The organism is Streptomyces sp. NPDC001502, assembly GCF_042894785.1.
GTDB classification, from domain to species: Bacteria; Actinomycetota; Actinomycetes; order Streptomycetales; family Streptomycetaceae; genus Streptomyces; species Streptomyces kutzneri.
Map to the genome: position 1 here is coordinate 286,745 of NZ_JBIAVW010000006.1, position 56,520 is coordinate 343,264.

General features: G+C 74.9%; 30 protein-coding genes (1 of these 30 running past the window's edge). 22 read left to right on the forward strand and 8 right to left on the reverse strand.

Annotated elements, in window-relative coordinates; all coding sequences use genetic code 11:
• The 10 genes from ACFY0D_RS12980 to ACFY0D_RS13025 form a co-directional block, all read left to right on the forward strand.
• Nucleotides 1-1,371 carry the final stretch of an amino acid adenylation domain-containing protein gene (locus ACFY0D_RS12980; RefSeq protein WP_390798387.1) on the forward strand. The gene continues 5,988 nt to the left of window position 1, outside the view, so 1,371 of the gene's 7,359 nt are visible here — the last part of the coding sequence; its start codon lies beyond the left edge, outside the window; it ends in the stop codon at nt 1,369-1,371.
• Between the two features lie 142 nt (nt 1,372-1,513).
• Nucleotides 1,514-3,082 (forward strand): argininosuccinate lyase, encoded by a 1,569-nt coding sequence (locus ACFY0D_RS12985; protein WP_390798388.1) that lies wholly within the window; start codon nt 1,514-1,516, stop codon nt 3,080-3,082.
• Nucleotides 3,048-4,028 carry a kinase gene (locus tag ACFY0D_RS12990; RefSeq protein WP_390798389.1) on the forward strand — a complete coding sequence of 327 codons (981 nt, stop codon included), beginning with the start codon at nt 3,048-3,050 and terminating at the stop codon, nt 4,026-4,028. Before ACFY0D_RS12985 ends, ACFY0D_RS12990 begins: the two co-directional genes overlap by 35 nt.
• 2 nt (nt 4,029-4,030) lie before the next feature.
• Nucleotides 4,031-6,298 (forward strand): pyridoxal-phosphate dependent enzyme, encoded by a 2,268-nt coding sequence (locus ACFY0D_RS12995; RefSeq protein ID WP_390798390.1) that lies wholly within the window; start codon nt 4,031-4,033, stop codon nt 6,296-6,298.
• A 74-nt stretch (nt 6,299-6,372) separates the two neighbouring features.
• On the forward strand, nt 6,373-6,597 hold the full coding sequence (locus tag ACFY0D_RS13000) for an MbtH family protein (RefSeq protein WP_382542299.1): 225 nt from the start codon (nt 6,373-6,375) through the stop codon (nt 6,595-6,597).
• Nucleotides 6,590-8,407, forward strand: coding sequence for a condensation domain-containing protein (locus tag ACFY0D_RS13005; protein WP_390798391.1), 1,818 nt, complete (start codon nt 6,590-6,592; stop codon nt 8,405-8,407). The genes ACFY0D_RS13000 and ACFY0D_RS13005 overlap by 8 nt, the downstream gene beginning before the upstream one ends.
• On the forward strand, nt 8,404-11,628 hold the full coding sequence (locus tag ACFY0D_RS13010; RefSeq protein ID WP_390798392.1) for an amino acid adenylation domain-containing protein: 3,225 nt from the start codon (nt 8,404-8,406) through the stop codon (nt 11,626-11,628). Before ACFY0D_RS13005 ends, ACFY0D_RS13010 begins: the two co-directional genes overlap by 4 nt.
• A gap of 19 nt (nt 11,629-11,647) precedes the next feature.
• Nucleotides 11,648-14,887 (forward strand): amino acid adenylation domain-containing protein, encoded by a 3,240-nt coding sequence (locus ACFY0D_RS13015; protein ID WP_390798393.1) that lies wholly within the window; start codon nt 11,648-11,650, stop codon nt 14,885-14,887.
• 108 nt (nt 14,888-14,995) lie between these two features.
• Nucleotides 14,996-16,534 (forward strand): amino acid adenylation domain-containing protein, encoded by a 1,539-nt coding sequence (locus tag ACFY0D_RS13020; protein WP_390798394.1) that lies wholly within the window; start codon nt 14,996-14,998, stop codon nt 16,532-16,534.
• Nucleotides 16,535-16,581: 47 nt separating this feature from the next.
• Nucleotides 16,582-17,883 carry an MFS transporter gene (locus ACFY0D_RS13025; RefSeq protein ID WP_390798395.1) on the forward strand — a complete coding sequence of 434 codons (1,302 nt, stop codon included), beginning with the start codon at nt 16,582-16,584 and terminating at the stop codon, nt 17,881-17,883.
• Here ACFY0D_RS13025 and ACFY0D_RS13030 read toward each other — a convergent pair.
• Complete coding sequence (locus tag ACFY0D_RS13030; RefSeq protein WP_030016799.1) at nt 17,877-18,104, reverse strand: response regulator transcription factor; 228 nt, start codon at nt 18,102-18,104, stop codon at nt 17,877-17,879. The two genes, ACFY0D_RS13025 and ACFY0D_RS13030, sit on opposite strands and share 7 nt — an antisense overlap.
• Before the next feature lie 245 nt (nt 18,105-18,349).
• Here ACFY0D_RS13030 and ACFY0D_RS13035 point away from each other — a divergent pair, with 245 nt between their 5' ends.
• Both ACFY0D_RS13035 and ACFY0D_RS13040 read left to right on the forward strand, forming a co-directional pair.
• A complete protein-coding gene (locus ACFY0D_RS13035) occupies nt 18,350-19,399 on the forward strand; it encodes a LuxR C-terminal-related transcriptional regulator (protein ID WP_390798396.1) in 1,050 nt (349 codons plus the stop codon).
• Nucleotides 19,400-19,496: 97 nt separating this feature from the next.
• Nucleotides 19,497-20,009: a hypothetical protein gene (locus ACFY0D_RS13040; protein WP_390798397.1), complete on the forward strand. Its 513-nt coding sequence runs from the start codon at nt 19,497-19,499 to the stop codon at nt 20,007-20,009.
• 89 nt (nt 20,010-20,098) lie between these two features.
• Here ACFY0D_RS13040 and ACFY0D_RS13045 read toward each other — a convergent pair whose 3' ends face one another.
• The 7 genes from ACFY0D_RS13045 to ACFY0D_RS13075 all read right to left on the reverse strand — a co-directional run bounded on the left by ACFY0D_RS13045 (nt 20,099) and on the right by ACFY0D_RS13075 (nt 43,060).
• On the reverse strand, nt 20,099-20,347 hold the full coding sequence (locus ACFY0D_RS13045) for a hypothetical protein (protein ID WP_390798398.1): 249 nt from the start codon (nt 20,345-20,347) through the stop codon (nt 20,099-20,101).
• Nucleotides 20,348-20,522: 175 nt separating this feature from the next.
• A complete protein-coding gene (locus tag ACFY0D_RS13050) occupies nt 20,523-21,854 on the reverse strand; it encodes an MFS transporter (RefSeq protein ID WP_390798399.1) in 1,332 nt (443 codons plus the stop codon).
• An 84-nt stretch (nt 21,855-21,938) separates the two neighbouring features.
• On the reverse strand, nt 21,939-22,139 hold the full coding sequence (locus ACFY0D_RS13055; protein ID WP_390798400.1) for an MbtH family protein: 201 nt from the start codon (nt 22,137-22,139) through the stop codon (nt 21,939-21,941).
• A gap of 89 nt (nt 22,140-22,228) precedes the next feature.
• Entirely contained in the window at nt 22,229-32,740 is a 10,512-nt protein-coding gene (locus ACFY0D_RS13060; protein ID WP_390798401.1) for an amino acid adenylation domain-containing protein, read from the reverse strand.
• Nucleotides 32,737-40,584 carry an amino acid adenylation domain-containing protein gene (locus ACFY0D_RS13065; RefSeq protein ID WP_390798402.1) on the reverse strand — a complete coding sequence of 2,616 codons (7,848 nt, stop codon included), beginning with the start codon at nt 40,582-40,584 and terminating at the stop codon, nt 32,737-32,739. Before ACFY0D_RS13065 ends, ACFY0D_RS13060 begins: the two co-directional genes overlap by 4 nt.
• Before the next feature lie 88 nt (nt 40,585-40,672).
• The gene (locus tag ACFY0D_RS13070; RefSeq protein ID WP_390798403.1) at nt 40,673-41,794 is read right to left on the reverse strand and encodes a LuxR C-terminal-related transcriptional regulator; all 1,122 of its coding nucleotides are present in this window, start codon (nt 41,792-41,794) and stop codon (nt 40,673-40,675) included.
• Nucleotides 41,795-42,292: 498 nt separating this feature from the next.
• Nucleotides 42,293-43,060: a DeoR/GlpR family DNA-binding transcription regulator gene (locus ACFY0D_RS13075; protein WP_390798404.1), complete on the reverse strand. Its 768-nt coding sequence runs from the start codon at nt 43,058-43,060 to the stop codon at nt 42,293-42,295.
• Between the two features lie 170 nt (nt 43,061-43,230).
• Here ACFY0D_RS13075 and ACFY0D_RS13080 point away from each other — a divergent pair, with 170 nt between their 5' ends.
• The 10 genes from ACFY0D_RS13080 to ACFY0D_RS13125 form a co-directional block, all read left to right on the forward strand.
• A complete protein-coding gene (locus ACFY0D_RS13080; RefSeq protein ID WP_390798405.1) occupies nt 43,231-44,457 on the forward strand; it encodes an MFS transporter in 1,227 nt (408 codons plus the stop codon).
• A 26-nt stretch (nt 44,458-44,483) separates the two neighbouring features.
• Nucleotides 44,484-45,086, forward strand: a complete 603-nt coding sequence (locus tag ACFY0D_RS13085; protein ID WP_390798406.1) for an HAD family hydrolase — start codon at nt 44,484-44,486, stop codon at nt 45,084-45,086.
• On the forward strand, nt 45,083-45,691 hold the full coding sequence (locus ACFY0D_RS13090) for a GPP34 family phosphoprotein (protein WP_390798407.1): 609 nt from the start codon (nt 45,083-45,085) through the stop codon (nt 45,689-45,691). The genes ACFY0D_RS13085 and ACFY0D_RS13090 overlap by 4 nt, the downstream gene beginning before the upstream one ends.
• A gap of 253 nt (nt 45,692-45,944) precedes the next feature.
• Nucleotides 45,945-47,213, forward strand: coding sequence for an aspartate aminotransferase family protein (locus ACFY0D_RS13095; protein ID WP_390798408.1), 1,269 nt, complete (start codon nt 45,945-45,947; stop codon nt 47,211-47,213).
• Complete coding sequence (locus ACFY0D_RS13100; RefSeq protein ID WP_390798409.1) at nt 47,210-48,181, forward strand: inositol monophosphatase family protein; 972 nt, start codon at nt 47,210-47,212, stop codon at nt 48,179-48,181. Before ACFY0D_RS13095 ends, ACFY0D_RS13100 begins: the two co-directional genes overlap by 4 nt.
• Nucleotides 48,178-49,215 (forward strand): zinc-binding dehydrogenase, encoded by a 1,038-nt coding sequence (locus ACFY0D_RS13105; protein WP_390798410.1) that lies wholly within the window; start codon nt 48,178-48,180, stop codon nt 49,213-49,215. Before ACFY0D_RS13100 ends, ACFY0D_RS13105 begins: the two co-directional genes overlap by 4 nt.
• Entirely contained in the window at nt 49,212-51,128 is a 1,917-nt protein-coding gene (locus ACFY0D_RS13110) for a beta-galactosidase (RefSeq protein WP_390798411.1), read from the forward strand. The genes ACFY0D_RS13105 and ACFY0D_RS13110 overlap by 4 nt, the downstream gene beginning before the upstream one ends.
• An 846-nt stretch (nt 51,129-51,974) precedes the next feature.
• Nucleotides 51,975-54,170 carry an aminotransferase class III-fold pyridoxal phosphate-dependent enzyme gene (locus tag ACFY0D_RS13115; RefSeq protein WP_390798412.1) on the forward strand — a complete coding sequence of 732 codons (2,196 nt, stop codon included), beginning with the start codon at nt 51,975-51,977 and terminating at the stop codon, nt 54,168-54,170.
• Nucleotides 54,167-54,592: a nuclear transport factor 2 family protein gene (locus ACFY0D_RS13120; protein WP_390798413.1), complete on the forward strand. Its 426-nt coding sequence runs from the start codon at nt 54,167-54,169 to the stop codon at nt 54,590-54,592. The genes ACFY0D_RS13115 and ACFY0D_RS13120 overlap by 4 nt, the downstream gene beginning before the upstream one ends.
• Nucleotides 54,589-56,520: amino acid adenylation domain-containing protein (locus ACFY0D_RS13125; RefSeq protein WP_390798414.1), on the forward strand; the 1,932-nt coding region annotated here is incomplete at its 3' end. The genes ACFY0D_RS13120 and ACFY0D_RS13125, both read left to right, overlap by 4 nt.

The window sequence follows — 56,520 nt, forward strand, 5'->3', positions numbered from 1 at the left end:
GAACACCCCGGCGTGCGCGACTGCGCGGTCCTGCCCCGCGGCGAACGCCTCGTCGGCTACTTCGTCCCCGACACGACGCGCACGACGGGCACGACGGGCACGACCGGCACGACCGGCACCCCCGCGCCCGCCCCCGACCCGGGCGAACTGGCCGCCCACGCCCGGGAGCGGCTCCCCGAGTACATGGTCCCCTCCGCCTGGGTGTGCCTGGACGCCCTCCCGCTGACCGCCAACGGCAAACTGGACCGCGCCGCCCTGCCCGACCCGGACCCCGCCGACCTGCGCGGCGGCGCCGAGCCGACCCCGCCCCGCGACGCCCTCGAATCCCGCCTCGCCGGGATCTGGGAGCGGCTGCTGGCCGCCGGCCCGGTCGGCGTCCACGACGACTTCTTCGAGTCGGGCGGGCACTCCATCGACGCCCTGCGCCTGATCGGCCGGATCAACCAGGCCTTCGGCGAACGCCTCGGCGTCTCGGCCGTCCTGGAGCACCCGACCGTCGCCCGGCAGGCCGCGCTGCTGCGCGGCCGCCACACCGAGGAGGCCCCGGACCCGGTGGTGCGCCTGCGGCCCGAGGGCACGCTCGACCCGCTCTTCCTCGTCCACCCGATCGGCGGGAACGTCTTCTGCTACCGCACCCTGGCCGGCGAACTGGACTCCGACCGACCGGTGTTCGGACTGACGGCGCCCGGGCTGACCGACCCCGACCCGGTCTCCGACGCCACCGTCGAGGAGCTGGCCGCCGCCCACCTGCAGGCCCTGCGCCGGATCCGCCCCACCGGCCCCTACCACCTGGCCGGCTGGTCCTTCGGCGGACTCCTCGCCTACGAGATGGCGGTCCAACTGAGGGCCGCGGGACAGGAGGTGGCGACCCTCGCACTGCTGGACACCGGCTACCCGGAGCCCGGTCACGTCCCGGACGACGAGAGCGAGCTGCTGGAGTGGTTCCACGAGGACCTGGCCCGCTCCGCCGGCTTCGACCCGTCCGACGAGGGCACCTCCGCCCTGCGCAGCGCCCTGCGGAGCGTCACCGACACCACGGCCCGGCTCGCCGTCCTCGCCGAGCAGGTGGAACGCGAGGGCTTCGCCCCCGGACTGGACCCGCAGGACCTCGTCCGGCACTACGCGGTGTTCCGTACCGGGATCCGCGCCGCCGCCGCGTACGAGCCCCCGGCCGCCCCCTGCCCGGTCCTCTTCCTCCAGAGCGAGACCGGGGCCCGGGAACAGGCCGCCGACCGGTGGGCCGGGCGGGCCGAGGCCGGCCTCACCCGCCACGACGCCGCCACCGACCACTACGGGCTGATGCGGCCGCCGCACAGCACCCGGGCCGCCGCGCTCCTGCGCACCGCCCTCGCCGCGGCCGACCACCGCTGAACGGGGCCCCGGCCCGCCCGGGGCACCCGTACCCCCCTTCCCGCGCCGCGCGTCGCCGAGGCATGCGCCGACGCGCCCTGCGCCCTGCACCGGGCGCCCCGCGCCCCGCACACCGCACCAGAACAGGAACGGAACACACCACGTGACGAGTGACACCCCGGGGCCCGCCCCCGAGCTGAGCGGCCGTATCCGCGGCGGACCCGCCGAACTCCTCCACGACGAAGTGCTCGCCCCGCAGTTCGCATTCGAGTCCCGCCACCTGCTGCGCCACTACGTCGCCATCGAGAAGACCCTGGCCGCCGAGTACGTCCGCATGGACCTGATCACCGCCGAGGAGGCCCACCGGATCGCCGCCCTGCTCGACTCCGTCGGGCCCGGCACCCTCAGCGCGCAGCCCGGCGCCAACATGTCGGACATCGCCTTCGCCCTCGAACGGCACGTCGAGGCGGGCCTGCCCGCCCCGGTCGTGCGCTGGCACGCCGACCGCAGCCGCAACGACCTCCAGGCCTGCGCCCAGGTGATGTACGGCCGCGACCAGCTCACCCGCTTCGCCGGCGCGCTCCTCGAACTCGCCGCCGTCGTCCACCGGCTGGCGCAGGAGACCTGCGACCTGCCCATGCCGGGGTACACCCACTTCCAGGCCGCCCAGGTCATCACCCCCGGCTTCCACCTCGCCGCGCTCTGCGAGCACCTGCTGCACACCCACGCCCGGCTGCTGAGCGCCTACGACGGCATCGACGCCTGCCCGCTGGGCGCCGGCGCCATGGCCGGACAGGAACTGCCCTGGGACCGCGACCGGATGGCACGGCTGCTCGGCTTCTCCCGGCCGCAGCCCCACGCCCTGACCGCCGTGGCCTCCCGCCGCTGGAGCGCCGAACTGACCGCGGAGCTCAGCCTGCTGGGCACCGCCCTGAGCCGCTTCACCACCGACCTGCTCACCTGGGGCGGCAGCGAGTACGGCTTCATCGAACTGCCCGACGAGCTGTCCGGCATCTCCTCCGCCATGCCGCAGAAGAAGAACTACCCCGTCCTGGAACGCATCCGCGGGCGCACCGCCCACCTGACCGCCTTCCACTTCGACGTGCTCCTGGGCCAGCGCAACACCCCCTTCTGCAACCTCGTCGAGGTGTCCAAGGAGGCGGGCACCCACCTGCTGAACGCCTTCGACTCGGCCCACGGCACCGTCCGCCTCCTCACCGAGGTGCTGCGCCGGCTGACCTTCCGCGCCGACCGCATGCGCCAGGCGTGCGAGCGCGAGTTCCTCGGCGGCTTCAGCCTCGCCAACGCCCTGTGCCTCACCGAAGGGGTGCCCTGGCGCACCGCCCAGGTCGTCGCCGGGAAGTACGTCGTGCTCGCCGCGACGGCGGGCGCCGCTCCCGCTCCGGGCGAGCCCGCCCTGCTGGCCGAGGCGGCCGCAGGACACGGCATCACCCTCACCGACCCCGCCCGGCTCCTCGCCGAGGCCTTCGACGTCGACCGGGGCCTGGAGCGCATGGTGTCCGCCGGTTCGGCCCGCCCCGAGGCCGTGCGCGCGGTACTGCGCACCCAGCAGGAGACGTACGAACGGCTCGGCGCCGACTGGGAGCTGCGCGCCGCCGCACTCCGCGCGGGCGCCGAGGAGAGCGACCGCGCCCTGTACGGCGCGACCGGCGACGAGATCCAGGGGGAGGACGGCGATGGCACCCGCACCCGTGTACAGCACGCGCACTGACACCGCCGGAGGGACCTCCGCCTCCGTCCTCGGATCCGGCTCCGGCAGCGCCTTCGGCACCTTCGGCGAACTGCTCCAGGGCGCCCTGCCCCACCCGCAGGGGGACTTCCTGGTCACCTTCCCCCTCGCCCGCTGGGCCACCGCCGTCTTCCATCCCAGGCCCGGCCTGCGCGACGTCCAGGTGCGGCCGGCCCACAAGGCCAAGTCCCGCCGGGTCGCCGAGGCCGTCCTGGCCGCCCTCGGCACGGCGGACGGCGGCCTCCTGGAGGTGGCCGGGGACCTGCCCGAGGGCAAGGGCCTCGCCAGCTCCTCCGCCGACCTCGTCGCCACCGTACGGGCCGTCGGGGCCGCTCACGGGCGGGAGTTCACCCCGGCGGAGACGGAGGACTTCCTGCGCGGCATCGAACCGGCCGACGGGGTCATGTACGACGAGATCGTCGCCTTCCACCACCGCGAGGTGCGCCTCGGCCGCCGCCTCGGCGTGCTGCCCCCGCTCACCGTCGTCGCCCACGACGAGGGCGGCCAGGTGGACACCGTCGCCCACAACCGGGGCGCCCGGGCCATCGACGCCGCCGACCGGGAGGAGTACGCGCTCCTGCTGGACCGGCTCACCGGCGCCGTGGCCCGCGGCGACCTCCAGGAGGTCGGCGCCGTCGCCACCCGCAGCGCCGAGATGAACGCCCACCGCCGCCGGCGCGCCGGATTCGCGGAACTGCACGCCCTGTGCCGCGAGGTCGACGGGCTGGGCCTGGTGCTCGCCCACAGCGGCACCATGCTCGGCGTCCTCCTAGAGGCGAACGACCCGGCCCTCGCCGGCAAGACCGCGCACATCCGGGCCGGCTGCGCCGCCCTCGGCGGAGAGGTGTCCGTACACCGCTCCCTCGGCGACGGCGACAGCTGGAGCCCGAAGGCCGCGCCCGTCCACCCCACCGAGCTGGAGATCTGAGCATGCTGTTCGACACCGTGACGGACGCGATCGGCGCCACCCCGCTGGTCCGGCTGCGCCTGGGCGAGGCCCGCGGCGTGGAGGTCTACGCCAAGCTGGAACTGCAGAACCTCTTCGCGATGAAGGACCGCGTCGCCCGCAACATCCTGCTGGAGGCCCGGCGACTGGGCACCCTGAAGCCGGGCGACCCCGTCATCGAGAGCTCCTCGGGGACCATGGCCCTCGGCGTCGCCCTCGTCGGCCGCTCCCTGGGCCACGAGGTCCACATCGTCACCGACCCGCGCATCGACCCCGTCACCCTCGCCAAACTCCGCGCCCTGGGCTGCCGGGTCCACGTGGTCGAGGCCATGACCAGCCACGGCTGGCAGAGCGCCCGCCTGGAGCGCCTCGCGGAACTCCTCGACGAACTGCCGGGCGCCTTCTGGCCGCAGCAGTACACCAACCCCGACAACCCGGGCGCCTACCGCACCCTCGCCGGTGAACTCCTGCAGGACCTGGGTCAGTTCGACACCCTCGTCGGAGCCGTCGGCAGCGGCGGCTCCCTCTGCGGCACCGCCCGGGCGCTGCGCGAGAGCCTCCCCGCCCTGCACGTCGTCGGCGTCGACTGCGTGGGCAGCGCCCTCTTCGGCCAGCCCGACGTACCGCAGCGGCTGCAGAGCGGGCTGGGCAACAGCCTGCTGCCCAAGAACCTGGACCGCACCCTCGTCGACGAGGTGCACTGGCTCAACGACCACGAGGCCTTCGCCGCGACCTGGGACCTCGCCCGCGAGCAGCAGATCTTCGGCGGCAACACCTCGGGCTCCGTCTACCGGGTCCTGACCGGCCTCGCCGAGCGCGCCGAGCCCGGGACCAGGATCGTCGGCATCCTGCCCGACCGCGGCGACCGCTACGCCGACACCGTCTACAACGACGAGCACTGGGACGAGAACCGGCTGCGCGAGGTGCCCACCGCCACCGCACCGGCCGCCCTCGGCCCCGACGGCACCGCCCGCACCTGGTCCACCCTCGCCTACAGCCCGCCCGCCGGGATCCAACGGCACCTGCTGTTCGTGGAGTCCAACACCACCGGCACCGGCATGCTGGCCCTGGACCGGGCGCGCGAACTGGGCACCGTACCCGTCCTGCTGACCGGCGACCCCGACCGCTACCGGGGACTCGCGGACACCGGCGCCGAGGTGGTGCACTGCGACACCAACTCCGACGCCGCCCTGCGCGCCGCCGTGCAGGAGCGCTTCCGCCGCGAGGAGATCGCCGGCGTCACCACCACCAGCGACTTCTACGTACCGGCCGCCGCCCGGATCGCCCGCTGGCTCGGCCTGCCCGGCAACCCGCCCGAGGCGGTGGGCCTCTGCCGCGACAAGTCCGCCCTCCGCGAGAGGCTGCACGCCGCGGGCGTCCGCCAGCCCCGGTACGCCCTGGTCCGCGAGCCGGCCGGGGCAGCTGCCGCCGTCGCCCGCACCGGACTGCCCTGCGTGGTCAAGCCGGCCGACGACTCGGGCTCCACCAACGTCCTGCTCTGCGCCGACGAGGCGGAGGTCCGTGCCCAGATCGAGCGGATCCTCGCCATCGACACCAACGTACGGGGCATGCCCACCGCCCGCACCGTCCTCGTCGAGGAGTACCTGGACGCGCCGGAGTACAGCGTCGAGATGTTCAGCGGCGACGGTCGGGCCGTGTGCGTCGGCATCACCGCCAAGTCCGTGACCGCCACCCCCCACTTCGTCGAGCACCGCCACCTCTTCCCCGCCCCGCTGCCCGCCGCCACCGCCCAGCGGATCACCGAGACGGTGACGGCGGCCCTGGATGCGGCCGGGATCCGCCTGGGAGCCACCCACACCGAGGTCAAACTGACCGCCGACGGGCCCGCCCTCATCGAGATCAACCCGCGCCCGGCCGGTGGCATGATCCCCGAACTGATCCGGCTCGCCACCGGGGTGGACCTCCTCGGGGAGCAGCTCCGCGCCGCCCTCGGCCTGCCCCCGCACCTCAAGGCCGAGGACGCCGGCCACGCCGGGATCCAGTTCCTCCTCGCCGACGCCGACGGCACCCTCACGGCCGCCCACGGCACCCAGGAGGCCGCCGCCGTCGAAGGAGTCGAGTCGGTGCTGGTCACCGCCGTCCCCGGCGCGCCCGTACGCAGGCCGCGCAGCGCCTCCGACCGCCTCGGGCACGTGATCGCCCGCCACCCGGACCCCGAGGGCGTGCACGCCGCCCTCGACGCGGCGCGGGCCCTGCTCCGCCTCGACATCGAGCCCCCGCACCAGTCCTGACCGTTCGTCACTCCCATCCCGAAGGCGCGCCGTACGACCCGTACGGCCGCACCCGATCCGAAAGGTGAACCGCCATGAGCAACCCCTTCGAGAACGACAACGCCGCCTACGTCGTGGTCCGCAACGACGAGCTCCAGCACTCCCTGTGGCCCGCCGCCAACCCCGTCCCGGCCGGCTGGACCGTCGTGCACGGCCCCGACGGGCGCCAGGCCTGCCTGGACCACGTCGAGCGGGTCTGGACCGACATGCGCCCCGCCTCCCTGGTGGCCGCCCTCGCCGGGAACGCGCCCCGTGGCTGAGCCCGTCCACCGTGCCGGGCAGCCGGCCGGCACCGAGACCGACACCGACACCGGCGCCGACCCCGTACGGACCCTGTGCACGCTCTTCGCCGAGGTCCTCGGCCGCGCCGGGGTCGACGCGGGCCACAGCTTCACCGGGCTGGGCGGGGACAGCATCCAGGCGATCCAGGTCGTCAGCCGCGCCCGCGCGGCCGGCCTCGTCGTCAGCACGCGCGACGTGCTCCGCGCCGAGAGCGTGAGCGCGCTCGCCGCCACCGCCCGCGCCCACGGCCGGGCGGGGGAGAGCGCCGGCCCGGCCGCGCCCCCGCGCCGCCTGGGCCCGCTGGTACCCACCCCCATCATGGGCTGGCTCGCCGAACTCGGCGGTCCCGTCGACACGTACAACCAGTCGCTCGTCCTGCGCACCCCGCCGGGCTTCGGGGCGGCCGACGCCGAACGCACCGTCCAGGCCCTCCTCGACACCCACGAGATGCTCCGCCTGCGGCTGCCCGACGGGATCGGGGCCTTTGGCGCCGAGCCGCTCGTACCGCCCGCGGGTTCTGCCACGGCGGCGGAGCTGCTGGAGCACGTGGACGCCCGCGGGAAGGGCGACGGGGAACTGCCCGCCCTCACCCGGGAGCGGATGCGCGCGGCCCGGCGGCTGCTCTCGCCCCGCGAGGGACACATGCTGCGCGCCGTACTCCTCGACCGGGGAGCCGGACAGCAGGGACGTCTCGCGCTCGTCGTCCACCACCTCGTGGTCGACGGCGTCTCGTGGCGGATCCTCCAGGACGACTTGCGGGCCTGCGCCGCGGCCCTCGCCGAGGGCCGCGAGCCCGTCCTGGAACCGGCGCACACCCCCTTCGCGCACTGGGCCGACCTGCTGCGCGCGGAGGCCACCTCCGGCCGCCGGACCGCCGAGGCCGACCGCTGGGCCGCCGCCCTGCGCGAGGCCCCGCAGGCCCTCGCCGGGGTCCGCGCACCCGGCGGCCTCGACCCCGAGAGCCCGGACAACACCCTCACCCTGACCCTCGGGCCGGACGTGACGGGCCCGCTGCTCACCACCGCGCCCGGCCTCGTCAACGGCACCGTCAACGACGTCCTGCTGACCGCCCTGGCCCTGGCCGTGCTCGGCAGGCGGAGCGCCGACGGCGCCGACGGGCCGGACGCGGAGGGAGCCGTCCTCGTCGACGTCGAGGGACACGGCCGGGAGGACGTCGCCGACGGCACGGACCTCTCCCGCACCGTCGGCTGGTTCACCACCGTGTTCCCCGTCCGCCTCGCCCTCGGCCGCCCCGACCTCGACGAGGCCCGCGCCGGCGGACCCGCGGTCGGCGCCGCCCTGCGTCTGGTCAAGGAGGAACTGCGCGCCGTACCGGACAAGGGCATCGGCTTCGGGCTGCTGCGCCATCTCAACTCCCGTACCGGGCCGGACCTCGCCGCGCGCGGCATACCCCAGATCGGCTTCAACTACCTCGGCCGCTTCCCGATGGGCGGCGACGCCCCCTGGGACGCCGCGCCCGGGCACGCCTTCGCCCTCGACGACGCCGACGACGGCCTTCCGATGGCCCACGCCGTGGAGGTCAACGCGGCCGCCCACGAGGGCCCGGACGGCCTCACCCTCAGCGCCACCTGGACCTGGGCGGGCAACGCCTTCCCGGGGAGTTGGGTCCACGACCTCGCGCAGGAGTGGTTCACCATGCTGCGCGCCGTCGTCACCCACGCCGCCCGCCCGGACGCCGGCGGGCTGACCCCCTCCGACGTGTCCCTCGCCCAGGTCAGCCAGGCCGACCTCGACACCTTCGAATCCCAGCTCGGAGCCCTGCTGTGATCCCTCTGTCCCACGCCCAGCAGCGGCTGTGGTTCCACGCCCGGGACGGCGCCGACGGCGCGCTCTACCACATCCCCGTCGGGCTGCGGCTGAGCGGCGCCCTCGACCGGGCCGCCCTGCGCGCCGCCCTCGCGGACGTCAGCGCCCGCCACGAGGCCCTGCGCACCGTCTTCCCCGACGCGGCGGGCCGCCCCCACCAGCGGGTCCTGTACCCCGCGGACGCCGTCCCGGAGCTCACCGTCACCGTCTGCCCGCCCGGCGAACGCGCCCGGCGGGCCGGGGAGGCGTCGTCCCGGCCCTTCGACCTCGGCACCGAACCGCCTCTGCGCGCCGACCTGTTCACCGACGAAGCCGAGGAGCACTACCTGCTCCTGGTCCTGCACCACATCGCGGGCGACGGCCACTCCGTGAACGTCCTCGTCCGCGACCTGGCCGCCGCCTACACCGCCCGGTGCTCCGGACGGCCGCCCGAGTGGCCCGAACTGCCCGTCCAGTACCCGGACTACGCCCTGTGGCAGCGCGAACTCCTCGGTCCGGCCCAGGACCCCGGCTCCCTGCACGCCCGGCTGCTCACCCACTGGGCGTCCGTCCTGGACGGCCTGCCCGAGGAACTGGCCCTGCCCGCCGACCGGCCGCGCCCGGCCGTGGCCGGCCACCGGGGCGCACTGGTGGAGGCACGGACCGACGCCGCCGTCCACGCGGGGCTGGCCGCACTGGCCCGGGACGGCCGCGCCACGCCGTTCATGGCCGTGCAGGCCGCCTTCGCGGCCCTGCTCACCCGTCTCGGCGCCGGCACCGACCTGCCGCTCGGCTGCCCCGTCGACGGCCGCGACGACGAAGCCCTCACCGACCTCGTGGGCCTCTTCGTCAACACCCTGATCGTGCGCGCCGACACCTCGGGCGACCCCACCTTCACGGAGGTACTGGGCCGCGTCCGGTCCGCCGCCCTGGAGACGTACGCCCACCAGGAACTGCCCTTCGAATCGCTCGTCGAGCGCCTCAACCCGGCCCGCTCGCCCGCCCGTCACCCGCTCTTCCAGGTCGCCGTCTCCGCCCAGCGCGGCGAGCCGCTCACCCCCGCCTTCGCGGGCCTGCGGGCCGAGGTGGAGGCGGTACGCACCGACACCGCCAAGTTCGACCTCACCCTGGAGGTCGAGGAGCTCCACGACCCGGCCACCGGAGAACCCCGGGGCCTGGCCCTCGGCCTGGAGTACGCGAGCGACCTGTTCGACGGCACGACGGCCCGGCGCCTGCTGGACCGGCTCGTCCACCTCATCGGCGCCGTCGTCCGCGAACCCGGGACCCCCCTCTCCGCGCTCGACGTCCTGCTGCCCGGGGAACGCGCCGACCTCCTGGAGCACTGGCAGGGCGCCCCCGCCGCGGCCGACGCCCGCACCGTCCACCAGGCCTTCGAGGAGCGGGCCGCCGCCCACCCCGGCCGCGCCGCCGTGCTCTGCGCCGGCCGGGAGACCACGTACGCCGAACTCGACGCCCGGGCCGACCGGATCGCCGGGCGGCTGCGCACCCTCGGCGTCCGCCCGGGCGAGGCCGTCGCCGTACTGATGGACCGCTCGGCCGGCCTCGTCGCCGCCTGCCTCGGCATCCTCAAGGCGGGCGCCGCCTACCTGCCGCTGGACGCGCGGGCCCCGCGCGCCCGTACCGAGGCCGTGATCACCGCGGCCGGGGCCGCCGTCCTCGTCACCGACGTCCCGGACGGCGAGCCCGTACCGGCGGGTCCGCGCCATGTACTGCGCCCGGACGGGGCCCCCGCCGACGAGGCCGCGGCAGCGGCGACGGCCACCGCGACGGCCCCGCCGCCGCCCGGTCATCCCGACGCGCTCGCCTACCTGATGTACACCTCAGGCTCCACCGGCACGCCCAAGGGCGTGGCCGTCTCCCACCGCGAGGTCGTCGCCCTCGCCACCGACCGGCGCTGGCGAGGCGGCGCGCACGAGCGGGTCCTGTTCCGCTCCCCGCACGCCTTCGACGCCTCCACCTACGAACTGTGGGTGCCGCTCCTGAACGGCGGCCTGGTCGTCGTCGCACCGCCCGGCGAGCTCGACGTCGACGCGCTGGCCCGGCTGATGGCCGAGGAGAAGGTCACCGGAACCTTCCTGACCGCCACCCTCTTCAACGTCCTCGCCGACCGCTGCCTGCCCGCACTCGGCACGCTGCACGAGGTGATGACCGGTGGCGAGGCCGCCTCCCCGTCCATGGTCCGCCGGGTCCGTGAGGCCTGCCCCGGCACCACCGTCACCAACGCCTACGGCCCCACCGAGACCACCACCTTCGCCGCGACCTTCGCCGTCGGCCCGGGCCAGGAGGCCCCCGACGGCCAGGTCCCCATCGGCCGCCCGCTCGACGGTACGCAGCTCCACGTCCTCGACGAACGGCTCGGCCTCGCCGCGCCCGGCGTCATCGGCGAGCTCTACATCGCGGGCGCCGGACTCGCCCAGGGCTACCTCGGCCGGGCGGCGCTGACCGCCGAACGCTTCGTCGCCTGCCCGTACGGCCCCCCGGGCGCCCGCATGTACCGCACCGGAGACCTGGCCCGCTGGAACACCGACGGCCAGGTCGAGTACCTCGGCCGCGCCGACCGGCAGGTCAAGATCCGCGGACTGCGCATCGAACCCGGCGAGATCGAGCACGCCCTGGCCGCCCACCCGGCGGTGGGCCAGGCCGCCGTCACCGTCGTGGACACGGCCGCCGGACCCGCGCTCGCGGGCTACGCGGTCCCCGCCGAGGGAACCCCCGCACCCGACCCGGGGGAACTGCGCGAGCACCTGCGCGCCCGGCTGCCCGACTACATGGTGCCCGCCACCCTCACCCTGCTCGACGCCTTCCCCGTGACGGCCAACGGCAAGACCGACCTGACCGCCCTGCCCGCGCCGGGCCCGGCGACGGCCGGCACCGCAGGAGCCCACCAGGAGCCGCGCACCGACGACGAGCGCGCCCTGTGCGCGATCTGGGAGCAGGTCCTGGGCCTCCCCCGGATCGGGGTCCACGACAGCTTCTTCGACCTCGGCGGTCACTCCCTGCTCGCCACCCAGCTGCTCGCCGAGGTCACGGCGCGGTTCGGAGCCGCCGTCGGCATCCGCCAGTTCTTCACCGGCCCCACCGTCGCCGAACTGGCCGCGGCCCTGCCCGCCGCCGCGGCCGCCGGAGCCGGCGCCGAGGACCCGCCGATCGTCCGCCGGGCCCGCCGCACCCAGACCGCCTGACCACAGAAGGAACACCACCGTGAACCACCCGCCGTCCACCCCCGCTCCCGCTCCCGCCGCCCCCGCCGCACGCTCCCTGGTCGAGGACGTCCTGCCGCTCTCCCCGCTCCAGGACGGCATCCTCTTCCACGCCCTCTTCGACGAGGAGGAACGCGACGTCTACGTCGCCCAGCTGCTCCTCGACCTCGACGGCCCCCTCGACGCGGACCGGCTGCGCGCCGCCGCCGACACCGTCCTGGAACGGCACGCCAACCTCCGCGCCGGCTTCCTGCGCCGCGCCACCGGCGAACCCGCCCAGGTCGTCCAGCGCGGCGTACGGGCCCCCTGGCAGGAGGTGGACCTGTCCGGGCTCGACCCGGCCGAGCGGGCCGCCGCCGTCGACACCCTCCTCGCCGAGGACCGGGCCACCCGCTTCGACCTCGCCCGGCCGCCGCTGCTGCGCTTCGCCCTCATCCGCACCGGCCCGCTGTCCCACCGGCTGCTGCTCACCTACCACCACATCCTGATGGACGGCTGGTCCTGGCCGGTCCTGGTGCGCGAACTCCTCGCCCTGCACCACGCCGACGACGCGCCCCTGGGCCCGGTCACCCCGTACTCCGCCTTCCTGGGCCGGCTCCACAGCCGCGACACGGCCGCCGCCCAGGACGCCTGGACCCGCGCCCTGGACGGCCTGCCGGGCGGAACCCGCACCGCGCCCGTGTCCCCGCCGCCCGGCTCGGTCCTGCCCGACCGGGTGGAGACGCACCTCCCCGAGTCCCTGACCGAGCGGCTCGGCGCCCTCGCGCGCGACCACCGGATCACCGCCGGAACCCTGCTCCAGGGCGCGTGGGCGCTCCTGCTCGGGCGCCAGATCCGCTCCGAGGACGTGGTCTTCGGCGCCATCGTCAGCGGACGCGACCCCGAACTCCCCGGCGTCGCCGACATCGTGGGCCTGTGCATCAACACCGTGCCGGTCCGTGTGCGGATCGACCCCGCGGAGTCCCTCGTCGCGCTGTTCGAACGCCTCCAGGACGAGCAGGCACGGCTGATCGACCACCACCACCTGGGACTGGTCGAGATCCAGCGGCTCGCCGGAGCGGGGGAGCTCTTCGACTCCTGCGTCGCCTTCCAGAACTACCCGGTCGACGCGGCCGGCCTCGCCGCCCTCGGCGCGGGAGGGCTCCGCGTCACCGGAGTGGACCCGTACGACGCCGCCCACTACCCCCTCTCGCTGACCGCCATCCCCGGCGACCGGCTGCGCCTGCAGATCGACTACCGGCCGGACGTCTTCGAACGGGCCACCGCCCAGGCCCTGCTGGAACGGCTCGCCCGGCTCCTGGAGGCCGTCGCCGAGGATCCGTCCTGCCCGGTGGGCACCGTGGACCTGCTCTCCCCGGCCGAACGCCACCGCGTCCTGGTCGAATGGAACGACACCGCGCGCGACGAGCAGTACGCGGAGGCCGTCGAGCGCGTACGGCAGCAGGCCGAGCGACGCCCGGAGGCCGTCGCCGCCACCGACGACAGCGGCCGCGAGCTGAGCTACGCGGCCCTCGTCGCCCGCGCCGACGCCCTCGCCCTGGCCCTGCTCGCCGACGGCGTGCGCCCCGGCGACCTGGTCGCGGTGCTGAGCGAGCCCACCGCCCGGGTCCCCGTCGCGATGCTCGGCATCCTCGGCTCCGGAGCGGCCTACGTCCCCCTCGACCCCGAGGGACCCGTCACCCGTACCGCCGACCTTCTGGCGAGCGGCGGGATCGCCCGGCTGCTGGCCGCCCCCGAACAGCGTGCCCGCGCCGAGGAGATCGCCGCCGCCGTCCCCGGCGGCCTGCCCGTCCTCGTGATCGACGACGCGTCGGCCGCCGCCCCGGGCGAGCGGCCGGCGCCGGCCGGCGGACCCGACGCCCTCGCCTACGTCTGCTTCACCTCGGGCTCCACCGGCAAGCCCAAGGGCGCCATGGTCCACCGCCGGGGCATGAACAACCACCTCCTGGCCAAGGCCGAGGACCTCGGCCTCGGCGACGGCGACCGCGTGGTGATGAACGCCCCGCTCACCTTCGACATCTCCGTGTGGCAGATGCTCGCCCCGCTGATCACCGGCGGACAGGTCCACCTGGTCACCCGGGACACCGCCCGCGACCCGGCCGCCCTCTTCGACGACGCCGCCCGCCGGGGGATCACCGTCCTGGAGACCGTGCCCTCCTTCGTCCGCGCCGCCGTCGACCTGTGGGACACCGGCGTGCTGCCGCCGGCCCTGCCCGAACTGCGCTGGTTCATCGTCAACGGCGAGGTGCTGCCGCCCGAACTGTGCACCCGCTGGTACGCGCGCCACCCGCAGGCCGCGATCGTCAACGCCTACGGCCTCACCGAGTGCTCCGACGACAACACCCACGCCTTCATCGGCCCCGACGTGCACGCCCAGCTGGAACACGGCCGGCTGCCCGTCGGCCGCCCGCTGCGCAACAACACCCTCTACCTGCTGGACGCCGCGCTCGCCCCCGTACCGCCCGGCGTGCCCGGCGAACTCTTCATCGGCGGCACCGGCGTGGGCCCCGGATACCTGCGCGACCCGCGCCGCTCCAGCGAGCGCTACGTACCCGACCCGTTCTCCGCCGTGCCCGGCAGCCGGATGTACCGCACCGGCGACCTCGCCCGGATGCGGGCCGACGGCCAGCTCGACTTCCTCGGCCGCCAGGACCACCAGGTCAAGGTCCGCGGCAACCGCATCGAACTCGGCGAGGTGGAGACCGCGCTGCGCGCCGTGCCGGGCGTCGGCGAGGCCGTCGTCGCCGTCGACCGGGATCACGCGGGCCAGCAGCGGCTCGTCTGCTACTTCACCGGCACGACCACCGCCGGGGAGGTCCGCGCCGAACTGGGCCGGAACCTGCCCAACTACATGGTCCCGTCGCTGTTCCTGCACCTGCCGCAGTTCCCGCTCACCGTCAACGGCAAGCTCGACCGCAATGCGCTCCCCGACCCGGCCACCGTGCACCGCCCGGCGGGCCGGCTGCCCGCCACCCCCGCGGAGAAGACGGTCTGCGAGATCTTCGCCTCCGTCCTCGGCCTCCAGGAGGCGGGCATGGACGACGACTTCTTCGCCCACGGCGGCCACTCCCTCCTCGCCACCCGGCTGGCCGGCCGCATCGGCACCGAACTCGGCGTACGGCTGAACATCCGCGACCTCTTCGAGACGCCCACCCCGGCGGGCATCGCCGCCCGCCTCGCCGAGGCCGCCACCGCACCCGCCCGCCCCGCCCTGCGCCCCCGCTCCCGCGACCAGGGCTGACCGGGCGTGACCGCGCGTTCAGGCGCCCGAACGCGCCTGAACGCGCCGCCGCCCCCGCGAAGAGCCCCCGCGACGAGCCCGTCCGCACCCCCAGGAGACACCACCACCATGAGCCCCACCGAGACCACCCCCGTGCCCCTGCGCATCGCGCACCGGGCCGGGATCGCACCCGAGGCCACCGCGGTCCGCGCACCCGAAGGAGAGCTGACCTACCGGCAGTTCGACCGGCGGGCGCGCGCGGTGGCCGAGGAACTGCGCGCCGCGGGCGCCGGGCCGGAGGACACGGTGCTCCTGGGGGTGCGCCGGGGCGTCCACTGGGCGGTGGGGCTGCTCGGCATCTGGTACGCGGGCGCGGCCCCCCTCCTGGTGGACCTCGACGCCCCCGACGAGCGGCTGCGCACCCTGCTGGCGGCCGCCGGCACCCGGCACGCGGTCGCCCCCGACACCTACGCGGCCGCGATGCTGCAACGCCGCACCGGGAGCGAGCTGTTCTGGGCCTCCACCACGACCGCGGCCCCCACGTCGGCGGCCCGGCCCGCCGACATCGCCCCCGGCTCCCTCGCCTACGTGCTCTTCACCTCCGGCTCCACCGGGCAGCCCAAGCCCGTGGCGGTCGGCCACGCCGGACTCGCCGCGCAGGTCGCCACCCTGGCCGGACGCTACGGGCTGACCGCCGAGGACGCGGTCCTGCAGTTCGCGGCCCCCGCCTTCGACGTCAGCCTGGAGGAGGCCCTGCCCACCTGGTGCACGGGCGGCACGGCCGTCTTCGTCAGGGACAACGTCCTCTCGCCCGCCGAACTGGAGCCGTTCCTCGCCGAGGAGCGGATCAGCGTCGTCAACCTGCCCACCCCGTACTGGTCGCAGTGGGCCAAGGACCTGGAGCGCGCCCCGCGGCCGCTGCCGTCCGCACTGCGCCGCGTGGTGATCGGCAGCGACGCGGGCCGCACCGCGGACCTGACGCGCTGGACGGCCGCCGGACACCCCCCGGTGATCAGCTGCTACGGCCTCACCGAGTCCACGATCACCGCCACCTCCTACGAGCCGGGACCGGCCGAACTGGCCGGCTTCGCGGGCGACGAGCTGATCCCGCTCGGTGAACCGCTGGCGGGCGTACGGGCCTACGTCCTCGACGAGGAGCTGCGCGAGGCGCCCCCCGGCGCCGCGGGCGAGCTGTACCTGGCGGGTTCCTGCCTGGCGCGCGGCTACCACGGCCGGCCGGGGCCGACCTCCGAGCGGTTCGTCGCCGACCCCTTCGCCGACGCCCCCGGCGAGCGCATGTACCGCACGGGCGACCGCGTCACCCGCGCACCCGGAGGCCCGCTCGTCTTCCTCGGGCGCGCCGACGACCAGGTCAAGATCCGCGGCCACCGGGTCGAACTCAAGGAGGTCGAGGCGGCCGTGGCCGCCCACCCCGACGTCGTCGACGTGGTCGCCCGCGCCGTCGCGGCGGCCGACGGACCGCAGCTGGCCGCCTGGGCCGCGGTCACCCCCGGCAGCTCCCTCACCCCGGACGCCCTGCGCCGGCACCTTCTGGCCAAGGTGCCCGGGTACCTCGTACCGGCCGTGGTGACACTGATGGACAGGCTGCCGCGGACCCCGGGCGGCAAGCTCGATCCCCGGGCGCTCCCCGCGCCCGCCCCCCGATGAACCAGCAGCCCGCGGGCCCCGTCCGCGACCAGACAAGGAACGCACCCGTGTCCGTCACCACCGACGAGTCCACCGATCCCGTCCAGAGCGTCGAGCGCCGCCGGCGCAGGGACTTCCGCCTCTTCATGTCCTCGCACATCTGCAACGAGCTGGGCAGCAGCATCACGTACGTGGCTCTGCCGCTGATGGCGGTGCTCACCCTCGACGCCTCGGCGATGCAGGCCGGTCTGCTGTCCGCCGCGGAACACGCGGCCTTCCTGCTGCTGGGACTGCCCGCCGGGGCCTGGGTGGACCGGATGCGCAAGCGCCGCGTGATGATGGCCGCCGACCTGGCGCGCGCCGTCCTGCTGACGGCACTGCCGGTGGCCTACCTGCTGGACCTGCACTCGATGCCACTGCTGTACGCGGTCGCCCTGCTGCTCGGCTGCGCCCGGCTGTTCGGTGACGTGGCCGATCAGAGCTACCTGCCGACCCTCATCGGCAAGGACACCCTGATCGCGGGCAACTCGAAGCTGGAGACGGTGCGTTCGGGGGCCGAGTTCGCAGGACCCGGCATCGCCGGCTTCCTCGTGCAACTGCTGGGCGCGGCCGGGACGCTGGCCGGGCAGGCGGTCACCTCACTGGTGTCCGTGGTCCTTCTGGGGCGGATCGGGGCCCGGGAGGAGAAGCCGGAGCCCGCCCCGCGCCGGCATCTGCTGCGCGACATCCGCGAAGGGCTGGGCTATGTCCTGAGCCACCGGATCCTGCGGCTCATCGCCCTGAACACGGCTGCCGTGAACCTGTTCCTCAGCGCGGTGATGGCCATCGAGGTGCTCTTCCTGACCCGCACCGTGGGGCTGCCGCCCGCGGCCATCGGCTGGGTGCTGACGACCGCCACCATCGGCTCGGTGCTCGCCGCCACCGCCGCGGACCGGGTGACCCGGGCCGTCGGCGCGGCCCGGCTCACGTGGCTGTCCCTGCTGGTGACCATGCCCTTCGGGCTGCTGCTCCCGCTGGCCGACGACGACTGGCGGATCGGCCTGTTCGTGCTCGGGTCGCTCGTCCAGTCGGCCGGCGTCACCCTGTACAACATCTGCCAGGTCACCTACCGGCAGACGGTCTGCCCGCCGCACCTGCTCGGCCGGATGACCGCCACCATGCGCTTCCTGGTGTGGGGCGTGCTGCCCCTGAGCGGCCTGCTGGCGGGACTCCTCGGTGAACTGCTGGGCGTGCGCAACGCCCTGTGGCTCTGTGCCGCCGCCCTGTCGGCGGCCCCGCTGGTCCTGCTCTGCTCCCCGCTGCGGCGGATGCGCGAGTTCGAGGACGATGCACCGGGGGCCGGGGCCACGGCCGCGCGACCGGCTCAGTAGCCCAGCCGGAAGGCGATGTGGGTGAGCTGGGTCCGGTTCACCGCGCCGGTCTTGCTGCGCAGCCGGCGCAGGTAGGTGTCGACCGTGTGCGGGCTCAGCCCCATCCGGCAGGCGATCATCCGGTACGTGTCCCCCTGCGCGAGGTAGGCGAGGACCTCCTGCTCGCGGGGGGTCAGGGCGGGCAGCTCCGGTGCGCGGGCGGTGAGCGTGGTGTGCAGCATGTGGGGCTCCGGATTCCGGGTCGAAGATGAAGGGGAGCGGCGGGGTACGGCACCCCCGGTGACGGTGTGGTCACGCTGCGCGTGACCGCACCGTTTCGGACGTCCGGGGCCTGAAGTGGCCGGACACCCGCCGCTGTTCGTCCGGTACAGCCTTTCGCCCTGCATATCCTGGCGCCAGGGGGCAGGCACCTCACCAAAGTGCCTGGCAGTAAAGCGACCCGGGGTGAAAAGGGCAAAGTGGGGCAATGCAAACATCTGACGTGGTGCCGGATCCGAAGAGAGCCGATGTTGACATCGATGTCTACGGCTGGGTGCTCGAACACCGCACGGTGGACGTGGACGCCGTGGCCGCCGGTACGGGACTGGAGGCGGAGGAGGTCCGGCGCAGCGTGTCACGCCTGCGCGCCTCCCGCCTGCTGCATGTGAGCCCGAGCGACCCGTCGGTGGCCTTCGCGGTGGCCCCGGACACGGCCGCCGAGCAGCTCGTCGCGCCCCTGGAGGCGCAGATCCGCGACCAGCGGCAGGCGATCAGCGGGATCCGCGAGGACCTGGGCCGCTTCCTGCCGCACTACCTGGGCCGCCGTTCCACGGGGGAGTCGCTGGAGGTCCTGGAGAGCCTGGAGGACGTGCGCGGGGCACTCAACCGGGCCTCTCTCAACTGCACGACCGAGATGCTCAGCTCGCAGCCCGGGGGCGGCGGCAGGGTGCCGGAGGCGATGCAGGAGGCGCTGCGGCGGGACGAGACGATGCTCCAGCGGGGTATCTCGATCCGGACCCTCTATCACCACACGGCCCGCTTCAACGGACCGAGCCAGGCCTATGTCGCGGCCACCTCCGTACTGGGGGCGCAGTACCGCACCGCGCACGAACTGTTCGGCCGGCTCATCGCCTTCGACCGGGAACTGGCCTTCATACCCGTCGCCGACGGCAGTTGGGGCGCCGTCGTCGTACGCGAGCCGTCGACCGTCGCGTACCTGTGCAACATCTTCGACCAGACCTGGGACCTGGCCTCGCCGTTCTCGGCCGCGGCGGGCCAGGGGCTCGAAGAGGTGGCCCGCGAGATCCACGAGACGATCATCCGGCTGCTCGCGGCCGGGCTGAAGGACGAGGCCATAGCGCGACGCCTGGGCATGTCGCTGCGCACGGCCCGGCGCCACATCGCCGACATCATGCAGGAGCTGGGTGCGGGCAGTCGCTTCCAGGCGGGGGTGGCCGCCGCGGCGCGCGGCCTGCTGGAACCCGAGGCCGAGGTCGAGGCGGACGGCGAGCCGGGACAGCCGATACAGCACTCCTGACCTGGTGTCACGCGTTCTCGTGTCTGTCGCGGTCGGCGGGCGTGTCGCATGCTGCTGAGATGGGAGCTGTGGAGCCGCCGAACAAGAGGGGCACGTAATGGACATGCCGGATGAAGCCTGCGAGCAGGAGGCCCCGCACCTGCGGGAGATCGTCCTGTTCCTCTCGGTCCACCTGGACCGGGCGCCGGGTGTGCTGTGGCCCGAGTACGACAACCCGGCGTTCGGCGACCCCGACGACGCCGGGGCGGGCCCGGCGGGTGGTGGTGTGCGCCCGGCCCAGGTGGACCGGTTCACCACCGAACTGGCCTCCTTGACCGGCCTGTCCGTCCGGCTGGACCGGGTGGAGACGGCCGGGTCCGCGCCGGGCGTCGGCGTGGACGCCGTCTGGACCGGTCAGCCCGGGGACGGGGAGCACCTGCTGATCCACCAGATCGCCGGCGCCGTGACCTGGCAGCTGACCGGGACCGGCGAGAGCGGCCGGCCGGAGTCCTTCCAGTGCCGGCTGCTGCCCGGCGAGCTGCTGTACGTGCCGGCCGGGTGGTCGCGCCGGTGTGTCGGTGCGCCGGAGGCGCAGTACGCCGCCATCTCCCTTTGCGGTACGGGCGACTGACGAAGCGCGTTGGACGAAAAGAGGGGGAGGGAGGATCGCGATGCGATCCTCCCTCCCCCTCTTTTCGCGGCCCTTACGGGCCGGTGCGATCAGCCGCCCCAGGAGCTGTCGGCCGTGTCGCGCGTCCGGCCGCCCTGGGTGGTGCCGACCGTCACCACCCGGCCGCCGGGCGTCACGATCTGACGCGGCGTCTGGGTGGTGGTGCCGCCCTCGCCCCCGGTGGTGGTCGTCACGGTGGTCGCGGCCGAGGTGTCGTCGGCGGCCTGAGCGACGCCGGCAGCGGGCAGCAGCAGGGCGGACGCGGCCACGGACAGGGCGATGGCGTAACGCTTGAGCATGGGATCCCCAGGAGTACGAGCGGTCTGGTGTGGGCGCGAACCGCTTTGTGGGCCGTCCGCGCCGGTCGGTGCAGGACCAACCTTGCCGTGCCCGGGGCACTTCGGTGATCGATCAGACTGCTCATCAAGCTGCCTGGCGCGATGGTGAGGGGCCGCAAATCCCCTCAACTCCGTCCTATTCGGTCAGGGTTCCCGCTCCTGCGACGGCCAAAGAGCCCTGTTCATGCCCGGCCGGTGCCGCCGCGGGCTCCGCCGGGCCCCGGGCGTCGAGCTCCCGCCACACCGGGAAGACCAGCGGCGTGAGCGTGACCGCGAGGTACAGCGCCCCCGTGCCCAGCAGCGCCGCCACCAGCCCCGAGACGTCCAGGGCCAGCCCCGCACCGAGCATCCCGAGCGGCGTCGCCGCCAGCGCGGCGGCCGTCAGCAGACCGAACACCCGCCCCCGCACCGCCTCGGGCACCCGCTCGTAGGCGACCGACATCATCAGCGGACCCACGATCCCCGACCCGATGCCGGACAGGGCCAGTACGCCCAGCAGCACCGGCACCCCGGGTTCGGCGGCCAGCGCGGCACACCGCACCGCCCCGACCAGGACGAAGGCCCCGACGAAGACCGCGCGCCGGGGCATCCGGTGGCCCGCCCAGCCGTACAGGGCCGCCCCGAGCAGCGCGCCGGCCCCCATGGCGGTCACCATCGCCCCGAACAGGGCGCTGCTGCGCAGCACCTGGGCCCCGTACGCCGGATAGAGCACGCCGTTCAGCGCCCCGTCCAGGGCGTTGGTCAGCATCAGGACCCCCACCATCGCCCCCAGCAGCCGGTCCCTGCGCAACTGGCCCAGCCCGAACCGCAGTTCCTGGGCGTAGGAGCCGCGCGGCGCCCCGCCGCCGGCCGGGCGGGGCCGGGCAGCCGCCGGCACCAGGGCCGTCACGAGGAGGGCGCACAGCGCCATCGCCGCCATGTCCGCGTACAGGGTGCGCACGGGGCCGGCGGCCGCGATGAGCAGACCGGCCAGCGGCGCCCCCGCCATCATGCCGATCCGGCGGGCTCCCTCGACCGCTCCCGTGGCCCGCTCCGCCGTGACGCCCGCGTGTCGCATCGCGCCGGGCAGGAGCAGCTGCTTGGAGGTGTCGGACGGTCCGCGGGCGGCCCCCACCAGGAAGACCAGGACGATCAGGACGGGCAGGGGCAGGGCGCCCGCGGCGTGCAGGAGCGGGATCAGGCTGATCGACGCGGCCGTCAGCAGATCCGCCGCGACGCTCGTCGCGCGTACGGGCAGCCGGTCGACCACCGGACCCGCGAGCACGGCGGAACACAGCAGGCCCAGCACCTCGGCGGTGGCGACGAGCCCCGTCCGGGTGCCGCTGCCGGTGCTGTGCAGGACGAACCAGGGCACGGCGACCAGGGTCGCCGCCATGCCGAGCGAGGAGATCCCGGAGGCAGCCACCAGGGCGGCCAGCGGGGTGCGGCGGCGCGGTGACGCGGAGCCGCCGGTGTACGAGCTGGTCATACGGGGTTCCTTCCGGCACCGCCGCGCCGCCCGGCAGCCCGTGACGGGGTCTGCCGGGCGGCGTGGTGCCCGGGGATCGTCGGGTCAGCCGGCCATGCTCACGCGGAGGCTGAGCGGGCGCATGTCGGTCCACACCCGCTCGATGTGCGCGAGGCAGTCCTCCCTGGTGCCGCGCACGTCCTGGTCGTGCCAGCCGAGCGGGACGGGCCGGCCGGCCTCCCAGAGGGAGTACTGCTCCTCGTCGTTGGCGACAACCAGGTACTGCTGCGGGGACGAGTCGTTCACGGTGTTCTCCTCGATGGATCAGGGATGCGGAGGGGCCTGCGGGGTGGGGCGGTGCAGGAGGGCCAGGGGGCCAGGAGGGTGCAGGAGGGTCAGGAGGGCAGGGCCGCGGCCAGCAGCTCCGCCAGGGCGGCGCAGTGCGGCGGGTCCACCAGGTCGTGATGGTTGCCCGGGACCGCGGCCCGTACGACGGCGCCCGCGGTGCGCGGCTCCCAGGCCGCCGGGTCCACCAGCGGGGTCGCGAGCTCCGGATGGCGCTCGTCGACCGTGAACAGGTGCAGGCCGACCGCGAGTACGGCGTCGGTGCGGTAGGCCGCGGAGGCCACCCCGTTCGCCTCGGCGACCCGCAGCAGTCTGCGCAGGGCCTGAGTGGGGGACGTCCGGGGGAGGGTGCCCTCCTCGCGGCCCCGGCGCACCAGGACGTCGAGCAGTTCCTCCTCGTCCAGTTCGCGCACCGAGCCGGCGTCGATCCCTGCGGCGATGCCGTACCGCAGCAGGTCCGGATCGCCCGTCCCGCAGTCCGTACCGGAACGGCTGCCGGGAGCCGCGCCCGGCGCCGCCGCGTCGATCAGGCCGAGGAAGGCGACCTCCTCACCGGCGGCCTCCAGCCGGGCCGCCATCTCGTAGGCCACCGTCCCGCCGAACGACCAGCCGGCGAGCAGGTACGGGCCGTGCGGCTGCTCCTCGCGGAGCGCGGCCAGGTAGCGCTCGGCCATCTCGGGCACGCGCTCCAGCGGGGTCTCGCCGGTGTTGTAGCCCACCGACTCCAGGCCGAGGATCCGCCGGTCGCCCCCGGGACGGGCCGACAGGTCCCGCACCAGGTCCCGGTAGCAGACGACGTCGCCGCCCCGCGGGTGGACGAGGACCAGCGGCGGCCGCGACGGGTCCCCGTCGGCCAGCGGGACCAGCAGCCTGGCGGCGGCCGCCCCCGCGTCCGGCAGCGCCTCGCAGAGCAGCTCCACGGTGCGCCGGCGGAACACCAGGTTCAGCGGCAGTTCCACGCCGAACTCCCGGCGTACGGCGGCCATCAGGGCGAAGGCCTTGAGCGAGTGCCCGCCGAGTGCGAAGAAGTCGTCGCGCACCCCGATCGGGGCCGTCCCCAGGGTCTGCTCCCACAGACGCGCCATCCGCAGCTCGGTCGTGTCGCGCGGGGCGGTCCGCCCCGCGCCGTCGCCGCGCGCCGCGTCCGCCGAAGGGGCGGGCAGCGCCTTGCGGTCGAGCTTGCCGTTCGGGGTGAGCGGGAGCCGATCCAGCGCGGTGAGGACGGCCGGGACCATGTACTCGGGCAGGTCCCGGCGCAGGAAGTCGCCGAGCTCGCGCACGTCGCCCGCCTCGTCCCGCCAGGTCACGTAACCGGCCAGGACCGCGTCCACCCCCGTGCCGTGGACGGCCACGGCCGCCGCCAGCACCCGCGGGTGGCGGGCGAGCGCGGACTCGATCTCGCCGAGCTCCATGCGGTGGCCGCGCACCTTCACCTGGCCGTCGGCCCGGCCCCGGTACTCCAGCCCGCCGTCGGCGAGCCGCCGTACGAGGTCACCCGTCCGGTACAGCCGTTCGCCCGCCGCGTACGGATCGGGCACGAACCGGTCCGCGGTCAGCGCCGGCCGCCCGTGGTAGCCGCGGGCCACCCCGTCGCCGCCGATGTACAGCTCGCCGAACACGCCGACCGGCACCGGGCGCAGGCCCGCGTCCAGCACGTGCAGCCGGGTGTTGGCGAGCGCCGAGCCGATCGGCACCGGCCCGTCGCCCACCGGTCCGGACAGCCGGTGCGCGGTGGACCAGACGGTGGTCTCCGTCGGCCCGTACACGTTCCAGACGGTGCCCAGCGCCGTACGCATCCGCTCGGCCAGGGCCGGCGGCAGCGCCTCGCCGCCGCACAGCGCCCGTACGCGGGGCGCCTGCCAGCCGGACTCCATCAGCTGGTGCCAGGTGGCCGGGGTGGCCTGGACGACCGTGACCGGCGCCGAGTCCAGCTCCTTCGCGAGCAGGGTGCCGTCCCGTGCGGTCTCCCGGTCGACGACCCGTACGGTGGCCCCGCACACGAGCGGGACCAGCAGCTCCAGCACGGCGATGTCGAAGGAGGCCGTGGTGACGGCCGCGACCGTGTCACCGGCCGTCAGCTCCAGCCTGCGCACCATGTCCCGGGCGAAGTTGGCCAGCGCCCGGTGCGGGACGGTGACCCCCTTCGGGCGTCCCGTGGAGCCCGAGGTGTACAGGGCGTACGCCAGCTGTTCCGGTGCCGGCGGCACGGGTGCGAAGTCGGCCCGCGCGTCCCTGTCCCCGGCCAGGGCGTCGAGGTCCACCACGGCGACCCCGTCCGGTGCCTGCGCGGCGCCGGAGCGCCCCGACACCACCAGCACCCGGGCCCCGCTGTCCGCGAGCATGTAGCCGATCCGGTCGGCCGGATACCCGGGGTCGACGGGCACGTACAGGCCGCCGGAGCGCAGCACGCCCAGGAGCGCCGCGGGCAGCAGCGCGGAGCGCTCCGCGCACACGGCCACCGCCGTGTCCGGGCCCACGCCCAGCCGGGCGAGCTCCCGGGCCAGCCGGCCCGAGACCTCCCACAGCCCGGCGTACGTGAGGCTGTGCTCCCCGTCGTCCACGGCGACGGCCTCCGGCGTACAGGAGGCCTGCTCACCGACGAGCACCGGCAGCGGTCGCTCGGCGGCCGGCCCGGCGGACCCGGCGCCCGCGCGCAGGATCCGGCGCTCCTCGGCCGGGCCCATCAGGGGCAGCGCGCCCAGCGGGGTCGTGGGATCGGCCACCGCGGCCGTGAGCAGTTCGGCCAGCGCCGAGGTCATGCGCTCGACGCTCTCCCGGTCGAAGAGGTCGGTGGCGAACACGGCCTCGCCGCGCAGCGCGCCCTCCTCCTCGACGAAGTACAGCGACAGGTCGAACTTCGATGCCCCGCTGGCCAGCGAGAGCGGTTCGACGTCCAGCCCGGGCAGCGCGGGCGGCGCGGCGGCCTCCTCGTCGAGCACCAGCATCACCTGGAACAGCGGGTTGCGGCTCAGGTCGCGCTCCGGCCGCACCTCCTCCACCAGACGCTCGAACGGCACCTCCTGGTGGGCGTAGGCCCCCAGGGCCGTCTCCCGGGCCCGGTCCAGCAGTTCACCGAAGGCCGGGTCGCCGGACAGGTCGGTGCGCAGCACCAGACTGTTGACGAAGAAGCCGATGAGCGGCTCCAGTTCGGTGCGGTCGCGGCCCGCGATGGGGGAGCCCACCGCCACGTCCTCGCTGCCCGACCAGCGCGCCAGCAGGGCCTGGAAGCCCGCCAGCAGCACCATGAAAAGGGTGGCGTCGTGCCGGCGCCCCAGGTCGCGCAGCCCGCGCAGCAGCGGCCCGGGCAGCTCGAAGGAGAACTGCTCGCCGCGCCCGGACGGGGTGGCCGGCCGGGGCCGGTCGGTGGGCAGGTCCAGCGGGGCGAGCCCGGCCAGCCGCTCCCGCCAGTGGTCCAGGGTGCCCGCGAGCGCGTCACCGCTCAGCCGCTCGCGCTGCCAGGACGCGAACTCGCGGTAGGAGACCGCGAGTTCCGGCAGCGGCTCGGCCCCTTCGAGGGTGCGGGCCCGGTAGGCGGCGAAGAACTCCCGCCAGAACACCCCCACCGACCAGCCGTCGAAGGCGATGTGATGGGCGACGATCACCAGCAGGTGCTCCTGCGGGGCGATCCGCACCAGGCGGGCCCGCAGCGGGCCCGCCGCGGCCAGGTCGAAGGGCAGCGCGGCGTCGTGCGCCGCCAGCTCCCGCGCCCGCTCCCCGGCCGCCGCCGCACCCAGCTCCGACAGGTCGGTGAAGGCGGGGGTGAACACCGAGGCCGGACCGGGTACGACGCGGGCCCCGAAGGCCCCCTCGGCGCCGGCTTCCCCGGACTCCTCGATCCGCGAGCGCAGCACCTCGTGCCGGGCGACGACGTCCGTCAGGGCCGCCAGGGCCGCGTCGGTGTCGAGCTCCCCGGTCAGCCGTACGGCCCCGGGCATGTTGTAGTCGGGCCGGCCGGGCTGGAGCCGGTCCAGCAGCCACAGCCGCTGCTGCCCGAAGGACAGCGGGCCGGGCCCCTCGGGCAGCGCGGGGATCGCCGGTCCCGTCGCGCCCGCCGCACCCAGCGAGGCCAGCGCCCGGGCGAGGTCCTCGGCCACCGGGTGGCGGAAGAGCAGCTGCATCGGGATGTCCAGCTCCAGCAGGGCACGCAGCCGGGAGATGACCCGGGTGGCGCGCAGGGAGTGCCCGCCGCGCTCGAAGAAGTGGTCGCGGAGCCCGATCGGGCCCTCGCCGAGCACCTCCTCCCAGACCTCGGTGACCGTCCGCTCCAGCGGCGTGCGCGGGGCGACGTGCGCCCGGTGCCCGCCGCCCGAACCGGACTCCGGCGCGGGCAGCGCCCTGCGGTCGGTCTTCCCGTTCGGGGTCAGCGGCAGCGCGTCGAGCACCACCAGCGCGGACGGCACCATCGCGGCCGGCAGGGCCGCGCGTACGAAGTCCAGTACGGCGGCCGGATCGCCGCTCCCGTCCCGCCACACCACGTACGCGGCGAGCAGCCGGTCGGCGCCCTCGCCGTGCGCGGCGGCCACCGCCCGGGCCACGTCGGGGTGGCGCAGCAGCGCGGCCTCGACCTCGCCGAGTTCGATCCGGTGGCCCCGGACCTTGACCTGGTTGTCGCGCCGGCCGTGGAACTCCAGGACGCCGTCGGAGCGCAGCCGCGCCAGGTCACCGGTGCGGTACATGCGCGCGCCGGGCGGCCCGTACGGGTCCGGCGGATAGGCCTCGGCGGTGCGGGCCGGATCGCCGAGGTAGCCGCGGGCCACTCCGCGTCCGGCGATGAAGAGTTCGCCGATCGCGCCCCGGGGCAGCGGTTCGAGGTGCTCACCGAGCACGAGCACCCGGGCGCCGGGCAGCGGCCGCCCGATGGGGATGCGGCCCGCCTCGATGTCGGCGTCCGTCACCACGTGGTACGTGGTGGTGTTGGTGCACTCCGTCGGACCGTACTGGTTGACCAGCCGCAGCCGGCCGGGCAGGCCCAGGGTGTGCGCGGCGCGGGCCAGTCCGGCCGTCAGCGCCTCACCGGTGGTCATCACCAGCCGCAGCGCCGGGGCCGGCCCCTTGGCGGCGGAGGCGGAGGCGGCGGCGACCAGCGGCTCCAGCATCGACGGGACGATCGACAGCAGCGCCGTCACGTCCTCGGCGTGCAGCAGCCGGGCCAGCGCGTCCGGATCCCCGGCCTCGTCGTGCGAGGCCAGCACGATCCGCCCGCCGGTGGTCAGCGGGGCGAACAGGTCGCGTACCGACGGGTCGAAGGTCAGCGCCGTACGGGCGAGCACGGCGTCCTCGGGGCCGAGGCCGAAGGTGGCGGTCAGCGCCGCCAGATAGCCGGTGATCGCGGCGTGCGTGACGGCCACGCCCTTGGGGCGGCCGGTGGACCCGGAGGTGTACAGCAGGTAGGCGAGGTGCGCGGGGGAGGCGGGGGCGGACGGCTCCGTCGAGGGCAGCGCGTCGACCAGCTCCCGCTCGGCGTCCAGGTCCAGGACCGGCAGGTCGCCGGTCAGGTCCGCGGGCAGCCCGCCGGGCAGGCCCGCCGTCAGCACCAGGTGGGCGCCGCTGTCGGCGAGGACCGTGCGGACCCGCTCGGCCGGATGGCCCGCGTCGAGGGGCACGTAGGCGCCGCCGGCCTTCAGCACCGCGAGGACGCAGACCAGCATGCGCGGGTCGCGCCCGGCCAGTACGGCCACCCGGCTCTCGGGGCCGGTCCCGAGCCGGCGCAGGCGGTGGGCCAGCCGGTTGGCGGCCGCGTCGAGCTCCGCGTAGCCGATGGTGGTGCCCTCGCAGGTGACGGCCGGGGCGTCCGGCCGCAGCCGGGCCTGTTCCGCCACCAGGGAGTGCAGGGTCCGGGCCGCCGGCCGGTCCGCCCGCGGCCCGGACTCCTCCCCGAGCAGGGCGGCGTGCTCCTGCGGGGACAGCACGTCCAGCCGGGACAGCGGCGCGTCGGGGGTCTCGGCCGCACCGGCCAGCAGCCGCAGGTAGTGCGCGCCGAACCGCTCGACCGTGGCCCGGTCGAAGAGGTCCGTCGCGTACTGGACGGTGCCGGTCAGACCGCCGGAGTGCTCGGTCATCGCGAGGCTGAGGTCGAACTTGGCCGTCCCGTTGGACGTGTCCAGGCTCTCCACCTCCACACCGTCCAGCGGCAGCGCGTCGAGCTGCTCGGGGTGCAGCTGGAACAGCACGTCGAAGAGCGGGTTGCGGCTGAGGTCGCGCTCCGGCCGCAGCTCCTCCACCAGCCGGTCGAAGGGGACGTCCTGGTGCTCGTACGCGGCCAGCGCGGTCCGGCGCACCCTGCCCAGCAGTTCACCGAAGGCCGGGTCGCCCGACAGGTCGGTGCGCAGCACGAGGGTGTTCACGAAGAAGCCGACGAGCGGCTCCAGTTCGGTGCGGTCGCGGCCCGCGATGGGCGAGCCCACCGCGATGTCCGCCTGGCCCGTGTAGCGGGCCAGCAGCGCCTGGAAACCGGCCAGCAGCACCATGAACAGGGTCGCCCCGCGCTCGCGGGCCAGAGCGCCGAGCCGCTCGGCGAGTTCGGCCGGGACCTCGAAGACGAAGGCGTCGCCCGCGCCCGAACGCACCTGCGGCCGCGGCCGGTCGGTCGGCAGCTCCAGAGCCGGGAGGCCGCCCAGGGCCGCCCGCCAGTGGGCGATGCCCGCGTCGGCCTCGCCGTCCGCCAGCCGGCGCTGCTGCCAGTACGCGAAGTCCCCGTACTGGACGGGCAGTTCCGGAAGTTCGGGACGCTCGCCGCGGCGCAGGGCCGCGTAGGCTCCGGACAGCTCCCGCCACAGCACCGGCATCGACCAGCCGTCGCCGACGGTGTGGTGCAGGACCAGGACGAGGAGGTGCTCGTCGCCCGCGACCCGCACCACACGGGCCCGCAGCAGGGGAGCCGAGCCCAGGTCGAAGGGAGCGGCGGCGTCCGCGTGGGCCAGGCCGAGCGCCCGCGAGCGGGCCTCCTCGCGGGGGAGGTCCCCCAGGTCGGTCCGGACGGGGACGAAGACCTCCGGCGCCTCCACGGTCTGTACGGGGCCGCGCGGGCCCTCGGTGATCCGCGAGCGCAGCACCTCGTGCCGGGTCACCACCGCGCACAGCGCGGCGGCCAGCGCGTCGGCGTCCAGCGGGCCGCGCAGCCGGGCCGCGACGGGGATGTTGTAGTCGGGACGGCCGGGCTGGAGCTGGTCCAGGAACCACAGCCGCTGCTGCGCGAACGACAGCGGCGCGGGCTCTCCGGCCGGCCGGGCGCCGATCGCGGTGACGGCGGCCCGGGCCGTACCGGGGCCGTCGCCGCGCAGGGCGTCCAGCGCCGACGCGAACCCCTCCAGCGTCGGGTGCTCGAACAGCAGCCGCAGCGGCACGCCGGTGCCCAGACGGGCGCCGAGCCGCGACACGGCGCGGGTGGCCCGCAGGGAGTGGCCGCCGAGCGCGAAGAAGTCGTCGTGGCGGCCGATCCGCCCGGTGCCCAGCACCTCGCCCCATACGGTCGCGGCGAGTTCCTCGGTCCGCGTGGCCGGTGCGGCGAACTCGGCCCGGCGCACGCCCTCTTCGGGCGGGGCGGGCAGCGCACGCCGGTCCAGCTTGCCGTTCGGGGTCACCGGCAGGGCCGCGAGCGGCACGATCGCCGAGGGCAGCATGTACGCGGGCAGCCGCGCGGCGAGGGCCCGGTGCAGCTCGGCCGGTTCGGCCGCCTGCCCGTCCGAGGGCACCACGTAGGCGACGAGGCGCTGCTCGCCGGGGGCGTCCTCGCGGACCACCACCGCGGCGTGCCCGATCTGCGGGCAGCGGGCCAGCTCGGCCTCGATCTCGCCCGGCTCGATCCGGTGGCCGCGGATCTTGACCTGCTGGTCGGCGCGGCCCAGGTAGTCGACGGTGCCGTCGGGGCGCCGCCGGGCCAGGTCGCCCGTCCGGTACATCCGGGCGCCCGGGGCGCCGTACGGGTCCGGGGTGAACTGCCGCGCGGTCAGGCCGGGCCGGCCCAGGTAGCCGCGGGCCACGCCGGTGCCGCCGATGCACAGCTCGCCCACCGCGCCCTGCGGCACCGGGCGGCCGCGCTCGTCCAGGACGTACAGGCGGGTGTCGTCCAGGGCGGTGCCGATGGGGATCCGGCCGTCCACGACGGCGCCGTCGCGGGGGTCCAGCCGGTGGCCCGTGGCGAAGGTGGTCGTCTCGGTGGGCCCGTAGACGTTGACCAGCGCGGTGTCCGGCGCCTGCTCCAGGGCCCGGGCGAAGGAGTGCGGGGAGGCGGCCTCGCCGCCCGTCCACACCTCCCGCACCCGCGCCAGGAGTTCCACGCACTCCTCGACCACCAGGTTGAACAGGGCGGCCGTCAGGAACAGCGAGGTGATCCGGTGCTCCTCCACCAGAGCGGCCAGGGCCGCGGTGTCCACCCGGCCGGGCGGCGCCATGGCCACCTGTCCGCCGGACAGCAGCGGCACCCACAGTTCGTACGTCGAGGCGTCGAACGACAGCGGGGAGTGGGCCAGCACCCGCCGGTGCGCGGCGCCGAAGGCGGTGTCGCGGGCGAGCGCCGCGACGTTGGCGTGCGTGACGCCGATGCCCTTCGGCTCTCCCGTGGAACCGGAGGTGTACATCACGTACGCCAGCTGGTCCGGCGCGCAGGGCGGGTACGGGACCGGGCCGGCCGGGACCCCGTCCGCCGGGACCGTCACGTCGAGCACCGGCACGGGCGAGGTGCGGACCGCCTCGTGGCCCGACGTGGCCGGATCGGCGAGCAGCAGGCGGGCGCCGGTCCGCTCCAGCATCCAGTGCAGCCGGGCGACGGGGAACCCCTCGCCGAGCGGGACGTAGACCCCGCCGGCCTTCAGGACGGCCAGGATCGCCACCGGGAGGTGGACCGAGCGCTCCATGAGCAGGGCCACCGGGGTCTCGCGCCCCACCCCGGCCGCGGTCAGCCGGGCCGCCAGCAGGTCGGAGCGGGAGTCGAGTGCGGCGAAGGTGAGGCGGTCCGTGCCGCAGACCACGGCCTCGGCGCCGGGGGTGCGCCGGACCTGCTCGGCGAACAGCTCCACCAGGGTGGCCGGGGCGAGGTCCGGGCGGACCGCGCCGTGGCCCTCGGCCGCGAGCCGGGCCGCGGTCGGGGCGGAGGGCAGCAGCTCGGCCACGGGACGGTCGGGCTCCTCGGCGGCGGAGGCCAGCAGCTCCAGGTAGTGGCCGAGGACGAGTCCGGCCGTGGCCCGGTCGAACAGGTCGGTGTCGAAGACGAGCGAGCCGGAGCAGGTCTCGGCCCCCTCGGAGACGAAGACGCTCAGGTCGAAGAGGGAGCCGCCGAAGTCGGTCCGCACGGCCTGCGCGTCCAGGCCCGGCAGCCGCAGCCCGGCCGTCTCGTCCGGGGCCGACGCGAACATCACCTGGACGAGCGGGTTGCGGTCGCCGACCCGCTCGGGGCTCAGGTGCTCCACCAGCCGGTCGAAGGGCACCTCCTGGTGGTCGTACGCGTCCACCGTCGACCGGCGGACCCGGCCGAGCAGCTCGCGGAACCCGGCGTCGCCCGACAGGTCGGAGCGCAGCACCACGGTGTTGACGAAGAACCCGACGAGGGGCTCCAGTTCCACCCGGTCGCGGCCGGCCACCGGAGTGCCGACGGCGATGTCGGTGCGGCCGGCGTAGCGGGCCAGGGCCGCCTGGAAGCCGGCCAGCAGGGTCATGAACAGGGTGGCGCCGGCGCTCTCGGCGATGCCGCGCAGCCGTGCGGTGAGGCGGGCGTCGAGGGTGAAGTCCAGGCTCGCGCCGTCGCCGCTGCGGCGCGTGGGCCGGGGCCGGTCCGCGGGCAGTTCGAGGGGTTCCAGCCCCGCGAGGCACTCCTCCCACCAGCGCAGCTGGCCGTTCATCGCGCCGCTCACGAACCGGTCGCGCTGGGTGCGGGCGTACGCCTGGTAGTCGAGGGGGAGCGGCGCCTGCGGGAGGGGCCGGTCCGCGAGCAGGGCCGCGTAGCCCTCGGAGAATTCCTGCCAGAGCAGGCCCATGGACCAGCCGTCGGTGGCGATGTGGTGGACCACCAGCACCAGCAGGTGGTCCTCGGCGCCTAGCCGGATCAGCAGGGCGCGCAGCAGCGGGCCCGCCGCGAGGTCGAAGGGTCTGCGGACCTCCTCCCGGGCCAGGGCGTGGGCCCGTTCCTCCAGCTCGGCGAGGGGGGCGCTGCCCAGGTCCAGCAGCGGCAGCGGGACGGCCGCCGGCGCGGGCAGGACCACCGGGTGCGGGGCGCCGTCACGCTCCTCGAAGACGGTGCGCAGCGGCGCGTGGCGGCCCACGACGGCCGTCAGGCTGCGGCGCAGCAGGTCGGGGCGGACGGGGCCGCGCAGCCGCACGACCTCGGGGATCGCATAGCCGGGGGTGCCGTCCGTCATCCGGTCCACCAGCCACATCCGCTCCTGGGCGAACGAGGCGACGGGCTCGGCGGCGGGGCCGTCGGCGGCCGGGGCCGGGACCGGGGCCGCCGCGGTGGCCGGACCGGCCGCCGAGTCGTCCAGCGCGGCGCGCACCCGGCGGCGCAGCAGTTCCCGGGCGGCGGCCAGCCGGCTGTCCACGCCGGCGGCCGGCAGGCTCTCCTGGGTGGTCACGAGGTCTCTCCCTGAAGTACGAGTGAAGGAACGGCGTCGGCGGTGGCGGCGAACGAGGCCGGTTCGGCCTCCAGTTCGGCCAGCAGCACCGTCTCGACGGCGGTGGCGAGGGCGGCGACGGTCCGCTGTTCGAAGAGGGTGTGCAGGGGCAGGTCCAGGCCGAGGGACTGGCGCAGCCGGGCCGCCACCCGGGTGGCGCTCAGCGAGTGCCCCCCGAGGGCGAAGAAGTCGTCGTGGCGGCCGATCCGCGGCGCGTCCAGTACGGAGGCCCACACCAGGGCGACCAGTTCCTCGGTCTCCCCGGCGGGCGGCTCGTACCCGGTGGCGGCGGCTGCCGCGGCGGGCGCCGGGAGGGCTCTGCGGTCGAGCTTGCCGTTCGCCGTGACGGGCAGCCCGTCCACGACCACGAGCACCGGAACCATGTACTCCGGGAGGGAGCGGGCCAGTTCGGCGCGCATCGCCTCGGGGTCCGGGTCCGGGTCGGGGCCGGGGCCGGGGGCCGGGTTCGTCCCGGCCTCCGGGACGACGTACCCGACGAGCCTGCGCTCGCCCGGCACGTCCTCGCGGACCACGACCGCGGCCCGCCCGACACCGGGGAGGCGGCCCAGCGCCGTCTCGATCTCACCGAGTTCGATCCGGAAGCCGTGGATCTTCACCTGGTCGTCCGTGCGGCCCAGGTACTCCACCGAGCCGTCGGCCCGGTGGCGGGCCAGGTCGCCGGTGCGGTACATGCGCGAGCCCGGCGGGCCGAACGGGTCCAGCGGGAAGCGCTCCGCGGTCAGCGCCGGGCGGCGCAGGTACCCGCGGGCGAGGCCCGCGCCCGCCAGGAGCAGCTCGCCCGCGACGCCCACCGGGACGGGCCGCCCCCGCGGGTCGAGCACGTACAGCGAGGTGTTCCAGATGGGCCGACCGATCGGCACGGGCCCGGTCTCCTCGCGGAGGCAGTCCCAGTGCGTGACGTCGACGGCCGCCTCCGTGGGCCCGTACAGGTTGTGCAGGGGCACGTCGAGCACGTCGAGGAAGCGGTTCTTCAGCTCCTCCGGCAGGGCCTCGCCACTGCACACGACCCGGCGCAGCGACCGGCAGCGGCCCGCCCGCGGATCCTCCACGAACGCGGCCAGCATGGACGGGACGAAGTGGACGGTGGTGACCGCCTCCTCCTGGATCACCCGGGTGAGGTAGGCGGGGTCCTTGTGCCCGCCGGGCTCGGCGACCACCAGGGCCGCGCCCGTCAGCAGCGGCCAGAAGAACTCCCACACCGAGACGTCGAAGCCGAACGGGGTCTTCTGGAGCACCCGGTCGTCCGCGCCCAGCCGGTAGCGGTCCTGCATCCACAGCAGCCGGTTGACGATGGCCGAGTGCTCCACGACGACGGCCTTGGGCCGCCCCGTCGACCCGGACGTGTAGATCACGTACGCGGGGTGCGAGGGCAGCGGGGCCGGCCCCGCCGCACCGGCGGTCCCGTCGTGGACGGCCCCCGGATCCAGCCGGGGCAGGTCCGCCGCGGCAGGCAGCGCCGCCGCCACCGCGTCGTCCGCGAGCAGCAGGACGGGCTCGGCGTCGGACAGCAGGTACGCGATCCGGTCCGCCGGCAGCGAGGGGTCCACCGGAAGGTAGGCGGCCCCCGACTTCAGCACGGCCAGCAGCGAGACCACCATCTCGGTGGAGCGCTGCAGGGCGACCGCGACGATCCGCTCCGGACCGGCGCCCCGGGCGCACAGCCGGCGGGCCAGCCGCTCGGCACGGGCGTCGAGTTCGGCGTACGACAGGCGCTCGCCCCGGAAGACCGTCGCCGTGGCGCCGGGCGTCCGGGCCACCTGCCGCGCGAACAGCTCCACCAGCGTGGTGTCGGGGACCGGCACGGCGGTGGCGTTCCACTCCCGGATCAGCCGGTGCTGCTCCTCCGAGAGCAGGTCCACCTCCCCGACCGGGGTGGACGGGGCGTCGGCGACGGCCGTCAGCAGCCGCTCCAGCGCCTCCCCCAGGCTGCGCGCCGTCCGCGCGTCGAGGACGTCCGTGCGGTGGTCGAGGTGCAGCCGCAGCCGCTCCCCGGGCAGCACGATGAGGTTGACGGTGTAGTGGGTGGCGTCCGAGCCCTCCACCCCGGTCAGCCGCGGCCCGCCGGCCAGGTCCCGCATCGACTCCAGGTCGAGCGGATAGTTCTCGACGACGACCGTGGTGTCGAAGAGGGCGCCCAGCCCCGCCGCCCGCTGGATGCCGGCGAGCCCGACGTGCTGGTGGTCCATCAGCTCCGCCTGCTCATCCTGGAACCGGGCCAGCGCGGCCAGCAGCGGCTCGCCCTCCCGGATCCGGAACCGCACGGGCAGGGTGTTGATCAGCAGGCCGACCATGTCCTCGATGCCCGCGACGTCCGCGGTCCGCCCGGAGACGGTCCCGCCGAACACCACGTCGTCGCGCCCGGTCACCCGGCCCAGCAGCACCGCCCAGAGGCCCTGGACGACGCTGTTGAGGGTGACGCCCGCGGTACGGGCCCGCGCGGTGAGCCGTGCCGTCAGCTCCGCCGGCAGCTCCACCGAGACCCGCTCGGGCAGCGCGTCGATCCGGTTCGGGTCGGCCGCGCCCAGCAGGGTCGGCTCCTCCAGCCCGGCCAGCGCACCGCTCCACGCCGCCTCCGCGGCGCCGTCGTCCTGGCGGGCCAGCCAGTCCAGGTGCGAGCGGTACGGGACCCCTTCCGCGACGGGACCGGTGTCCCCGGGCCCGTGGGACCCGGCGTGTTCGGCGTACCCGGTGAGCAGGTCGCGCAGCAGCACCGCCGAGGACCAGCCGTCCCAGACGATGTGGTGGTTCGTCATGACCAGCCGGTGCTCGCCCGCGCCGAACCGGACCAGCGTGAAGCGCACCAGCGGCGGCCGGCCCAGGTCGAAGCGGCGGGCCCGGTCGGCCGCCAGCAGCCGCTCCCACTCCCGCTGCCGGTCAGCGGACCCGAGTCCGCCGAGGTCCACGGCCTCCCACGGCGCTCCGGCGGACTCGACGACGATCTGCACCGGCCGGTCCAGACCCTGGTCGGTGAAGGCGGAGCGCAGCGCGGTGTGGCGGCGCAGCAGCCGGTCACAGGCCGTCCGCAGGGTGCCCGCGTCCAGGGGGCCGTCCAGGGTGACGACGATCTGGCCGGTGTAGGCGTCCATCGCGCCCGTGTCGAAGGCCGAGTGGAAGAACAGGCCTTCCTGGAGCGGCGAGAGCGGCAGCACGTCGGCGAGGCCCGCGTAGCGCGCGGCCAGCGCGTCCGTCTCCGGCTGCGTCAGCCGGACCAGCGGCAGGTCGCGGGGGGTGAGGCGGCGCGGTCGCGGGGCGCCCGTCCAGCCGGCCAGCAGGCGCAGGGCCTCGCCCCAGGCCGCCACCAGGGCGTCCGCCTCGGCGTCGGTCAGCAGGGCCCGCGGATGGGTGACGGCCGCGGTGAAGGAGGGGCCGTCGGCGCCGTCCACGGCCAGGGCGTCGATCTGCAGGGCGTGTTCGACGGGCATCGCCGGATCCACGTCGGCCCGCAGTCCGCCCGCCTCGGGGGCAGGGCTCCAGGGCGCCTCGTCCCCGCCGGAGAACCGGCCCAGGTAGTTGAACAGGACCCGGGGTCGCGGGAGTCCGGACAGCTGCGCGGCGCTCTGCGGATCGAGCCGGCTCAGCAGACCGAAGCCCGTGCCGTGATCCGGTACGGAGGCGACCGCCGTGTGGATCCGCGCGACCAGCTCGGCGAGCGCGTCGCCGCCCCGGGCCGCCGCGTCCAGGTCGAGGCCGTCCAGGTCGAACCGGACCGGGTACTGGGTGGTGAACCACCCGACCGTGCGCGCCAGGTCGTGGCGGCCGGTGCGGTCGACACGGCCGTGGCCCTCCAGGTCGACCAGCAACGGGCCCGGAGCGGTACCGGGGGAGCGCAGGCGGTGGGCCGCGAGGACCAGCCCCGCGAGCAGCACCTCGGCCGGACCGGTGCGCAGCGCCCCGGGCACCTTGGCCAGCAGCGGGCCGGCGACCTCGGCGGGCAGAGCGAGCTCCAGCGTGCGGGTGGTGCCCGCGGTGTCCCGCACCGGGTCGGGGACCCGGTGCCACGGCTCCCGCGGGTCCGGGCCGGCCCCGGAAGTCTCCAGTGCCGAGCGCCAGAAGGGGAGCTCGGCGAGGACCTCCGGGGAACGCGCCAGGAGTTCGAGGTGATGGGCCCACGCACGGAACGACACCTCCCCGTCCGCGGCCGGAAGCGGACGCCCGGCGACGGCGGCTTCCCAGGCCGCGGCCAGGTCCGCCGTCAGGATCCGCCAGGACACCCCGTCCACGGCCAGGTGGTGCACGCACAGCAGCAGCCGGTCCGGTGACGCCCCGCCGGCGTCGAAGCGGACCGCCCGCAGCATCACCGAGGACTCCGGGTCCAGCTGCCCGGCCGCCTCCCGCGCCGCCTCCGCCACGATCGCGGCACGGGCGGACGCGTCCGACCCCGCCACCGTGACGGTGCGGTACAGCCGGGACACGTCGACCGAACCGGGCTCGCCGACCGTGCACAGCGGGCCCTCCGGTCCGGCGGCCACGCCGAGGCGCAGCGCCCCGTGCCGGTCCACCACCGACTGCAGGACCCGTACGAGCGTGGCGTCGTCCGCGCCCCCGGGCAGGGCCAGCACCATGGACTGGCTGAAGCGCCCGACCGGACCCGGACCGTCGAGGAGCCAGCGCATGACCGGGGTCGCGGGCAGCGGACCGTGCTCCGGGACGGCCGGACCGGCGGCCGGGGAGGCTCCGTGGCCCGGGTCGCCGACGGCCGCGGCGAGAGCGGCCGCCGTCTTGTGCGCGAACACCTCGCGCAGGGTGAACGAGAAGCCCCGCGCCCGCGCCCGGCTGGTCAGGCCGAGGGCGGTGATGCTGTCGCCGCCGAGCTCGAAGAAGTTGTCGTCGGGGGTGGCGGTGGTGCCGAGCGCCTCGGAGAACAGCGCCGCGAGGGTGAGCTCGGTGGCGCCGTACGCGCGCTCGGGGCGATCCGGACGGTCCGCGGCCTCGGGTACGCGAAGCCGCGCGCGGTCCACCTTGCCACCCGGGGTGAGCGGCAGCCGGTCCACCGCCACGAAGATACGGGGCACCATGTAGCCCGGCAGGACCCGGCCCAACTCCGCCGCCAGCGGCTCCGGTTCGGGCGCCGGGCCGCCGTCGGCCGGCGGCGCCACGAAGGCGACGAGCCGCCGGGCTCCGCCCGCGGGGGCGTGCACCACGACCGCGGCCTGCCCCACCGAGGGCTGCCGGCCGAGCACCGCCTCGATCTCGCCCAGTTCGATCCGGTGTCCGTTGATCTTGACCTGCCGGTCCACCCGCCCGAGGAACTCCAGTTCGCCCCGTGCCGACCAGCGCACGAGGTCGCCCGTCCGGTACATCCGCGCACCGGGAACACCGGAGAAGGGGTCGGGCACGAAGCGGTCGGCCGTCATGGCGGCGCGCCCCGCGTACCCCTGGGCCAGACCGGCACCGGCCACGCACAGCTCGCCGGTCGCTCCCGGCGGCAGCAGCCGCAGCGCCCGGTCGACCACGTACGCGCGGTGGTTGGCCATCGGACGGCCGATCGGCGGGATCCGGCCGTGCGAGGGCGGAACCACCCGGTGCATGGTCACGGACACGGCGGCCTCGGTGGGGCCGTACGCGTTCCAGACCTCGCGGCCGTCCGCCGCCCAGCGGTCGACGGCGTCACCCGACGGGGCCTCGCCGCCCGTGGACAGGAACCGCAGCGCGGGCAGTGCGGCCGGGTCCAGCAGTGGCAGGAGCGCCGGCGGCAGGTCGGCGACGGTCACCGCGTGCTCGGCGAGCAGGGCCTGGAGGCGGTCGACGTCGACCCGTTCGGTGTCGGTGGCGAGGACCAGGGTGGAACCGCTCAGCAGCGCGCCGAACACGTCCAGGACCGACACGTCGAAGGACAGCGAGGCGAAGCCGAGGAACCGCTCCGTGCGCCCGGATCCGTGGCGTTCGCCCGCGCCGCACAGGGCGAGGTGGCCGCGGACGAAGTCGACCGCCGCCGCGTGCGGGACGACGACGCCCTTCGGCTCGCCCGTACTGCCGGAGGTGTACAGCAGGTACGCGGCGGACGCCGCCGGCACCGCTGCGCCCGCCCGGTCGCCGCGGATCCCGTCGGTCACGGCTCCCGCGTCGACCACGGACGGGAGGCCGTGCGGAAGCCGGCCCTGCCCGCCCGGCCCGGCGACGATCGTGCGCAGCCCGGCGTCGCGCACGATGTAGGCGATGCGCTCCGGCGGCAGGCCGGGGTCGAGCGGTACGTAGCAGCCGCCCGCCTTCAGGACGCCGAGCAGGGCCGCGACCATCGAGGGCGAGCGCTCCACGCACACGCCGACCGGCGTGCCCGGTTCCACGTCCGGCCGCAGCCGGTCCGCGATGTCCTGGGCCCAGGCGTCGAGTTCCCGGTAGGTGACCTCCTGGCCGTCGCAGATCACGGCGACCTGCTCGGGCGTGCGCGCCGCCTCCTGCTCGAAGAGCGTGTGCAGCGGCCCGTCGCCGGGCGCCGGGCCGGCGCCGCCCTCGGCGAAGGCGGCGAGGCGCTCCTCGTCCCCGGCGGTCAGGAAGGGCAGCGAGCCGACCGGGGTCTCGTCGTCGGCCGTGGCGAGCGCGACCAGGAAGCGGGTGAACCGCACGCGCAGGGCGTCGAGTTCGTCCGCGCCGATGTCGGCGGCATCGCCCTCGGCCTGCACGGTCAGCGGGCTGTCGCCGCCGCGGTCGTAGACGTTGAGGGAGACGTGTTCCACCGGGCCGACCGAGAGGTTGTGCGCGGAGGCGGGAGCACCGGCGAACGACAGCTCGTAGTCGAAGGACATGAGGTTGACGGCGGCGTCCCACAGCCGGGGCCCGGTTCCGGTGAGCTCTTCGATCCGGTGACGCTGGTGGCGCAGGGCCTCCTTGATGCCGGCAGAGGTGCTGAGCAGCAGTTCGCCGACCGTGGTGTCGCCGGTCACCGCCAGTCGCAGCGGCAGGACCTTGGAGAACATGCCGGGTGTCCGGCGGGCGTCCGGGGTGGTGCGACCGGTGACCGGCAGGCCCAGGACCACGTCCTCGGTGGCGCCCGCGCGGTGCAGGTGGGCGGCGGCCGCGGCCATCACCAGCGCCGACCAGCGCGTGCCGTGCCGGCGCGCGGCGTCGCGCAGGGTAGCGGCATCGGCGGGGTCGAGCTCGCCGCTCACCCGCACCGCCGTACCCGACGCGGGCGCCGGGACGCTGCCGGTGAAGGACACGGGCTCGGGGGCGCCCTCCAGCCGCGCACGCCAGAACTCCCGGTCGGCCGCGAACCGTTCGGAGCGGGCGTACTCCTCCTCCCCGGCCACGATCCGCTCCCACGGCGTGCTCTCGGGGGCCGGGACGGGCTCGCCCGCGACCAGCGCCGAGTACACCTCCGCGGTCCGCCGCGCGAGGATCGAGCCGGTGACCCCGTCCGCGACGAGGTGGTGGTAGCCCTGCATCCAGCGGTACGTCGCCGGACCGGTCCGCACCAGGAGGTGCCGGCTCACGTCACCGGTCGTCAGGTCCGTGGGCCGGGCCAGCTCGGCGCGCATCAGCCGGTCGGACTCGGCGTCCGGGTCCGGGTGGTCGCTGACGTCGACCGTCTCCATCCGCAACGGCGGCGGACCGGCGGGTATCTGGCACACCACTGCGTCCACCTCGGCGAAGCGGACGCACAGCGTCTCGGTTTCGGCCACCGTCGTGCGCACCGCCTCGGCGAGCAGCTCCGGATCCACCGCCCCGCGGATCTCCAGGTACTCGGCGATGGTGTAGTCGAGGCGGGTGGGGTCGAGCTGCTGTGCGAACCAGACGCCGTTCTGCGGCGGGGTCAGGGGCAGCGGCCCGCGGTCGTGAGTGGCCATGCGGTGGTCAGTCTCCTCAGTCGGATCGGTCGATCAACGACGACGTGAGGCCACTGTCCGCGACGGCCGGACAGTCCCGAAAGTCCCACTAATACGCCTCTTGACGACGCCCGATCCGCTCGGAGAAGTCTTCGGTACCGCGATCCCGTGACAGGTGGATCCAGGTGCCGCGGTCCACGGTGCACCCCGGGTATCCGGAAGGGGCCGGCGCGGGCGCCGGGCGTGATATCGATGTCGGGACGTCCGTGCGGGCGGTCTCCGAGCCGTCGGGTCCGAGCAGCCCGTGCCGGTGGGCCAGGTAGCCGAGCTGGAAGCGGCTCGTCGCGCCGAGCTGACGCATGATGGCGGAGACGTGGCGCTGGCAGGTGCGCACCGAGATGCCGAGGGCGCGGGCCGTGGCGCGGTCGTCGTCGCCCTGCATCAGGTGCTGCAGTACGGATCGTTTCGCCTGGTCGGCGACGTCCTGGATGAAGGCCTTCTCGCGCGGCTTGCCGATGCGTTCGCCCGTCGCCCACAGCAGGTCGAACATCTCGGCGACGAACGCGACCAGGTCCGGGCTGCGGACGAGCAGGGCCCCTCCCGCCGTCTCCGGCAGCGGGAGGGCGAGCAGGGACCGGTCGAAGACCAGGCACCGGGCCAGGCCGCCGGAGACCGTCCGCGCCTCGGCCCCGAGAGCCGCCAGCTCCGCCTCGTACCGCACGGTCGGCGGGTCGAACCGGGCCGAGTGCTGGTACAGCGTGCGTACGGGGACGCCACGGGAGAGCAGGTCCCCGTGCCGGGCGCGGGCACGGCGCAGTTCGGCCTCGGGCAGGGGGCCGCCCGGCTGGGCGCAGAGCACCTCCTGCGTGCACGCGGCGGCCTGCCGGTCGAGGATGCGATGGAGTTCGGCCGCCGACTCGATGCGCTCCAGCGGCGGCCCTTCCAGGGTGCGTTGGCGTGCGGCGTGCACGATGGCCAGTTCCGCGAGCTGCCCCCGCATGCGCAGCAGGTCGAGCTGGGCCCCCTGGACGCGTTCCTCCCACCGCTTGAGCAACCGCGCGGACACGTCGGTGGGGTTGGTGGCCGCAAAGCAGTCGGGGCCGATCTGCTGGACCAGGCCGCTGGAGACGAGGGCGTCGAGGGTACGGGCCATGGCGGCGGGTTCCGCCCGGGCGAGCACCTGGCTTCCCTGGAGGGGGCCGTGTTCTGCGAACTCCCGGTAGAGGTCCATCTCCTCGGACGTGAGCTCCCGGGGTCGGTCACGGTCCTGCGGGCGTTTCGGCGCGCCTGGTTTCATTTCGCTGCCCTCTCGTTCGCATCCGTCGCGATCGCGATGCTAGGAGACTGCGCTCCGGCCCCGCGGCCCCAGGAACGTGTATCAGACATGCTTCCCGTGTGCGGGTCTTGAGGGGAGGCCGGTGCAAGATCCTTGATCCACGGCGGAATTCGACCGCGGGGGCGGAGCGGCGCGCCGGAGGGTGCGCCTCCGTGGGGATGGCCGGAAGACGCAGGGCCCCGCCTGAAAGTTGCAGCAAGCCTTTGCTGTCGTCTTTCCGACAGTCGGTAAGACGACGGTCGCACCCCATTGGCGGGCGACCGCTTCCCCCTCGATGCTGGGACGGGGCGCCGCCGATCGGGGATGCGCACCGTGCAGGAAAGGCGCGTTCGCATGGATCCCAGACGACCGGCGGGCCCCGCCCGCCGGGCCCCCCGGGGCCGGCCACCGGGCTCAGTCGTCCGCCGGGTGGACCACCTCGACCCCCTGGTCGCGCAGCACCTCGATCGCGGGGGAGTCCGCGGGGGCGTCCGTCACGACGAGGGCGATCTCCTCCATGGAGCAGATGCGGCCCAGTGCCGCACGGCCGATCTTGTCGGCGGTCGCGACGAGGATCACGCGCTGCGCCGCGGCGACGGCCGCCCGCTTCACCTGTACGTCGTCGAGGTTGTAGGCGGTGGCGCCCTGGACGGGGTCGACCCCGCAGCAGCCCAGGATGAACGTGTCGAAGCACAGGTCCTTGAAGGTCTGCACGGGCGTGTGGCCGTAGAAGGACAGCTCCTCGGGGCGCACCTGCCCGCCGGGCATCACCAGTTGGATGCCGGGATGCGCGGACAGCGTGAAGGCCGCGTGCAGTGAGAGGGGTGCGACGGTGAGCTGGCGGTCCGCCATGGCCTTCGCGATGGCCACGGCGGTCGTGCCCGTGTCCAGCGCGACCGTCTCGCCGTCGGTGAGCAGTTCGACCACGGCGCGCGCGAGCCGCTCCTTGGCCTGCGCTCCGGACATGGCCCGGATCGCGTAGGGGGGCTCGACGCCGCCGGGCAGGCTGCTCACCGCCCCGCCGCGCACGCGGCGCAGCGCTCCCCGGGACTCCAGTACCTCCAGGTCCCGGCGGATGGTCATCTCGGACGCCCCGGTGGCCTGGGCCAGCCCGGCCACCGTCGCGCGGTTCTGCTGCATGAGCAGTTCCACGACGAACTTGTGCCTCTCCATCACGTTCATGTGTCTGCTTTTAGCACAGATGGCGGCGGACAGCCGTCGGGATGTGCGTTTCGAACATTCAAACTGTTGAAACGAACATTCATGATGTGTAGCGTGAGCGGGGTAGTGGGAACTTCCTACTGTTGTGAACGTCGATTGTGTTCATTCGGCCGTGACCGATGAGGAGAGCCATGACCGCCACCCGTGAGGCCGACCTGCCAGAAGGAGGGAAGCCCCTCCTCACCACCGTCGCGATCGGCGCCTCGTGCCTGGCGTTCGTGGTGATCGGCGCCCTCCAGGCGCTCTACGGCCCGGCGATCCCGGCCCTGCGGGACGAGTTCGGCATCAGCCCGGCCGTGGCCGGGCTCAGCCTCAGCGCCCACTTCGTCGGCGCCCTCCTCGGGGTGCTGATCTACCACCTCCTGCGGGGCCGCCTGAACAACCGGGTGCTGCTCGGCGGGTCCTACGTGCTGATGGCCGTCGGCGCGGGTGCCTTCGCCTTCTCCCCGAGCTGGGCCCTCGCCCTCGCCGGCACCTTCGTCATCGGCCTGGGCTTCGGCGGCATCGACTACGGCCTCAACCAGCTCTTCGCCGTCGGCTTCGGCCGCCGCAGCACCGCCATGCTCAACCTGCTGAACGCGCACTTCGGCATCGGCGCGATCGCCGGACCCGCCCTGATCGGCTGGCTCGGGGCCGACAGCTACCCGGAGATCTTCATCGGCACCGGCGTGATCAGCCTGCTGATCCTCCTCACGCTCGGCGGGGTGGCCGCCCGGGAGCCCGCCCCCGCCCCCGCGGAGGGCGCCCCGGCAGGCGGCGCCCGGGTGCTTCCGATCATCGCGGTGTTCATCGGCGTCTACGTCCTGCACGTCGCCATCGAGACCGGTGTCGGCGGCTGGGAGCCCACCCACCTCGAAGCCGTCGGGTACGGCGCCGCCACCGCCGCGACCGCGACCTCCGCCTACTGGGCCGCCATGACCATCGGCCGGTTCGTCGCCGCGCCGATCAGCCTGCGCTGGTCCGCGCCGTCGATCCTCCTCGTCTGCTGCGTCGGCATGGCCGGCTTCCTCCTCCTGGCGACGGTCCCGGCGCTCGCCCCGTACGCGTACTTCGGCGTCGGCCTGATGATCGCGCCGATCTTCCCGACCTGCCTGCCCTGGCTGAACCGCGCCGTGCCCGGCGTCGGCGCCGCCGGTGCCTATGTGATCGCCGCCTCGATGATCGGCGGCGTGGCGTTCCCGCCCCTGCTGGGCGCCGTCATCGACACGATGGAGGTGAAGACGGTGCCGCTGCTGCTGTTCCTGCTCGCCGTCATCTGCGGCGTGCTGAGCCTGTGGCTGCGCCGCAACGCCCCCGACCCCGGTGGTGTGCCCGGCCCGCGCGACTCCGGGCGTGCGGACGCCGTCACCACACCCTGAACCCGTAGAACGTGAGGAACCGAAGGATGAAAGCCGTCCTCTTCGACATGTTCGGTGTCATCGCGCGTGTCCAGTCGCCCGAGTCCATGGCCGTCCTGGAACGCACGGCCGGCGGCGACCCCGACCGCTTCTGGGAGGCGTACTGGTCGCACCGGCCCCCCTACGACCGCGGCGAGGTCACCGGTCCCGGCTACTGGCAGGCGGTCTGCGCGCACCTGGGCATCCCGCTCGACCCGCGGCTGACCGAGGAGCTGACCGCCGCCGACCTCGCCGGCTGGAGCGAGATCGACCGGCGCATGGTGGACCTGCTCGGCCTGCTCGCCGACCAGGGAATCGTGCTTGGCCTCCTCTCCAACATCCCCGAGGACCTGGCCGCCCGGTACGAGGCAACCCAGCCGTGGCTGGAGCGGTTCGCGGTCCGCGGTCTCTCCTGCCGGATCGGCAGCGCCAAGCCCGAGCCCGCCGCCTACGAGTGGTGCATCCGCGAGCTCGGACTGCCGCCCGGGGAGATCCTGTTCGTCGACGACCGCGCCGAGAACGTGGACGCGGCCCGCCGACTCGGCCTCCAGGGACATGTGTTCACCTCGCCCGAAGAGCTGCGGGTCACCCTGGAGGCGGCGTTGACGTGACGGCCCCCGCGCAGCTCTACGCCCTGTGCGCCGCCGCGCACGGCAGCTTCCCGCCGCCGCGCCGCGAGATCGAGACCGGCCGGGGCCTCGCCGGTGCGATGCTGCTCCAGGGGGCGCTGGCCGGCCGGCTGGACCTGCACGGCGACCGGGTCCGGCCGACCGGACGGGGCCGCCGCGGCGATCCGGCACTGGACGCCTTCCTGGCGCGGATCGAGGCCTCCCCCCGGGACCGGGCGCCGTCCGACTGGGTGGAGCGCCTGGGTCCCGCGGCGCTCGCCGCCCCCCGCCCCGGACTGCTCCCGGGCAGCGCCGGACCGCCCGGCGGGAGGGCCGGGATCCGGCCCGCCGAGGCGCTGAGCCGGGTGCGGCGGTCGGTGGCGGAGCCCGGCCGCTCCGCGCTCCACGCGGTGGCCGCGGGCGCTCTGCTCGCGGCCGCCGGACTGCACGACCTGTGCTGGCCCGGCCTGTCCCGGGACGAGGCGTCCCGGGACACCCTGCGGGCCGTGGCCGCGCTGGGGTCCGCAGGGCTGCCCGTGGCGCGCGCCGCGACGGCCGTGTCCCGTTCCCTGAGCGGCTCCGCCGGCGCCTTCGCCTTTCCCGGCTAGGGGAAACCGGATCCTAAGAGGAGTAAAGAGATCTACATCTCCAAAAGGCCACTTGTCAGGCCGAGTTGGAATGTGATCATATGAAAGAGAAGGCGCTGCCGCGAGATCCCTGTCTGAAACGGGTGAAGTATCCGGGCCGCCCCCCACCGGCATCAAGCCGCCGTACCCAATTCTTTTCCATTGGACGTGAGTTGCAATTCCGCCGTCCATTTCGACGTGTTCACGTTTCGAACGACCCGTGTGAGAGGGACCGATGGAAACCAAGGACGTTACCGAGCACATCTATTACCCCGTCAGCGACTACAAGATGGCGCGGGGTGAGGGTGTCTACCTCTACGACGAGGACGGCAAGAGCTACCTCGACTGCGCGTCGGCGACCTTCAACCTGAGCCTGGGATACTCCCACCCGGCCGTCGTCGCCGCGATGAAGGACCAGCTCGACAAGGTGGTCCACATCACCTCCTCCTACCAGAGCGAGCCGGTCAACGGCCTCGTCCGGCGGCTGGTCGAGGTCTCGCCGGACAACCTGACGAAGGTGCACCCAAAGGTCTCGGGCGGCTCCGCCGCCAACGAGGGCGCCATCAAGATGGCCCAGATGGCCACCGGTAAGTCCGAGGTCATCACGCTGTTCCGCAGCCACGTGGGACAGACGATGATGATGACGTCGATGTCCGGAAACGCGTTCCGCCGCGAACCGTTTCCCAACCTCTTCCCCGGCAGTCTCCAGGTCCCCGACCCGTACTGCTTCCGCTGCTTCTACGGGCAGAAGGAAGGCTCCTGCGGGATGATGTGCGTGGACCGGCTGGAGGACTTCGTCGACTACGCCAGCTCCGGCCGGGTCGCCGCCGTCCTCATCGAGCCGATCTCCGGAAACGGCGGCAACATCGTCCCGCCGGACGGCTACATGCAGAAACTGCGCGCCTTCTGCGACGAGCAGAACATCGCCCTCATATTCGACGAGATCCAGACGGGCATCGGCCGCACGGGCCACATGTTCGCGGCCCAGTACTTCGACGTCGAACCCGACGCCATCACCACCGCCAAGGGCCTCGGCGGATCGGGTGCCCAGGTCGCCGCCATCATCACCAACGAGCGGCTCGCCGGCCTCCCCGCGAACCACCACTCCTTCACCTACGGCGCCAACCTGCTGGCCGCCGCAGCGGCCAACGCCACCCTCGACATCGTGCGGCAGCCCGCATTCCTGGCGAACGTCACCCGCACGGGCGACTACATCATGCAGCGCCTCAACGACATGAAGCGCCGCTACCCGGAGATCGTCGACGTCCGCGGCGTCGGACTGATGATCGGCTTCGAGATCGCCGAAGCCGACGGCAAGCCCGCCGTGAAGCTCACCAACCACCTGGCCACCAAGGCCATGGACCACGGCCTGATCCTGCGCACCTCGCGCTACGGCTACGGCAACGTCCTCAAGATCCGGCCGCCGCTGATCCTCACCATGGACCAGGCCGAGGAGATCTGCGACAAGCTGGAGAACCTCTTCCTCGCGGAGCTGGCCCGATGACCGCCGACAACCCGATGAAGCGGCTGCTCACCTCCCTCGGACAGCACGTCCGCGCCGAACTCCTCGCCTACGAGGCCACCGGCCGCGAGCGCAGCGTCCACGGCGACTCGCCCGGCGGCGACGCCCAGTTCGACGTCGACGAGGTGGCCGAGAAGGCCGTACTGGACTACCTGCGCGCACACGCCCACGTCCCCGCGGCCCTCTACACCGAGGACGGCTCCTACGTGGAGCTCGCCCCCGAGCCGCAGATCCTCCTCGTCGTCGACCCGATCGACGGCACCCGACCCACCTCGGCCGGCCTCGAAATGGGCATGGTGTCCATCGCGGCCGCCCCCTACGGCGACGGCAAGCCCACCCTCGCCGACGTCGACGCCGCCTGCCTGGTCGAGATCAAGAGCGGCGCATGGCTCTACGGCGACGACACCGGCGGCCTCGACAGCGGCGGATTCGCCACCCCCGTCCCGCGGCTGAGCCGGAACACCGACCCGACCCACATGTTCTGGTCGATCGAGTTCAACGGTCACCCGATGGACCTGATGACCCAGGCGTACGGCCACCTCGTGGACAGTTCGGCCAACACCGGCGGCATCTTCGTCTTCAACAGCAGCACCTTCTCCGTCTCCCGCATCATCACCGGCCAGCTCGACGCCTACGTCGACATCGGCAACCGCGTGCTGCGCGACCACCCGGACACCGAAGAGGCGTTCCTGCGGGTCGGCCGCGGCTCGATCCTCCACCTCTTCCCCTACGACATCGCCGCCGTCGTCTACCTCGCCCGGCAGGCCGGCGTCGTCATCACCGACGCCTACGGCGACGACCTCGGCAGCACCTCCCTGGTGGACCTCGGCCCGATGAACCAGAAGTCCTGCATCGCCGCCGCCACCCCCGAACTCCACAAGCAGCTCCTCGACACCATCCGCTGGGACCTGGGCCGCGCCGCCGCCGCGCCCGCGAGGGAGGAATCATGAAGGCCCTGACGCTCACCGCCGACCGCACGCTCGCCCTCGTCGACCACCCCAAGCCGGAGCCGGTGGCCGCGGACGACATCGTCATCCGCGTCACCCAGAGCGGCATCTGCGGGACCGACCGCAGCGTCCTCGTCGGCAAGTTCCCGGCCGAGACCGGCGTCGTCATGGGCCACGAGGCCGTCGGCGTCGTCGACTCCACCGGCCCGGGCGTCACCCGCTTCGCCGTCGGCGACCGGGTCATCGTCAACCCCACCCTGTACTGCGGAAACTGCCCCACCTGCCTCGAAGGCCACTGGAACTTCTGCGGCCGCAAGGCCGGGACCGAGGTCGGCCTGGACTACGACGGCTCCTTCGCCGAGTTCATCCGCCTCCCCGAGCTCTTCTGCCACGCGATCCCCGAGGACATGGACTTCGACCGCGCCGTCGTCGTCGAACCGCTCGCCTGCGCACTCAACAACATCGAGGCCGGCCGCCTGGCAGCCGGCGAGACCGCCGTCGTCGTCGGTGGCGGCCCCATGGGCGTGGTCACCGCCATGGCCGCCCAGCGCTACGGCGCCACGGTCCTCCTCGTCGAACCCGACCCGGTACGCGGCCGGCTCGGCCAGGAGATCTTCGACGCCCCCGAGTTCGGCGGCCGCGTCACCGTCCACACCCCGGACGACCCCGCCCTCACCGAACGCGGCGACCTCGTCGTCGACTCCGTGGGCAACCTCCTGGAGCAGAGCATCGGCTACGCCGCCGTGCGCGGCCGCGTCGTCGTCATGGGCTTCAACAGCAACGCCTCCGCCACCGTCCGGCCGCTCACCCTGCTCCAGCGCGGCCTGCAGATCATCGGCGCCGGCGACTACAACAGCATGATCTTCCCCAAGGCCGTCGAACTGGCCCGGCAGCTGCCGCTGGAGCGCGTGGTCACCCACCGCTTCGCCCTCGCCGACCACGAGGAGGCGTTCAAGGCCCTCGCCGCCGTCCCCGGCGCCGAGTACACCGCCCTGAAGGTCGTCCTCGTACCCCCGCACGACGGAGCGGCCGCATGAGCCCCGCCCCGCGCACCGCACTCGCCGGAGCGCTCGTCCCCGGCACCACCCGGCCCGTGGTCGTCGGCGAGTACCCGTACTACCGGGCCGCCCCCGCCAACTGGGCCGCCGACCTGCGCGAACTGCGGGCCCTCGGCGTGGACGTCGTCTCCTGCTACGTCCCGTGGCGCTTCCACGAGACGGGTGCGCAGGAGGGCGACCGCTCCTTCGACTTCACCGGGAAGACCGACCCGCAGCGCGACGTCGTCGCACTGCTGGAGCTGGCCGCCGCCGCCGGGCTGGGCGTCCTCCTCAAGCCCGGACCCTTCATCCACGCCGAGGTCCAGCTCGGCGGGCTGCCCGACCGCCTCTGCGGCCCCGGACACACCCCTTACCAGGGGCTGGACGGCACCGTCCTCACCTCCCAGGGCAAGCCGCTGCCCAGCCTCCTCGACCCGGCCGTCCAGGCCGAGACCGAGACCTGGCTGAAGGCCGTCGCCGACGAGGTCGTCGCCGGAGCGGCCGCCCCCGACGGCCCCGTCGTCGCCCTCCAGCTCGGCAACGAGGGCACCTGCGGCGACGCCCACCTCCCCGTGGACGCCCAGGACGCCTCACCGGCCGCCCGCCGGGCCTTCGCCCGCTGGCTGACCGGGCGCGGCCTGCCCGACGAGGCCGCCCTCGCCACCGAGGACGTCACCCGGTGGACCAGCGCCACGCGACAGCAGTGGTCCCGCTGGTCCGGGCACGCCATCGTCGGCCTATGGGACCGGATCTCCGCGCTCTTCCCCGCAGGCCCGGCCCGGCTGGCCAACGTCCCCCTCACCGGGGTCACCGCACCGCGCGCCGCCCTCGACGCCTGGGCCGCCCGGCAGCGTGCCGTCCAGGGCTCCGGGTACTTCGTCGGCCACACCGAATGGATCGGCAACCCGGCCCGGGAGACCGCCGCCTTCGGCTCCCACCTGGCCGGGATCCTCCTCGGCGGTACCGACGTGGTCGAGGCGAACTGGGGGTTCACCTGGACCGACGAGTCCTTCGCCCGGCCGGCGACCCCCGTCTTCAACGCCCTGCTGGCCCTCCTGCTGGGCTCCACCACCGTCAGCGTCTACACCGCCTGCGCCACGGAGAACTGGGGCCCGCTGGTCGACATGGACCCCGACGGGCTGCGCGCCGAAGGGGTGGATCCCGCCCTGCACGCACCGCCGTACACCCCCGGCGCACCGCTCGCCGAGGGCGGTGCCCACCAGGCCAACGCCCAGGGCCTGAAACTGCTGGCCGCTTTCCTCGACCGCTTCGGCGACCTGCTGGCCGGCTCCGTCCTGGACCGCGACGCGGTGGTCCTCGTCGACCGGGCCCTGCCCGAGGCCGGCGCCTGGCAGCGCACCGGCCCCACCGTCCTCGCGGAACTCGCCGAGGCCGTGCACCGCCAACTGGCCGACTCCGGACGGCTGATCGGGCTCGGCTGGCTCGACGAGCGGCCGGCGCCCGCCGCCGACGGCACCCCCGTCCCCGTCGCCGTGCTGCGGGCCGGGCACCCCGACGGAGACGGCCCCGGCGAGCTGACGCTCCCGGCCGGCGAGTCCGCGGACGGCGCGGCCGCCGCGTTCCTCGCCTCGTTCGCCGCCGCGCTCCCGGCGCCGGCCGGCCCGCGCTGGACCACGGCGCACGGCAGGGCCCGCGTCCTGAGCCGGACCGGCCCCGACGGCGTCCGCGTCATCGGCGTCTTCAACCCCACCGACGCCGACGACCGGGTCACCGGCACCGGCACCGGCGGCGGCTGGACGCTGGACCTGCCCGCCGGGTCCGCCGCGGTCCTCGTCACCCGCGACGGCGCACTCGTGGGATGGCTCGCCACCCCCGAGGAGCCGTCCGCCACCCCCGTCGCCCTCCTCTGGGGCGGCGAGAAGGCCGACGCGACACGCGTCCGGCCCTCCTGAGAACCCGGGCGGCGGGGGAGCGTACCTGACAGCGCGCCCCCCGCCGCCCGGCCCTACCCACCCGCAGCCCCTGCCCGGCGGTGCTCCGCCGGTTCGCGGTGCCGCGTCGGGCTCTGCCTGGTGGCGGCCCGTTGTCGGCTCCGCCGGGCGGCGCAGGGCCGGGGCCTCCCCGGTGGTGGTTCGCCTGTCGGCTCCGCCGGGGGGGCTTCAACGGGCTCTGTCCGGCGGTGGTTCCGCTGTCGGCTCCGCCGGTTCGCGGTGCCGCGTCGGGCTCTGCCCGGTGGTGGTTCCGCTGTCGGCTTCGCCGGTTCGCGGTGCCGGGACGGGACCTGCCTGGCGGCGGCTCGTTGTCGGCTCCGCCGGGCGGTGCAGGGCCGGGCCCTCCCCGGTGGTGGTTCGCCTGTCGGCTGGGCCGGGGCGTGGTGCCTCGACGGGCTCTGCCTGGGGTGGTGGTCCGCTGTCGGTGTCGCCGGTTCGCGGTGCCGCGACGGGCTCTGCCCGGGGGTGGTCCCGTTGTCGGCTCCGCCGGGCGGTGCCGGGACGGGATGTCCCGGCGGCGGTCCGGGCGTCGGCTCCGCCGGGCGGTGCGCTCTGCCTGGCCCCGCTGTCGGTGTCGCCGACTCGCGGTGCCTCAACGGGCGCTGTCCGGCGGTGCTTCCGCCGCCGGTCCCCGGGCCGTCGCCCGCTCCGCCTGGCGGTGATCCCGTCGCCTGCGCGCCTCGGCAGTCCGCACCCACACCCACACCCGCACCCCGCAAGGCACACAAAGCACCGCAAGGCACCGCAAGCGCAGCGATCCCGCCGGACACCCACCGCCGGGACTCCTCCCACGAGCGAGATGGCGTCATGAACCCGAACCCCCACGCCGCCCCCGGCCAGGCACCGCACCTGCGCCCGGCCGGCCCGCAGACCCTCGGCATCCTGGCCGACCTCATCGCGCAGGAACAGCCCGTCTTCGCCATGCCGTCCTGGTTCGTGACCACCGAATCCGCCCAGGCCGGCCACCTCGTCAGCGAGTTCGTCCGGGAACTGGGCGGCCGCCCGGTCGGCACCCGCTACCGCAGCTTCTTCGCCAACTCCCGCTACGAGGCCCTGCACGGCGCCGTCAAACTCCTGCGCCACCGCGCCGCCGCGACCGCCGCCACCCACCAGGGCCGCATCCTGGTCCTGGACCCCGACGGCACCCTCGCCCGCCGCACCGACCCGCTCGGCGAAGGCCCCGACCGTGCCCTCGCCCCCGGCCTCCTCACCCACACCACCCTCGCCGGCCTGCGCACCGCCCTGCACGGCACCACCGTGTGCGGGCTCGTCGTCCGCGCCCCCGAACTCCTCGACGCCGGCGCCCTGGCCACCGTCGTCGAACTGGCCCGCACCGCGCGCGCCACCGGGGCCCGCGTCGTCGTCGACCTCAGCGACATCGCCCCGGACAGCCCGGCGGACCCCGCCGTCACCGCGCTTCGCCCCGACCTCGTCGTCCTGGGTGAATCCCTCACCGGGTACGAGGTCCCGTTCGGCGCCTTCACCGGCACCCACGACACGTTCGCGCCGTGGACCACCCCGCAGACCGGGTTCCTGCACTCCAACACCTACGGCGGCAACAGCGTCGCCATGCGCGCCGTCGGCGCCCGGCTGCGCCCCCGCTGGGACGCCGCCGCCCCGGTGCACCGCGTCCTCGCGGCGGCCGCCGCCGACCGGCAGGCCACCCTCGACCTGTACGCCCGCCACGTGAACCCGATGGCGGTCCGCATGCACCGCAAGCTGCACGGCGCGCTGAACGTCGTCCGCGCCAAAGGCTCCCGGCTCACCGTCCGCCTCGACTCCGGCCGCGAACTGGACCTGGTCGACGGGCTGTGCGGGGCCGGGCTCGGCGTGGCCGGCCACAACCCCGCCGACGCGCTGACCGACGTCGTACGCGACCACGACCCCGCCCGGGACCATGTCCGCGAGCTCGAACAGGTCCTGGCCCGCGAAACCGGCCTGCCCCACACCTTTCCCGCCGTCAGCGGCGCGTCCGCCGTCGAGAGCGCCATCACCCTGGCCCGCCTCGCCCGCCCCGGCCGGCGGCGCATCGTCGTCTTCAAGCACAACTACGGCGGCAAGACCCTCGTCTCCCTGCTGGCCACCGCCGCCGGCCGTACCCGCGCACCCTTCGGCCCCCTCTACGACGACATCCGCTACATCGACCCCTTCACCCCGCACGCCGTCGACGACTTCCGCAAAGAGGCCGCCACCGGCGAGATCGGACTCGTGTGGATCGAACTGGTCCACGGCAGTTCCGACGCCTACGCCCCGATCCCCGGCCCCCTCCTCGACGCCGTCACCGCAGGCCGGGCCGAACAGGGCTACCTCGTCGGCGTCGACGAGATCCTGACGTCCTACTACCGCTGCGGCACCCGCTTCGCCCACCACGGCCGACTCCCCGACATCGACCTCATGAGCCTGTCCAAGGCACTGAGCTACGGCTGCTTCCCCACCGGTGCCGCCCTCGTCTCCGACGAGGTGTACGAGGCCGCGCGCCGGGCCAACCCGCAGCTGGTCGAGGAACTGCGCACCCACCACGCCCACGCCCTGGGCGCCCACTTCGCCCTCCAGGCCATCCGCCAGGTCGACGCCCTCGGCCTGCCCGAACGCGTCCGGGCCCTGTCGGACCACGTGGCCGCCGGACTCGCCGCCATGGACACCGGGCCGCGCGGAGTGGTCGGCCGCCGCTTCGCCGAAGGCATGCTCGGCCGGCTCGAACCACGGGTCCCCGGAGCGCTCGGCCGCTTCGTCGACCCCGAGGGCGAGTGGATGACGTACGCCCTCATCCTCTGGTGGATCACCCGGGCCCGGGCCTTCGTCGTCTACGACGTGTTCCTGCTGCCCCTGACCGCCACCGAGCGGGAGATCTTCCAGGTCATGCGCGGCGCCCGCAGGCTCTCCCGCACCGGCCCGGCCCGGCTCCTCGCCCACGCCGCCCTGTTCCGGCTCGGCCAGCGCCTGTCCGGCCTGCTGAAGCCGGGCCCGTCCCGCACCCCCACACATCCGAGGAGCACCGTATGAGCACGCAGAACGTCGAAGTGATCCGCACCTTCTTCCGGCTGTTCGACGAGGGCCGCCTCGCCGACATCGAGCCGCTGCTCGCCCCCGACTTCGAGTGGGTCTACCACGGCCCCGCCTCGCTCCCGTGGGCCGGCGTCTACCGGGGCGTCGAGGGCTTCCGCTCCTTCTTCGCCATCGTCCGCGAGCTGATCCGGGTCCAGGAGTGCGCCGCCTACGAGTACCTCGACGCCGGGGACCGGGTCGTGGTCCTGGGCGTGAGCCGCACCCACGTCCTCGCCAACGGCGCACGCTACGAGGCGCAGTGGATGAACGTCTTCACCGTCCGCGACGGACTCATCTCCCGCTACCTCGACCTCTTCGACACCGCCAGCGTCGTCGAGGCCCTGGAACGCGACCCGCAGGAGGTGACCGCGGCCCCGTGAACACCACCGCCACCCCCCTCGGCGCGGCCTTCACCGCCGTGGCCCGGGCCCACCCCCACCGCACCGCCCTGATCCACGGCGACCTCCGGATCGGCTACGGCGAACTCGCCGCCCGGGCCGCGGCCGCCGCCCACCGCCTCGCCGGCCGGACCGCCCCCGGCGAGAGCGTCGGGATCTGCGCCCGGCGCTCGCCCGGCACCATCGCCGCCCTGCTGGGGACGGTGCTGGCCGGGGGCGCGTACCTGCCGCTGGACCCCGACGCGCCGGACGAGCGGATCCGCGCCCTCGTCCTCGACAATCACCTGCGCACCGTCTTCGCAGCCCGACAGGACACCGCGCGGGTGCGCGCCCTCCTGCCCGCCGCGGTGACGGTCCTGCCCGTCGACGAGGACGCACCGGACCCGGACGCGGACCCGGACCTCGATCTCGACCTGGGCCAGAGCCCGCCGTACGCCCCCGGGGCCGGGCGGACCGCCTACGTCATCCACACCTCCGGCAGCACCGGCGCCCCCAAGGGCGTCCGGGTCGCGCACCACTCCGTCCTCGCGCTGGCGCACGCCCCCGAGGCCGGGCTGACCGCCGACGACACCGTCCTCCAGCTCGCCCCGCTCCACGTGGACCCCTCCGTCTTCGAGATCTGGGGCGCCCTGCTCAACGGCGCCCGGCTCGTGCTCCCGCGGTCCGACCGGCCCGGCGTGCACGACATCGGCCGGGAGTGCGCCCGCCACGGCGTGACCGTCCTGCGGCTGGCGGCCCCCCTGTTCCGGCTGGCGATGGAACACATCACCGCGGACCTGGGCGGGCTGCGCCTGTGCGTCTCCGGCGGCGACCGGGCCGACGCGGACGCGGTACGGACGGCCCTGCGCGAGCTGCCCGGCTGCCGGATCGTCAACGGCTACGGGCCCACGGAGACCACGGTCTACGCCTGCTGGCAGACCTTCGACACCCCGGACGACTGGGACGAGGACTGGCAGGACGTGCCGATCGGCCGCCCCTTCGCCGGCGCCACCGCCCACGTCCTGCGCCCCGACCGCACCCCGGCCGCGCCTGGCGAGGAGGGCGAACTCTGCATCGGCGGCCCGGGCGTCGCCCAGGGCTACCGCGGCCGGCCGGAGCAGACCGCCGAGCGGTTCGTGCCAGAGCCCGGCCGGCCCGGCCGCACCGCCTACCTGACGGGTGACCGGGTCCGCCGGCTCCCCGGCGGCGAACTCGCCTTCCTGGGACGCTTCGACGACCAGGTCAAGATCCGCGGCCACCGCGTCGAACCGGCCGAGGCCGAACGGGCGCTGCTGACCCACCCGGCGGTCCGGGAGGCGGTCGTGGTCCCGTACGGCGCCGCGGACGCCCGCCGGCTGGCCGCTTACGTGACCCTGACACCGCTCGACACCCCCACCCCGGACACATCGTCCACCCCCAACGCCCCAGCCCCGGCCGACCCGTTCGCCCTGGCTTCGGCCGACGCTTCCGTCCCGGCCTTGGCCGGCGCGGTCGTCGCGGCCCCGGCCGGTCCGGGTTCGCTGGTCGTCGCCCTCATCGCGCACATCGCGCGGATCCTGCCCGAACCGGCGGTTCCGGCCTTCGTCACCGTGCTCGCGGAGCTGCCGACCACGGCCAACGGCAAGGCCGACCGCCCTCTGCTCGCCTCCCGCGCCGACCGGGCGCCCGCGGCGGTCTCCGGCCCGGCCACCTCCACCCCGGCGGGTGCCGGTCCGGCCACCTCCGCCCCGGCGGTCCCCGGTCCGGCCACCTCCACCCCGGCGGTCCCTGGTCCGGCCACCTCCGCCCGGGCGGTCTCCGGCCCGGCCGACTCCGCCTCGGCGGGTGCCGGTCCGTCCACCTCCACCCCGGCGGTCCCTGGTCCGGCCACCTCCGCCCGGGCGGTCTCCGGCCCGGCCGACTCCGCCTCGGCGGGTGCCGGTCCGTCCACC

Bases quoted from the DNA above. Each gene is read 5' to 3' on its own strand.
- ACFY0D_RS12990 (WP_390798389.1), top strand. From the start codon at position 3,048: ATGGCACCCGCACCCGTGTACAGCACGCGCACTGACACCGCCGGAGGG.
- ACFY0D_RS12995 (WP_390798390.1), top strand. From the start codon at position 4,031: ATGCTGTTCGACACCGTGACGGACGCGATCGGCGCCACCCCGCTGGTC.
- ACFY0D_RS13000 (WP_382542299.1), top strand. From the start codon at position 6,373: ATGAGCAACCCCTTCGAGAACGACAACGCCGCCTACGTCGTGGTCCGC.
- ACFY0D_RS13020 (WP_390798394.1), top strand. From the start codon at position 14,996: ATGAGCCCCACCGAGACCACCCCCGTGCCCCTGCGCATCGCGCACCGG.
- ACFY0D_RS13030 (WP_030016799.1), bottom strand. From the start codon at position 18,104: ATGCTGCACACCACGCTCACCGCCCGCGCACCGGAGCTGCCCGCCCTG.
- ACFY0D_RS13035 (WP_390798396.1), top strand. From the start codon at position 18,350: ATGCAAACATCTGACGTGGTGCCGGATCCGAAGAGAGCCGATGTTGAC.
- ACFY0D_RS13040 (WP_390798397.1), top strand. From the start codon at position 19,497: ATGGACATGCCGGATGAAGCCTGCGAGCAGGAGGCCCCGCACCTGCGG.
- ACFY0D_RS13045 (WP_390798398.1), bottom strand. From the start codon at position 20,347: ATGCTCAAGCGTTACGCCATCGCCCTGTCCGTGGCCGCGTCCGCCCTG.
- ACFY0D_RS13050 (WP_390798399.1), bottom strand. From the start codon at position 21,854: ATGACCAGCTCGTACACCGGCGGCTCCGCGTCACCGCGCCGCCGCACC.
- ACFY0D_RS13065 (WP_390798402.1), bottom strand. From the start codon at position 40,584: ATGGCCACTCACGACCGCGGGCCGCTGCCCCTGACCCCGCCGCAGAAC.
- ACFY0D_RS13070 (WP_390798403.1), bottom strand. From the start codon at position 41,794: ATGGACCTCTACCGGGAGTTCGCAGAACACGGCCCCCTCCAGGGAAGC.
- ACFY0D_RS13075 (WP_390798404.1), bottom strand. From the start codon at position 43,060: ATGAACGTGATGGAGAGGCACAAGTTCGTCGTGGAACTGCTCATGCAG.
- ACFY0D_RS13080 (WP_390798405.1), top strand. From the start codon at position 43,231: ATGACCGCCACCCGTGAGGCCGACCTGCCAGAAGGAGGGAAGCCCCTC.
- ACFY0D_RS13085 (WP_390798406.1), top strand. From the start codon at position 44,484: ATGAAAGCCGTCCTCTTCGACATGTTCGGTGTCATCGCGCGTGTCCAG.
- ACFY0D_RS13095 (WP_390798408.1), top strand. From the start codon at position 45,945: ATGGAAACCAAGGACGTTACCGAGCACATCTATTACCCCGTCAGCGAC.
- ACFY0D_RS13100 (WP_390798409.1), top strand. From the start codon at position 47,210: ATGACCGCCGACAACCCGATGAAGCGGCTGCTCACCTCCCTCGGACAG.
- ACFY0D_RS13105 (WP_390798410.1), top strand. From the start codon at position 48,178: ATGAAGGCCCTGACGCTCACCGCCGACCGCACGCTCGCCCTCGTCGAC.
- ACFY0D_RS13110 (WP_390798411.1), top strand. From the start codon at position 49,212: ATGAGCCCCGCCCCGCGCACCGCACTCGCCGGAGCGCTCGTCCCCGGC.
- ACFY0D_RS13115 (WP_390798412.1), top strand. From the start codon at position 51,975: ATGAACCCGAACCCCCACGCCGCCCCCGGCCAGGCACCGCACCTGCGC.
- ACFY0D_RS13120 (WP_390798413.1), top strand. From the start codon at position 54,167: ATGAGCACGCAGAACGTCGAAGTGATCCGCACCTTCTTCCGGCTGTTC.